Origin of the sequence: Limisphaera sp. 4302-co (genome assembly GCF_049537155.1) — a bacterium.
GTDB lineage: Bacteria > Verrucomicrobiota > Verrucomicrobiia > Limisphaerales > Limisphaeraceae > Limisphaera.
Genome location: NZ_JBMVQZ010000012.1, coordinates 1 through 57,671, shown reverse-complemented (window position 1 = coordinate 57,671; position 57,671 = coordinate 1). Strand labels below are relative to the sequence as shown.

The 57,671-nt window shown below is 66.5% G+C and carries 36 protein-coding genes and 1 pseudogene (1 of these 37 running past the window's edge); 16 read left to right on the top strand and 21 right to left on the bottom strand.

All coding sequences use genetic code 11. The annotated features are described in order from the left end of the window. The 6 genes and pseudogenes from smc to ACPDIX_RS12140 form a co-directional block, all read left to right on the top strand. Nucleotides 1-1,145, top strand: partial view of a chromosome segregation protein SMC gene (smc, locus tag ACPDIX_RS12165; protein WP_423432071.1) — the end only. The gene continues 2,695 nt to the left of window position 1, outside the view; 1,145 of the gene's 3,840 nt are visible here — the last part of the coding sequence; its start codon lies off the left edge, out of view; its stop codon occupies nt 1,143-1,145. 126 nt (nt 1,146-1,271) lie between these two features. After that, nucleotides 1,272-1,868: a CDP-diacylglycerol--glycerol-3-phosphate 3-phosphatidyltransferase gene (gene pgsA, locus ACPDIX_RS12160; RefSeq protein ID WP_423432070.1), complete on the top strand. Its 597-nt coding sequence runs from the start codon at nt 1,272-1,274 to the stop codon at nt 1,866-1,868. 322 nt (nt 1,869-2,190) lie between these two features. Beyond that, nucleotides 2,191-9,936, top strand: a complete 7,746-nt coding sequence (locus ACPDIX_RS12155) for a lamin tail domain-containing protein (protein WP_423432069.1) — start codon at nt 2,191-2,193, stop codon at nt 9,934-9,936. A 196-nt stretch (nt 9,937-10,132) separates the two neighbouring features. After that, nucleotides 10,133-11,083: a DUF362 domain-containing protein gene (locus tag ACPDIX_RS12150; protein ID WP_423432068.1), complete on the top strand. Its 951-nt coding sequence runs from the start codon at nt 10,133-10,135 to the stop codon at nt 11,081-11,083. 36 nt (nt 11,084-11,119) lie between these two features. Then, nucleotides 11,120-11,506 (top strand): annotated as a pseudogene (locus ACPDIX_RS12145) (4Fe-4S binding protein); the annotation flags it as partial. A 124-nt stretch (nt 11,507-11,630) separates the two neighbouring features. Beyond that, entirely contained in the window at nt 11,631-12,815 is a 1,185-nt protein-coding gene (locus ACPDIX_RS12140; protein ID WP_423432067.1) for a 4Fe-4S dicluster domain-containing protein, read from the top strand. Between the two features lie 44 nt (nt 12,816-12,859). On the opposite strand, the gene ACPDIX_RS12135 is transcribed toward ACPDIX_RS12140, so the two are convergent. From ACPDIX_RS12135 to acs (ACPDIX_RS12125), 3 genes are read right to left on the bottom strand one after another with little or no spacing between them, the layout of a single operon-like run. Further along, nucleotides 12,860-13,996 (bottom strand): acetoin utilization protein AcuC, encoded by a 1,137-nt coding sequence (locus tag ACPDIX_RS12135; protein ID WP_423432066.1) that lies wholly within the window; start codon nt 13,994-13,996, stop codon nt 12,860-12,862. Between the two features lie 55 nt (nt 13,997-14,051). Further along, on the bottom strand, nt 14,052-15,935 hold the full coding sequence (locus tag ACPDIX_RS12130; RefSeq protein ID WP_423432065.1) for a GNAT family N-acetyltransferase: 1,884 nt from the start codon (nt 15,933-15,935) through the stop codon (nt 14,052-14,054). Continuing rightward, on the bottom strand, nt 15,916-18,039 hold the full coding sequence (gene acs, locus ACPDIX_RS12125; RefSeq protein WP_423432064.1) for an acetate--CoA ligase alpha subunit: 2,124 nt from the start codon (nt 18,037-18,039) through the stop codon (nt 15,916-15,918). Before acs (ACPDIX_RS12125) ends, ACPDIX_RS12130 begins: the two co-directional genes overlap by 20 nt. 501 nt (nt 18,040-18,540) lie before the next feature. Between acs (ACPDIX_RS12125) and ACPDIX_RS12120 the strand changes: the two genes are divergently transcribed. Continuing rightward, on the top strand, nt 18,541-19,899 hold the full coding sequence (locus tag ACPDIX_RS12120) for a TolC family protein (RefSeq protein WP_423432063.1): 1,359 nt from the start codon (nt 18,541-18,543) through the stop codon (nt 19,897-19,899). 312 nt (nt 19,900-20,211) lie between these two features. Here the strand turns inward: ACPDIX_RS12120 and acs (ACPDIX_RS12115) are convergent, their stop codons facing one another. From acs (ACPDIX_RS12115) to ACPDIX_RS12075, 9 genes are all read right to left on the bottom strand, one after another. Beyond that, nucleotides 20,212-22,194 (bottom strand): acetate--CoA ligase, encoded by a 1,983-nt coding sequence (gene acs / locus ACPDIX_RS12115; RefSeq protein ID WP_423432062.1) that lies wholly within the window; start codon nt 22,192-22,194, stop codon nt 20,212-20,214. A gap of 251 nt (nt 22,195-22,445) precedes the next feature. Beyond that, nucleotides 22,446-23,549 (bottom strand): redox-regulated ATPase YchF, encoded by a 1,104-nt coding sequence (gene ychF / locus ACPDIX_RS12110; RefSeq protein WP_423432061.1) that lies wholly within the window; start codon nt 23,547-23,549, stop codon nt 22,446-22,448. 63 nt (nt 23,550-23,612) lie between these two features. Further along, nucleotides 23,613-24,791: an Obg family GTPase CgtA gene (gene cgtA, locus ACPDIX_RS12105; RefSeq protein WP_423432060.1), complete on the bottom strand. Its 1,179-nt coding sequence runs from the start codon at nt 24,789-24,791 to the stop codon at nt 23,613-23,615. Between the two features lie 140 nt (nt 24,792-24,931). Beyond that, entirely contained in the window at nt 24,932-25,207 is a 276-nt protein-coding gene (rpmA, locus tag ACPDIX_RS12100; protein WP_423432059.1) for a 50S ribosomal protein L27, read from the bottom strand. A 10-nt stretch (nt 25,208-25,217) separates the two neighbouring features. Beyond that, nucleotides 25,218-25,532 carry a 50S ribosomal protein L21 gene (gene rplU / locus ACPDIX_RS12095; protein WP_423432058.1) on the bottom strand — a complete coding sequence of 105 codons (315 nt, stop codon included), beginning with the start codon at nt 25,530-25,532 and terminating at the stop codon, nt 25,218-25,220. Between the two features lie 171 nt (nt 25,533-25,703). Beyond that, nucleotides 25,704-26,153: a preprotein translocase subunit SecG gene (gene secG, locus ACPDIX_RS12090; RefSeq protein WP_423432057.1), complete on the bottom strand. Its 450-nt coding sequence runs from the start codon at nt 26,151-26,153 to the stop codon at nt 25,704-25,706. Between the two features lie 10 nt (nt 26,154-26,163). Beyond that, nucleotides 26,164-26,928 carry a triose-phosphate isomerase gene (gene tpiA / locus ACPDIX_RS12085; RefSeq protein ID WP_423432056.1) on the bottom strand — a complete coding sequence of 255 codons (765 nt, stop codon included), beginning with the start codon at nt 26,926-26,928 and terminating at the stop codon, nt 26,164-26,166. Nucleotides 26,929-27,016: 88 nt separating this feature from the next. Next, a complete protein-coding gene (locus tag ACPDIX_RS12080; protein WP_423432055.1) occupies nt 27,017-28,312 on the bottom strand; it encodes a phosphoglycerate kinase in 1,296 nt (431 codons plus the stop codon). A gap of 305 nt (nt 28,313-28,617) precedes the next feature. Then, complete coding sequence (locus tag ACPDIX_RS12075) at nt 28,618-29,136, bottom strand: Druantia anti-phage system protein DruA (protein ID WP_423432054.1); 519 nt, start codon at nt 29,134-29,136, stop codon at nt 28,618-28,620. A 186-nt stretch (nt 29,137-29,322) separates the two neighbouring features. On the opposite strand from ACPDIX_RS12075, the gene ACPDIX_RS12070 reads away from it, so the two are divergent. Next, nucleotides 29,323-30,822, top strand: a complete 1,500-nt coding sequence (locus ACPDIX_RS12070; protein ID WP_423432053.1) for a DUF4153 domain-containing protein — start codon at nt 29,323-29,325, stop codon at nt 30,820-30,822. A gap of 218 nt (nt 30,823-31,040) precedes the next feature. After that, entirely contained in the window at nt 31,041-32,816 is a 1,776-nt protein-coding gene (locus ACPDIX_RS12065; protein ID WP_423432052.1) for a chloride channel protein, read from the top strand. A 915-nt stretch (nt 32,817-33,731) separates the two neighbouring features. On the opposite strand, the gene rbsK is transcribed toward ACPDIX_RS12065, so the two are convergent. From rbsK to ACPDIX_RS12050, 3 genes are all read right to left on the bottom strand, one after another. Continuing rightward, nucleotides 33,732-34,691, bottom strand: coding sequence for a ribokinase (gene rbsK, locus ACPDIX_RS12060; RefSeq protein WP_423432051.1), 960 nt, complete (start codon nt 34,689-34,691; stop codon nt 33,732-33,734). 218 nt (nt 34,692-34,909) lie between these two features. Further along, a complete protein-coding gene (locus tag ACPDIX_RS12055) occupies nt 34,910-37,966 on the bottom strand; it encodes an immunoglobulin domain-containing protein (protein ID WP_423432050.1) in 3,057 nt (1,018 codons plus the stop codon). A 51-nt stretch (nt 37,967-38,017) separates the two neighbouring features. Then, nucleotides 38,018-38,797: a hypothetical protein gene (locus ACPDIX_RS12050; protein WP_423432049.1), complete on the bottom strand. Its 780-nt coding sequence runs from the start codon at nt 38,795-38,797 to the stop codon at nt 38,018-38,020. Between the two features lie 307 nt (nt 38,798-39,104). Here ACPDIX_RS12050 and ACPDIX_RS12045 point away from each other — a divergent pair, with 307 nt between their 5' ends. The 3 genes from ACPDIX_RS12045 (at nt 39,105) to ACPDIX_RS12035 (ending at nt 41,302) form a co-directional block, all read left to right on the top strand. Then, nucleotides 39,105-39,389: a Dabb family protein gene (locus ACPDIX_RS12045; protein WP_423432048.1), complete on the top strand. Its 285-nt coding sequence runs from the start codon at nt 39,105-39,107 to the stop codon at nt 39,387-39,389. Between the two features lie 53 nt (nt 39,390-39,442). Next, entirely contained in the window at nt 39,443-40,459 is a 1,017-nt protein-coding gene (locus ACPDIX_RS12040; protein WP_423432047.1) for a DUF6807 family protein, read from the top strand. 135 nt (nt 40,460-40,594) lie between these two features. Next, a complete protein-coding gene (locus ACPDIX_RS12035) occupies nt 40,595-41,302 on the top strand; it encodes a 3-keto-disaccharide hydrolase (protein WP_423432046.1) in 708 nt (235 codons plus the stop codon). Between the two features lie 117 nt (nt 41,303-41,419). Here the strand turns inward: ACPDIX_RS12035 and ACPDIX_RS12030 are convergent, their stop codons facing one another. Continuing rightward, nucleotides 41,420-42,361: a S66 peptidase family protein gene (locus ACPDIX_RS12030; RefSeq protein ID WP_423432045.1), complete on the bottom strand. Its 942-nt coding sequence runs from the start codon at nt 42,359-42,361 to the stop codon at nt 41,420-41,422. An 8-nt stretch (nt 42,362-42,369) separates the two neighbouring features. Beyond that, entirely contained in the window at nt 42,370-44,904 is a 2,535-nt protein-coding gene (locus ACPDIX_RS12025) for a response regulator (protein WP_423432044.1), read from the bottom strand. 357 nt (nt 44,905-45,261) lie between these two features. On the opposite strand from ACPDIX_RS12025, the gene typA reads away from it, so the two are divergent. Beyond that, entirely contained in the window at nt 45,262-47,097 is a 1,836-nt protein-coding gene (typA, locus tag ACPDIX_RS12020; RefSeq protein ID WP_423432043.1) for a translational GTPase TypA, read from the top strand. An 80-nt stretch (nt 47,098-47,177) separates the two neighbouring features. Here the strand turns inward: typA and ACPDIX_RS12015 are convergent, their stop codons facing one another. After that, a complete protein-coding gene (locus tag ACPDIX_RS12015) occupies nt 47,178-48,287 on the bottom strand; it encodes an aminopeptidase (RefSeq protein WP_423432042.1) in 1,110 nt (369 codons plus the stop codon). An 87-nt stretch (nt 48,288-48,374) separates the two neighbouring features. Continuing rightward, nucleotides 48,375-49,388 (bottom strand): hypothetical protein, encoded by a 1,014-nt coding sequence (locus ACPDIX_RS12010; RefSeq protein ID WP_423432041.1) that lies wholly within the window; start codon nt 49,386-49,388, stop codon nt 48,375-48,377. 157 nt (nt 49,389-49,545) lie between these two features. On the opposite strand from ACPDIX_RS12010, the gene aspS reads away from it, so the two are divergent. Beyond that, nucleotides 49,546-51,348, top strand: coding sequence for an aspartate--tRNA ligase (gene aspS, locus ACPDIX_RS12005; RefSeq protein WP_423432040.1), 1,803 nt, complete (start codon nt 49,546-49,548; stop codon nt 51,346-51,348). Nucleotides 51,349-51,373: 25 nt separating this feature from the next. On the opposite strand, the gene rsmB is transcribed toward aspS, so the two are convergent. Continuing rightward, a complete protein-coding gene (rsmB, locus tag ACPDIX_RS12000) occupies nt 51,374-52,678 on the bottom strand; it encodes a 16S rRNA (cytosine(967)-C(5))-methyltransferase RsmB (protein WP_423432039.1) in 1,305 nt (434 codons plus the stop codon). A 61-nt stretch (nt 52,679-52,739) separates the two neighbouring features. Here rsmB and ACPDIX_RS11995 point away from each other — a divergent pair, with 61 nt between their 5' ends. Continuing rightward, on the top strand, nt 52,740-55,070 hold the full coding sequence (locus tag ACPDIX_RS11995; protein WP_423432038.1) for a GreA/GreB family elongation factor: 2,331 nt from the start codon (nt 52,740-52,742) through the stop codon (nt 55,068-55,070). A gap of 117 nt (nt 55,071-55,187) precedes the next feature. Here ACPDIX_RS11995 and ACPDIX_RS11990 read toward each other — a convergent pair whose 3' ends face one another. After that, nucleotides 55,188-56,081, bottom strand: a complete 894-nt coding sequence (locus tag ACPDIX_RS11990; protein WP_423432037.1) for a sugar phosphate isomerase/epimerase family protein — start codon at nt 56,079-56,081, stop codon at nt 55,188-55,190. Between the two features lie 250 nt (nt 56,082-56,331). On the opposite strand from ACPDIX_RS11990, the gene ACPDIX_RS11985 reads away from it, so the two are divergent. Continuing rightward, nucleotides 56,332-57,555: a 2,3-bisphosphoglycerate-independent phosphoglycerate mutase gene (locus tag ACPDIX_RS11985; protein WP_423432036.1), complete on the top strand. Its 1,224-nt coding sequence runs from the start codon at nt 56,332-56,334 to the stop codon at nt 57,553-57,555. The last annotated feature ends 116 nt before the right edge of the window (nt 57,556-57,671 follow it).

Here is a 57,671-nt window from a genome sequence, read left to right as displayed (position 1 = left end):
AACTCGTTCGGCTCCAGTCCGAGCGTTCGCGCCTCAACGAGGAGCTGGCTGCGCGCGAGCAGGAACGGACGCAACGCGAGGCTGCGCTGGCACAGGTGGAGGCCGAGCTGCGCGCCGCCCGGCAGCGCCTGGCCGGGTTGCAGGAGCGGCGCAGCCGGCTGGAGATCGAACGCGCGCAGCACCAGCTGCAGATTGAGAACCTCTGCCGCCGCATCGAGGAAAAGTATCAGGTCCGCCTCCAGGACGTCCGCAGTGAGTGCATCACCATCACCTACGCGGATGAGGGCCCCGCGCGGGTCCAGGTGCTGACCCCGGAGGAGATGGCACAGGCGGGCCTGGCCACGGATTGGGACGCTGTGGCCCGGCAGGTGGAAGCCCTGCAGAAGCGGCTCGACGAAATGGGCGCGGTCAATCTCGTGGCCATCGAGGAGTATGAAGAGGCCGAGCAGCGGCACCAGTTCCTCACCCAACAATACGAGGACCTGGTCCAGGCCAAGGCGCGCCTGCTGGAGGTGATCCAGCGCATCAACACCGAGACGCGCCAGATGTTTCTGGAAACCTTCGAGCAGATCCGGCTGAATTTCGCCGCGCTCTTCACCGAGGTGTTTGGCGGCGGCAGTGCCGATCTGCGTCTGATGGACGAGAACGACGTACTCGAGTCCGGCATCGAAATCCTGGCGCGGCCTCCGGGAAAGAAACTGCAGACCATCAGTCTCCTGTCCGGCGGCGAACAGACCATGACCGCCGTCGCACTGCTGTTTGCCATCTACCAGGTCAAGCCCAGCCCGTTCTGTGTGTTGGACGAGTTGGATGCCCCGCTGGACGAGGCCAACATCGGGAGGTTTCTCCGGATTCTGCAGCGGTTCTTGAATCACTCGCAGTTCATCATCATCACGCACAACAAGCGGACCATCAGCATGGCCGATGTCCTGTACGGCGTGACCATGGAGGAACGCGGCGTCAGCAAGATCGTCAGCGTCCGTTTCCGCCGCGAGGACGCCGGCGGTGGCGTCGCGGATCGCGCCGGGCAGGACCGCCCGGGCGGGGACGTGGGCCAGGCTCCCGGAACCGGGGCTGCCCCGGGCGGAAACGGCGGTTCGCCGGAACCTGAGGATGAGCCCGCACTGGTGGACAGCACGGGCTGAGCGCGCCGGCGCCGCGGCATCTGTCGAGGGTTTGCGCCCACGCTGCGGACTCTTCCCAACCCCGGTTCGGGAAGGCTCACGGTCCGGGCTTGCTCCGGGCCCGGGGAGTGGCGAACCATCCGGGTGATGAATCTGGCGAACAAGCTCACCGTTTCGCGCCTGGGTCTGACGGTGCTGCTGGTCCTGCTGCTGGTGTTGCGGCTGCCCTATGCCGACACGGCCGCACTGGCTCTGTTCATCGCGGCCGCCGTGACGGATTTTTTTGACGGGCGGGTTGCGCGGGACCGCGGTCAGATCACGCCGTTCGGCGTCCTGATGGACCCGTTGGTGGACAAGGTGCTGGTGTGCGCCGTTTTCATTGCGCTGATCGAACGGGGTCGGTTGGACGCGCACTGGCCGGTGCAGGTGCATGCCTGGATGGCGATCGTGGTGGTGGTGCGGGAGCTGGCGATCACAGGCCTGCGATTGCTGGCGGCGTCGCGCCAGCTCGTGCTGGCCGCCGAACGATACGGCAAACACAAGACCACCAGCCAGATGATCGCCGTTGTGGCCCTGTTGACCTTGCTGGCGGTTCAGGAGTGGCCGGAGTCACTTTCGGCCTGGTTCCTGCCCTGGGTGCCGGTCGCGGCGTTGGTGATGCTGTGGCTGGCGGTCGTGCTGACGTTGTGGAGCGGGGCCATCTACCTTTGGCGAAACCGCTCGCTTTACCTGGAAGGCGTCTGAGGGAGGGAGGCCGCCGTGCCGGGCGGGCCGCCGGGAGGACCGACCCCGCCCGGGACCGACCCCGGCGGGTTTCCGCCGGCCAGAATCCATTGGCAGAAGCTGCCATCGGCCTCTAGATTATGCTGCCGTGGACCTCGCCAGGGTGCATCGAAACGGAGACGGTCCGGACCCGGTGCGGCGGGACCGACCGAACTGCAGGCTCCTGTCATCGTCATCTTCTCTCGTAGTGCTGCTCCGGCGGTGGTTGACGCCGGGCATCTTCCTCGCAACCGCCGGCATCGTTTGGGCGCAAGCGACCCTGACTCTGGTTCCCGAAGGGGCGGTGTGGCGTTGGCGAAAGGGGACCAACGAGGCGTCCAATCCGGTCGCGGCCTGGCGAGAGCGGGCCTTTGACGATTCTGCGTGGCCGACCGGCCCGGCCCCGTTTCATTACGGCGAGGGGCTGACCGTGGGGACCGAGATCCCCGACATGCGAGGCAACTACACCTGCATCTTCCTCCGCATCCCGTTTGTTTGGACGAACAGTCCGGCGGTGGTGGACCGGCTGGAGCTGCAGGCCAATTACGACGACGGGTTCGTGGCGTGGATCAACGGGGTGGAGATCGCCCGGGCGAACGTGGCGCCCGCGCAACCGGCGGTCACGACTCTGGCTTCTGCCGCGCACGAGGCGGGCACGTGGGAGGTCTTTGCCGTGTCGGTGAATCCGGCGATGGATCTGCTCCCGGGGACCAATGTTTTGGCGGTGCAGGTCTTCAACGTGTCGCGCACGAGCTCCGACCTCCGCTGGGATGGCCGCCTGACTGTGCAATTGCGGGCACCGCCCACACCACCGGAGCTGGTTGGCGTTCAGCCGCCACGCGACAGCAGGGTCTCGGACCTCAGCCGCGTGGTGTTGACCTTCAACAAACCGGTCCGGGGGGTGGACGCCCCGGATCTCTGGATCCAGGATCAACCGGCCGTGCGCGTGTGGGGGACTCCGGGGACGAACGTGTACGTGTTCGAATTTGCGCCCCCGCCGGCCGGGCTGGTGGCGATTTCCTGGGACGAAGGCCATGGCATCACCGATCTGGAAGGACAACCCTTCGACGCCACCGCGCCCTCGGCGCATTGGACCTACACAGTGGCCGACACGGTGCCGCCTTCGATTCTGAAACTTGCCCCGGCCCCCGGCGCCACCGTGGGACAACTGGACAGGGTGGAGGTTTGGTTCACCGAACCGGTGGCCGGCGTGGACGCTGCCGACCTCCAGGTGAAGGGCCGGCCGGCCACCGCCGTCGTCGGCTCGGGCGCAGGCCCCTACGTGTTTACGTTCGATCCTCCAGGGCCCGGCACCGTGCAACTCGAATGGTCACCCTCACACGGGATCGCCGATCTGGCACAGCCGCCCAATGCTTTTGCGGGCGGGAACTGGAGCGTCCAAGTGGAACCGTCCGGTTTCTCGGGAGATGTGATCCTCAACGAGTTCGTGGCGGTGAACCGGACCGGGCTGCGGGACGAGGACGGCGAACCGCAGGATTGGATCGAGCTGTACAATCGCGGCAGCAACACGGTGAACCTGCTGGGCTGGTCGTTGAGCGACGACCCGGATGACCCGCTCAAATGGGTCTTCCCTGCCGTGACCCTGGCCCCCGGTCAGTACCTGGTGGTCTTTGCCTCGGGCAAGGACCGGCGCAATCCTTCGGGTGGAAACCGGTTTCACCTCAACTTCCAGCTAAATGACTACGGCGAGTTTTTGGCTTTGTACCGACCGGATTATCCTCATGAGGCCGCGAGCGTGTGGGCGCCCCGGTATCCGGCGCAACGGACCGATATCGCGTACGGCCGGGCCCCGGACGGTCAGTGGCGGTATTTCGCCGTCCCCACACCGGGTGCGGCCAATGCGGGGACCTCGCTGGTAGGGATCGTGCCCGAGCCCCACGCCAGCGTGGCCCGCGGCTGGTTCGATCAGCCGTTCCTCCTGCACCTGACTTGTCCGCTCGCGGGAGCGACGCTTCGTTACACGACCGACGGGCGGGAACCCACGGCCACAACGGGCACCGTTTACACGGGCCCGATCTGGATCACCAATACCACCGTGTTGCGCGTGGCAGCCTTCGCGCCCGATCACCTGCCCTCCCACACCGTCACGCACACCTATCTCTTCCTCGAAAGCGTCATTCGCCAGCCCAACAACCCACCCGGTTTCCCCCAGACCTGGGGTACTTACGACAGTTTTCCTAACAACATCGTGCCGGCCGATTACGAGATGGACTGGGATCCCTTGCGGGTGGACCCCAATAATCCCGCCTCACCTGTGGACCCGGCCAGGCTGCAGGACCTGAAAGAAGGGCTGCTCGAACTGCCGGTGCTTTCGCTGGTCATGGATCCGGCCGACCTGTTCGAGTCCACCGGCCTCTACTGGTCGGCCAACGTCGTGAACAAAAATTTCCCCAACAAGCCGGTGTCGGTGGAGATGGTGTTGCCGGACGGGCGCACGGCGTTTGTGACCTCGGCTGGGATCGAGGCCCACGGCAACGCCAGCCGCGAACCGCGCAAGAATCCCAAGCACGGCTTCAAATTGAATTTCCGTGGCGATTTCGGGCCCGCCGTGTTGGAGTACCCGGTCTTTCCCGAGTCGCCCGTGAGCCGGTTCGACGATCTGGTGTTGCGGCCCGATTTCAACACCAGTTGGCGACATTGGTCGGACAGCCCGAACAACGGGGCAGGGGCCTATCAGCGGAGTCGGGCCAGCCGTTTCCGTGACGCCTGGATCAAACAGGCCTTCCGCGACATGGGCCAGATCGCCAGCCACAACCGATATGTACACCTTTTCCTGAACGGCCTTTACTGGGGCGTCTACGACATCAGCGAGCAGCCCACCAAACATTTCGGCGCGGCCTATTACGGCGGAGACGACGACGAATACGACGCTTATGACCAGGGGATCCTGCGCGCCGGCACGGCCGAGGTGTACAACGCCATGGTGAATCTCACCGGATTGTCCGACAACGCGCGCTACGAGCAGATGAAACAGTATCTAGACGTGCCCCAGTACATTGACTACGTGCTGTTGCACTTTTTCGTGGGGCACCAGGATTGGGGATTCAACAAGAACTGGCACGCCGTGCGGCCCCGCCGGCCCGGTGGCACCTTCAAGTTTTTCCCGTGGGACGGGGAGTGCATTTTGCTGAACGAGGACGTCAATCGCGTAGCCAACACCGACGTGCCGGCCGGATTGCACGCCAAACTGGTGGCGAATGCGCAGTACCGATTGGATTTCGCCGACCGGGTTTACAAGCACATGCTGGCCCCGGGCGGCGCGCTCACGCCCGAGGCGAACATCGCCCGCTGGCTCCACTGGTCCAACCTTCTTTATCGGCCGATCGTGGCCGAATCCTGCCGGTGGGGTGATTACCGGCGGGACGTCCATCCGTGGCAGGACGGCACCTTTGTCCTGTACACGCGCGAGACCCACTGGCAGCCGGAGAACCAGCGGATGGTGAGTTCGTACTTCGTCAACCGGCCCCGGATCGTCCTGGACCAGCTCCGCGCCGCCGGTCTCTATCCCAACGTGGATCCGCCGGAATTCCGGTTGGGAAGCGTCACCGGGCCGGTCTCCGCCGGTGGACCGGTGGCCCGCGACACGCTGCTGGTGCTGCGGAATCCCGGAACCAGCGGGACCATTTATTACACAACGAACGGGACCGACCCACGCGTGTACTACGCCGGCACCGTCGCCCCCGCTGCGCAGGTTTACATCAAGCCCATTGTCCTGCGTGACACCGTCACCATCAAAGCTCGCGTGTTGGCCGGCGGCACCTGGAGCGCCCTCAACGAGGCGACCTTCCGCGTGGCGGAGCTCACCCTCCCGCTGGCCATCACGGAAATCAATTACAACCCACCGGGCGGCGAGGCATACGAGTTCATCGAGCTGCAGAACCTCGGGACACGCCCCCTGGACCTCGGCGGCTTCAGTTTCGAAGGGGTTTCATTCGTCTTCCCCATCGGCACCGAACTGGCCGGCGGCGGGGTCATTGTCCTGGCGAACAACGCCAATCCCGCGGCATTTGCCGCGCGTTATCCGGGCGTGCCCGTGTTCGGTTACTTCGGCGGCAATTTGGCCAACGGTGGCGAACGGTTGCGCCTGCTGGACCGCCAGGGTCGGCCGGTGTTGACCGTGCAGTACGACGATGACAATGGCTGGCCACGGACGGCCGACGGCAGCGGCGCCACTCTCGAGCTGGTGGATCCTGCCGCCGATCCCAGCGCACCGGCGGCGTGGCGGGCCGGCCCCCAGCCCCACGGCACGCCGGGTTGGGTCGCATGGTCCGCACCCTCCCAGGCGCGCGTCCGGATCAGCGAGGTCATGGCCGAGAACACCGGGTCGGTGACGAACGACGGGGCGTTTCCCGATTGGATCGAACTCCACAACCCTGGCGAGCTACCCGTGGATCTGGGCGGTTGGAGCCTCAGCGACGACAGTGACCCGCGCAAGTACGTGTTCCCGCCCGGGATCACCCTGCCCCCCGGTGGTTACCTCGTGGTGTGGTGCGACGACCGGACCAACAGCCCCGGGTTGCACACCGGCTTTGCCCTGAGCCGGCGCGGCGATCACGTCTTCCTCCACGATCCGCAGACCAACCGCGTCGATGCACTCAGTTTCGGACTGCAGTTGGCAGATTTCACGCTGGGCCGTGTGAACGACGAGTGGCAACTCTGCCGGCCCACACCCGGCGCGGGCAATCAACCGGTCGCACCGGCTTCGCCCACCAACCTGGTGATCAACGAATGGTTGGCCAACGCCCCGCCCGGGGGTTTCGACTGGGTGGAACTTTACAACCGCGACACCAACGCACCGGTCGCTCTCCGAGGTTTGTACATGGAGAGCCCCCGCGCCGTGGTGGAACTCCGATGGCTGTCCTTCGTCCCGGCCGGTGGCTACGTTCAGCTCCGGGCCGAGCCGGAACCCGGGCCGGACTCGCTGGGGTTCGCCCTGCCGGCCGAGGGGGGAACGTTGACCTTGTACAGCGCCGACGGCGAAGTGATGGACCGGATCACGTATGCCTCGGCAGCCGAGGGGATCTCCCAGGGCCGGTACCCGGATGGTGGCCCGACGGTGGTGGCATTCCCCGGTTCCGCAAGCCCGGGCGCACCCAATTACCTCCCGGCATGGAACGGGCCTTATTTGAATGAGATCCTGGCCCGGAACAACCGTGCCGCACTGGCGCCCTGGGGCCGGTACGCCGATTTCATCGAGCTCTACAACCCGGATTCCCAACCTGTCTCCCTGGCCGGGTGGGCGCTCGGACGCGGCCCCGCCACCGGCCGAAACCGTTGGACCTTCCCGCCCGGGACAAGCATTCCGCCCGGGGGTTACCTCGTGGTGTGGTGTGACCCCGACCGGGCACCCAGCGGGGAAGGGGAGCCGGACTTGAACAGCGGTTTCGCCCTGGATGGCGATGCTGACGAGGTCCTGCTGTTCAATGCGCCCGGTCAGGTGGTGGATCGCGCGGCTTACGGCCCGCAGGTACGGGACCTGCCGCTGGGCCGCATCGAGGATGGCTGGGCCCTGCTCGCAGCCGCCACACCCGGTGAAACGAACGCCCCGCCGGCGGAACTGGGTCCGGTGTCCGCCCTCCGTATCAACGAATGGCTGGCCGCTGCACCGGCCGAACCCGACTGGTTCGAGCTCTACAACACCGATGCCCGCGCCATCCGCCTCGACGGACTCCGCATCTCGGATGACCCGTCCATTCCCGGCCGAACCCGTTTCATCGTGCCCCCGCTGAGTTTCATCAGTGGCCGTGGCTGGGTCCGGTTTGTCGCCGATGGCGACCGCGGTGCGGGTGCGCACCACGTCAGTTTTGCCCTGGACTCGCTCGGGGAGAGCCTCCTGCTTTACTCGGCCGACGGTCAACTGCTCGATTTCGTGGCGTTCGGTCTGCAAACGCCCGGGATCACGCAGGGGCGCCTGCCCGATGGCAGCACGAACATCACCGCCTTCACCCTCCCCTCTGCGGGCGCGCCAAACCACCTCCTGCTGACCAACGTGGTGATCAGCGAAGTGCTCTCCCACACCGACCCGCCTTTCGAAGACGCGGTCGAGATCCTGAACCTGAGCGACAGCCCTGTGGACATCAGCGGCTGGTACCTCAGCGACAGTGCCACCGATCCGAAGCGCTATCGCATCCCGGACGGCACGATCCTGCCGGCCCGGGGATATCAAGTGTTTTATCAGGCCGACTTCGGTTCGCCGGACGGTGAACAGGACGCGCCGCCCCGATTCAGCTTCAACTCCGCCCACGGCGACGAGGTCCACCTGTTCGAAGCCCGGCCCGACGGCACGCTCACCGGTGCACGCGCCAGCGCCGTGTTCGGGCCCGCGCCCAACGGGGTTTCCTGGGGTATCCACCCCACGAGCCAGGGCCACGACTTTACGCTGTTGAGTTTGCCCACGTTCGGCGTCTCACAGCCTTCCAGCCTGGAGCATTTCCGCACCGGACGCGGCGCTTCCAATGCCCCGCCCTTGATCGGTCCCGTCGTCATCAACGAGATTCATTACCAGCCACCGGAGGACTTGGACCCGGGGGACGGCGGATCACTGGAATTCATCGAACTCTACAACCTGGCGACGACCAATGTGCCCCTCTACGATCCGGCACACCCCACCAACCGCTGGCGTCTCGCCAATGCCATCCGGTTCGAGTTCCCACCCGGCTTGGCGCTGCCGCCGGGCGGGTATCTCCTGGTCGTTCCGTTCGATCCGCAAACCAACCAGGCGCTGTTGCAGCTCTTCCAAACGCGCTATGGCGTCACGGACGTGCCCATGGTGGGGCCGTGGGACGGCCGCTTGGACAATGCCGGGGAAACGATCGAACTGCTGAAACCCGACACACCCCAGGCACCTCCACACCCGGACGCTGGTTACGTCCCGTACTATCCTGTGGACCGGGTTTCTTACCGGCCCGCACCGCCCTGGCCGGACGCTGCGGCCGGTGGGGGCGCCTCCCTCCAACGCATTCGCCCCGACTTTTACGGGAACGACCCTGTCCACTGGAAGGCCGAGGCACCCACGGCAGGCCGGACCAACGCACCAGCCGGCCAGGAACCGCCCGTGATCCTGCAGCCACCGCAATCACTGGCCCTCCGGCTGGGCGACACCGCCGAGTTCCGCGTCCAGGTCGGTGGACCGGCCCCGTACGAATTCCAGTGGTACCATGGTGGTACGCCCCTTGCCGGGGCCATCGGTCCGGTGCTGACGTTCACGGTGGATTCGCCCGATCAGGCCGGCCCGTATCGCGTCCGGGTCTCCAATCCCTACGGCACGATCCTCAGTCCTCCGGCCACGCTGACTGTCTGGGTGCCGCCCCAGATCGTCCAAGCCCCGGCCGACCTGACCGTCGCGCTTGGTGCAGAGTTCACCCTCCGGGTCGAGGCAACCGGCACGCCTCCCCTGGCCTTCCAATGGCAGCGCGATGGCGTGGACCTGCCCGGCGAAACCGCCGCCACGCTCCGGGTCTCCTCGGCCGGACCCACCGACGGCGGCCTCTACCGCGTGATCGTGACCAACGTGGCCGGCAGCACCAGCGCCGTGGCGCGAGTGACCGTGCAGGCGCCGCCGGTGCTGACCCTCCAGCCCGCAGGCGGGTTCGCCGTGCCCGGCAGCCGGTTCGAATTCCACACCAGCGCCAGCGGCGATCCGCCGCTCAGCTATCAGTGGTATTTCAACGGAACGTCCCTCGCAGGCGCCACGAACCCTGTTCTGGTGCTCGACCCGGTCGGCACGGAGCACGCAGGAACGTACACCGTCGCAGTCAGCAATCCGGCGGGAACCGTGTGGAGCCAGCCGGCCGTCCTGGAGGTGGTGCAGCCGCCCCGCCTCGTGGGCCTCGGCTGGACGGAAGAAGGCGAGTTCCAAGCCGTGTTGCTGGGTGAACCCGGTCGCTTGTACGCCGTGGAGGCATCGGCGGACCTGCGGGAATGGACAGAGGTGGGTCGTTGGCGGGTGCTGTCGGACTCGGTGATGTTCTTCGACTCGGCGGCGCCTGAACATTCCGTGCGGTACTACCGCGCGCGGTTGATCGAGTAGCCATCACGCCGGCCCGGGCGCGTCCGCGCCCGACGCTGAAATACCCCGGCCGGCACGGGCCGGGCCGGGCTTTACCTTTTTTGGCTATCTTTTTCCCGGAATGGCTTTTGTGCGGCTGGTCTCTTGCAAGGCGCCACGGACGTCCTAGTGTGGCGCCGAGGGGTTGCGCGCATGCGCCCCGAGCGACGGAGGAACCATGAAGACGCGGCGGGAGTTTCTGAAGACTTCATTGGCAGCCGGTGCCGTCCTTTCCCTGGGTGGTCTGGAGCGCCTGTTCTCGGCGGAGCCGACCGGGACGACTGCCTCGGCCACCCCCGCGGGCGGCGGCGCCGGTGGACGGACCGTGCTGGTGGCGGTGCGGGACGGCGAGCGCGCCGCCATGTTGGATCGTGCGCTGGCCGAGTGGGGGGGAATGAAGGCGTTCGTCAAGCCCGGGCAGACCGTGTTGGTCAAACCCAACATCGGTTGGGACGTGCCACCCGAACGCGGCGCCAACACGCATCCGGAGTTGGTTCGGCGGATCGTCGAACTGTGTTACGAGGCCGGGGCCAGGAGCGTGCAGATCTTCGACAACCCGGTGGACGAATGGCGGCGCGCATACGAGACGAGCGGCATCGAGGCCGTGGCGCGCGAGGCGGGGGCCACGATGATCAACGGAAAGGACGAGTCGCTCTACCGGAAGGTGCGCATCCCCCGGGGACAGAAGTTGCAGGAGGCGGAAGTCCACCGGCTCTATCTCGATGCCGACGTCGTGATCAACGTGCCTGTTCTGAAAACCCACGGCGGCGCGCGCATCACCGCATGTTTGAAAAACCTGATGGGCGTCGTCTGGGACCGCCGGGCGTATCACCGGCTGGACCTGCACCAGTGCATCGCCGACTTTCCCACGCTCCGCAAGCCGGAGCTCAACATCCTGGACGCCTACCAGCCCATGGTCCGCAACGGCCCCCGTGGCCGCAGCGCGGACGATTGCGTCGTGATGCGAACGCTGCTGGTGTCCCCCGATCCCGTCGCCGTGGACGCCGCCGGCGCGCGCATGCTGAATCTGGAGCCCGATCAGGTGGCGCACATACCTTTGGCGGCGCGGATGGGCCTGGGTACGGCGGACCTCGACCGGGTGGACATCCGGCGCATCCGGCTCGGTTGACCGGCCCTGCCGGCCCGAGGCGCGACCCGCTCGAACATGACACAGGGCCGGGCAGTCAACCCGGAAGCGGCCGGCCGGCAGGGGGCAAGCCACGACCCGGCCGCGGCGGCATGTTCGGAGCCTGCCCGCTGTCCCGGTGAAAAGGCGCAGCCGCACGGGCTCCGCCGGGCACGCGTGATCCTGGGGGCGATCCTGCTGGCCGCGTTTCTCTGGGTCTTTACCGACGTCCGGGAATCGGTGCCCACGTGGCTGGTGCGCGTGCTGCCGCGGAGCCAGTTCCTTCCCTCGTGGCTTTCGCTGGTGGCGGGGACCGGCACGGCCGTTGCGGGGATTCTCATCCTGGCCCTGACGCTGGGTTTCGGGCGCGTCTACTGCTCGGTGCTGTGTCCGCTGGGCCTTTACCAGGACTTCGTGTGGTGGGTGCGCCGCAGGCTGACGGGTTCCACGCGCCTGCCGTTCGTGCCTGCAAAGGAATCCTTGCGCGCGGCCATTTTCTTGGCTCTGCGCAGGCGGGACGCTGGCCGGTGGTGCCATCCTGTTGGCGTGGTTGGATCCGTACAGCATCTTCGGGCGGATCGCCACCCTCTGGTTTCGGCCGTTGGCGGCTTGGATCTCGAACGCCGCCACGGCCGCGTTCGGGGCGCTGGGCGTCGAGGGGTGGTACCGCGTGCCCGTCCCGTGGCGCTGGGGTTGGTCCACGGGGATTGCCGGCGCTCTGTTCCTGCTGGTGACGGCCCTGGCGGCTGCCCGGGGCCGGCTGTACTGCAACACGATCTGCCCGGTGGGGACTTTGCTGGGCTGGCTGGCACGACGTGCCCGTTGGCAGCTGCAACTGGCGCCGTCCCGATGCCGCAAGTGCGCTCGTTGCCTGGAGGTCTGCAAGGCGCAGTGCGTGGATCTGCGGCGTCAGGCGTTGGACTTCTCGCGGTGTGTCCTTTGTTTCAACTGCCTGACGATTTGTCCGGAGCAGGCCGTGAGGTTTGCACGGCGCCCATGCTCGGAAGCCGCTTCGGAGCCGGTGTCCAAGCCGGTGGCGAACGCCGCCCGGCGCAGCTTTTTGATGCAGCTGACGGGGTTGCTCGTCTGGGGGCCTGCCCTGCTGAGAGGGAGGCGCGCCGCCGCCTCGGCTCCCGGGGTGCAGCTCCCGGCACCTCCGACCGCCCCGGTGCAGGCAGCGGTGCCGGCCACGCCGCCGGGGTCCCTGGGTCTGCGACATTTCCTGCGGCATTGTACGGCCTGTGGCCTGTGCGTGACGGTCTGCCCGACGCGTGTGTTGCAACCGGCCGGTTGGGAGGCGGGTGGGGCAGGGTTGATGCGGCCGCGGATGGACTACCCGCGTGCCTTCTGCAACTACGATTGCCACCGGTGCGGTGAGGTCTGCCCCACGGGTGCCATCCGGCCCCTGCCCCCGGAGGAGAAGAAACTCACCAAAATCGGCGAAGCGGAACTGACGTTGGACCGCTGTGTGGTGGTGTCGCAGGGGACCGACTGTGCAGCCTGCTCGGAACATTGTCCGACGCAGGCGGTGACCACCAAGCCGTACAGGGACCACCTGCGCGTGCCGGATCTGCATCCGGAACTGTGCATCGGCTGCGGCGCCTGCGAGTACGCGTGTCCGGTGCGCCCCGTGCGCGCCATCGTGGTGCGCGGCTGGGCCGAACACGGTCGGGCCGAAAAATGGAAGGAGACCCCGCCGCCGAGACTGCCCGGCACGGAGGATTTCCCCTTTTGAAGCCCTGTCGGGGAAGCTGCGGATGGCACGCCGGCCGCGGGCCTTCAGTGCCTGCGCAGCAGCGGGACGATCTCCCGCAGCGTGGCCAGCGTTTTGGCCAGTTCGGACTCGACCCTTTCCCGGACTTCGGCGGGCACAGGTCGTTCCGGATCGCGCCATCCTCCGGCCCAGTCGAGCGTGCTCATGAGCGCCCCACCCAACCCCATGCTGAGGGCGTCCTCGTCGTCGCGACCGGCCAGGGTGCGCCAGGCCAGCGCCCAGCCGCGCACCGTGGGTTCGAACTGGTAACCGCCACCGCCGCTGACCAGCAGGGGCAGGCCGGTCTGCCGCAGGTGCCGCGCAATTTCCACCACCACGTTGTTGGTCGTCTGCAGGTGGGTGAGCGGATCGCCGGCCAGGATGTCCATGCCCAGCTCCACCACCAGCACGTCGGGCCGATAGGCTTCGATCAACGGCGGCACGACGGTGCGGTAGGCACGCAGATAGGCTTCGTCATAGGTCTGGGCCGGCAGGGGCACGTTGACGTTGTAACCGTGGCCGGGTCCCTCGCCCAGTTCGTGCTCGAACCCGCCCCAGGGGAACAGGGTTTTGCCGGACTCGTGCAGGGAGACGGTCAGGACGTCGTTCCGGGCGTAGAAAAAGGCCTGGACACCATCGCCGTGGTGGGCGTCCAGGTCGAGGTACATGACGCGCCGGCCGGCGGCTGCCAGACGTTCACAGGCAAGGGCCACGTCGTTGAGGTAGCAAAAACCGCCGGCTCGGTCCGCGTGCGCATGATGGAACCCGCCGTGGAGATTGAAGGCCACGCGGGCACGACCTTGCAGGAGCAGGTCGGCGGCATGAAGAGCCGCGCCGCAGGCCCAGCAGGCGTAGTCCCACAGATCGCGAAAGACCGGGGTGTCCGGTGCGCCGAGCCCGGCGTGGATTCCCTCCGGGGTTAGTTCACCCGCGGCGGCGGCCTGGAGCAGGTCGAGGTAACGCGGGGTGTGGAGGCGTTCGAGCTCGGCGCGGGAGGCCGGGCGACACGGTTCCTCGCGCAGCTCGCCGGTGCCGAGCAGGCCCGCGCCGAGGAGCTGGCGCCGCGTGGCCGTGGCGCGTTCGGTTTTGAAGGGGCAGTCGGGCGGGTACCGAAGGTTCTCGGTTTCCGGGGCATACACGAGCACCTGGGCGGACTCGCTCATGCTCGGGTGCGGCGGCTTTCAGACCGGCCGGCCGCTGGGGGCCGGCCGCGCCGGATCAGGTGAATTCAAGGTCGTAGTGATAGACGTTGCCGACGAGTCGGCTGCTGACCTTGCAGTCCGCCTTGTTGAAGACGGCCTGCATGGCCTTGTTTTCCACCAGCACCTCGGCGGTGAAGCCGCTGATGCCATTGCGGCGGGCGATGCGCATGAGGTGCTTGAGCAGAAAGGTGCCGATCCCGCGTCGTTGCCAGGCGTCGTGCACCGTGAAGGCCACCTCGGCCCGGTTGGTCTTCGGGTTCAGGTAGTAACTGCCGATGGCGATGATCTGGTCCCCGGCCGGATCGGGCAGCACGCCCACGATGCAGACGTCGTTGCGGTGGTCGATGTACACGAAATCCTCGATCTGCCGCCGCGGGATGACCCCGTCTTTGACCGCCTGCATGAAGCGGAAATAGATGGACTGCTGCGACAGGCTGTAGAAGTGCTCGCGCATGCGGGGCACGTCCGTCGGATGAATGGGCCGGAAATTGATGAGCGTCCCGTCGCTGAGCAGCAGGGTGGTGCGGAGTTCCTTGGGCCCGATGATGATCTTGCCCTCCTTGTCGGCCATTTCCGCCGAGAGATACTTGGCCTCGATGGCCTCGCGCAGCAGCTGCGCCCGGAACTTGGGGTGGGCGATGCTGATGAGGGCCAGCGCACGCTCGGAAACGCTCTTGCCGTGCAGGTAGGCCACGCCGTACTCGGTCACCACGTAGTTGACACCGGCCCGCGTGGTCACCACGCCCGCGCCGGGGCTGAGCCGGGTCACGATGCGCGAAACGGTCCCGTTCTGGGCGGTGGAGGGCAGGGCGATGATGGCCTTGCCGCCCGGCGCCTTGGCGGCGCCGCGGTTGAAGTCCACCTGGCCGCCCACGCCGCTGAAGAATTTCGAGCCCAGGGAGTCCGCGCAAACCTGCCCGGTCAGATCCACCTCCAGGGCGACGTTCACCGCCACCATCTTGTGCTGCTGGCTGATGATGTACGGGTCGTTGACGTATTCGGTGGGCTGGAAGGAGAAGACCGGGTTGCGGTCGATGTAATCGTACAATTTGCGGGTGCCGAGGCAGAAACTGGTGACCACTTTGCCGCGGTCCAGGGTCTTGCGTTTGCCGTTGATGACCCCCGATTCGATCAGCGGGATGATGTCGTCGGTGATCATCTCGGTGTGGATCCCCAGGTCGCGTTTGTGGCCCAGGAAGCCCAGAAGCGAGTGGGGGATCTTGCCGATGCCCAGTTCGAGAGTCGAACCGTCGTCGATCAGGGCCGCGACGTACTCGGCGATCTGCCGGGTGACGTCGGTCACCTCCGCTGGCGGCACTTCGACCAAGGGATCCTCACAGGGCACCAGCACGTCCAGCTTGAGCACGTCCACCAGCGAGTCCCCGTGCGTCCAGGGCATGTTGGGATTGACCTGGGCGATGACCAGCGAGGCGTTTTCGATGGCGCTTTTGACGATGTCCACCGAGATGCCGAGGCTGCACATGCCGTTTTCATCCGGCGGGGTCACCTGGATGAGGGCTGCGTCGAGGGGCAGTTGGCCGGAATGGAACAGGCGCGGAATGTCCGACAGATGAATGGGCGTGTAGTCGCCCAGCCCCTCCTGGATGATGTCGCGCACGTTCTCGGCGATGAAGAACGAGTTCACGCGGAAGTATTTCGTGAGTTCCCGGTGCGCGTACGGCGCTTCGCCGAAGGTGAGCAGGTGAACGATTTCCGTGTCGGGCAGCTGGGCTGCCCGGGCCGTCAGCGCCCGGACCAGGGTCAACGGCTCGGCACAACCGGTGCCCACGAAGATGCGTTGACCGGGGCGGATCCGCCGGACGGCCTCCTCGGCCGTCTGGATCTGGGCGGCGTATTTCTCTTTCCAGTTCGGATCGTATTTAATGGGCGACTTGCTCATGGCGGGAAGGTTCGATGCCGGAAAGGGTCATGCGCGCGTCGGCCACGTACGGTCGCATGCCCACCGGACCGACGACGAACGGATTGATGTCCAATTCCCGGATCTGCGGATAATCCGTGGCCAGTTGGCTGATGCGTTGGAGGGCACTGGCGATGGCCTCCAGGTCCACCGGTTCCTGCCCGCGGGCCCCCTGCAGCAGCGCATAGGAACGCGTGCTCTTGAGCATCTGCATCGCCTCGTCCTGGGTGATGGGGGCCAGATAGAACGTCACGTCCTTCATCACCTCCACGAAAATGCCCCCCAGACCGAACATGAGCAGGGGACCGAAGTTCGGGTCGCGCGTCATGCCCAGAATGACCTCGCGCCCGCGCGGCCCCATCTTCTCCACATACGCACCCCGCACGCGTGCCCGGGGCGCCTTGCGCTGGATGCGCACCATCATCAGGTCGAAGGCATCCCGGACCTGGTCGGCCGTGGCCAGGTTGATGCGCACGCCTCCGAAATCCGATTTGTGGATGATGTCGGGCGAGGAGATCTTCAGCACGACCGGATAGCCGATGCGCTCCGCCACCTCCACCGCCTCGTCCGCGCTGCGGGCCAGTTGACCCGGCAGCACGTTGAAATCGTAGGCGCGCAGAATTTCCTTGGCCTCCACCTCGCCCACCTGGGGGGAACCGCTGCGCACATGCCATTGGAGCACCCGGTTGACGCGGCGGCGGTTGACTGCGATCCGAGCCACCACGCGGGGCGGCCGGTTGCGCCAGGCGGCGTAATCCACCATGGCTTTCAGCGCGGCCACCGCCCGCTCGGGCGACGGATAGTTGGGAATGCCCGCACCGACCAACAGTTCCTGCGCCGCCGCCACCTCCTGGCCGCCCATGAACGCGGCCAGGACCGGTTTGACCCCCCGGTGCGCCTCGATCAGGCGACGCGCCAGCTCGGTGGGCCGCGTCATGTTCTGCGGGGTGACCAGCACGATGATCGCGTCAATGCCCTCGTCCTCCTGAATGAGTTCGAACGCCTTCATGTAGCGGTCCGGATCCGCATCGCCAATGACGTCCACAGGATTCCCCACGGACGCAGCCGGCGGCAGCGCCTCGCGCAGGCGCTGTCGGATCGGTTCCGAGGGCGGCACCATCCGCAGGCCGCAGCTTTCGGCCGCGTCGGCCGCCATGATGCCCGGACCGCCCGCGTTGGTGATCACCACCACCCGGTTGTTGCGCGGCAGCGGCTGGGCCGCGAAGGCACGGGCATAGTCGAACAACTCCTCGAAATGCACCGCGCGAATCACCCCCGCCCGTTTGAACGCCGCCCCGTAGGCCATGTCCGCCCCGGCCAGACTCCCCGTGTGCGACGATGCGGCCCGCGCACCGGCCTGCGTGATCCCCACTTTCAGGACGATCACCGGTTTGACCGACGCAGCCGCCTCGGCCACCTGCAGGAATTTGTTTCCGTCGGTGATGTTCTCCAGGTAGCTCACAACCACCCGGGTCTCCTTGTCCTGCGCGAGTGCCTCCAGGAAGTCCGCCTCGTTGAGATCGGCCTTGTTTCCGATGCTGAGCACCTTGCTCAGCCCGAGCCTTTCCTTGACCGCCCAGTCCAGGATCGCCACGCAAAGCGCACCGGACTGGGAGATCACCGAGATGGGCCCCGGCGGCGGCAGGGCCGCCGCAAACGTCGCGTTCATCCGGTGGTGAATGTTCATCACGCCGAGGCAGTTGGGACCCATCAGACGAATCCCGGCCGCCTTGCAGCGTTCGACCAACACCCTCTCCAGCGCCGCACCTTCCGGACCCACTTCCTTGAACCCCGCGGTGATCACCACCACGGCTTTCACCCCGACACGGATCGCGCTCTCCAGGGCCTCCATCACCGCCTTCGGCGGCACCACGATCACCGCCAGGTCCACCGGTTTCCCGTAGGCGTCCAGGCTCGGATAACACTTCAGCCCGAGCACCTCGTTCGCCTGCGGGTTCACCGGCACAATCGTTCCTTGAAAGCCGCTGGCCAGCAGGTTGGCCACCACGGCATGCCCCACCTTGCCGGGGCTCCGGGAAGCCCCGATCACGGCCACCGTGTTCGGAGAAAGCAGCGATTCCAGCATAACATTCCGCGTACCGGGCCCTTGCACGGGACCGGGGACGTCACGCGTCCCGGCAGGCTCCGGGCCCAACCTTCTCATGTTCCGGGGAGCGGATCACCCGCCCAGCTCGCCCGGCCCCAGCAAAATGCCCGAACCATCGGCCCGTGCTTGGCCCGCGTTGCCAAAAGCTCATCCTTTTTTGGGATCCACGGGCCAAAGTCCGACATTTCACCGCCATGGTGGGCTGAACCGGGACGCGTAGCAAGCGTGGCAGGATTCCGGTGTGACAGGGCCGTTTCTTTTGCGAACCACTCGATCGCGGGGATGGGGTGAGGCGGCCTGAAACAGGAAAGCCGGGAACCTTGTCCGGGTGAGGACCTGCCCCTGGATGAGCGACCCCGTCTGTGAAAGCGTTCCCGGGCCCGGCCGCGCGTAACCTTGCGCGAAGCGGCGGCTCAGCCCCAGGATGGAGCCGCTCACGCGGCTCGCAGGTCGGCGAACGGACGTCAAACGGACATCAGAATGAAAGCGCTGGGTTCGATGATGGCACTTCTTCTGGCTGCCGGGATCCCGGGACCGGCGTGTGGAGCCGAACCGCCCGCTGCCTGGCCGCAGCGGCCAATCACCTTGGCGGAGGCACTCGACCTGGCACTGTCCCACAACGCCGAGGTGCGCAAGGCCCGCCAGGACCTGGAGGCTGCGACGGGCCTTGCCATTCAAACCCGGGCGGTGGCCCTGCCGCGGCTGGAGGCGAGCGCCGGCTACACCGTGCGAGAGAGCGGGGGCGTCGAACAGTTTCCGGTGCCGGGCCTGCCCCTCAGCTTTCCCAATGATCAATGGTCGGCCGGCATCCGACTGGTGCAAACCGTTTATCAGGGTGGCAGTCTCACCTCCGCGCGGCGTTCGGCGCGTCTGATTGAGCAACAGGCCCGGGCGGCTTATCAAACGGCGGTTGCCGACACCGTGCTGGCGGTGCGCACGGCGTATGCCGACGTCCTGCTGGCTGCGGAGATGGTCCGGGTGCAGGAGGCTTCGGTTCGGTTGCTCGAGGAGGAGCTCCGTCAGACCCGGCAGAGATTCGAGGCCGGCACGGTGCCACGTTTCAACGTGCTCCGTGCCCAGGTCGAGCTCGCCAATGCGCGGCCGCGCCTGATCCGCGCCCAAAACAGCCTGCGCATCGCCCGTCAACAACTGGCGCATCTTTTGGGGTTCGACGTCCCGGCGGAGTTTTCCGATGATCTGCCGTTGGAACCGGCGGACCGCCTTGAAGCTCCGGAAATGCGACCCGACCTGACCGCCGGATTGGAACAGGCCTTGAAACAACGGCCCGAGCTTGCCGTGTTGCGTCATGCCGAGTCTTTGCAGGCCGAAGCCGTGCGCCAGTCCCGGGCCGGATACAAACCCGCCGTGGAACTGTTCGCCGGTTACGATGTGCACAGCCCCACGTTTCGTGATGAACTGGACCGGGGCATCGGCGGGTGGTTGGCCGGGGCCCAGTTGCGCTGGAGCCTGTTCGACGGCGGAGCCACCCACGGCCGCGTTCTGGAGGCACAGGCCCGCAGGGAACGGGCCCGGGTGGAATGGGAGGACATGCGGCGGCGGATCGAGCTCGAGGTTCGCACCGCCTATTCGCGCCTGACAGAAGCGCAGGAAGTACTGGCCTCCACGGCGAAGGTGCAGGAGGAGGCCGAGGAGGCCCTGCGCCTGGCGCAGTCCCGTGCCGCCGCCGGGACAGGCACCCAACTGGACGTGCTCAGTGCCCAGACCGCCCTCACGGAAGCCCGTTCCATACACGCGCAGGCCTTGCGCGACTGCGTGGTCGCGCGCGCCCGCTGGGAACGTGCCCTGGGGCTGCCGGTCATCGAAGAAGCCTCCCGTTGACGCGCCGCATCGGTGTGGATTGGCGCAACCGCCTTGTTTCCTTCCCCTCGGTCGCGTCACCGCATGCGGTGCCCGCGCACAAAAACCGTGCGAGGCCGCAGGTCTCCGCAGCCGCACGGTGGGGGCTCTTCGGGTGTCAGGAGGGGTCACACCGCGAAGGCCCCGGGGTGGGCTGCCAGGGTGGTCGGGCCCGTGCAGGCGTGTGACATGGAGGGCCGGGCGGTGCCCGGAATGACGGGTGCGGAAACTGCCCGGTGAGGGAAGGCGGGAGGACGCCGGCGCGGCGGCGTCCTCCCGCAACGGACCGTGTGCTCAGACCCGGCCCTTTACCAGGATTTCGACCACCGAGGGATCGGCCAGGGTGGTGGTGTCGCCGATCTGGTCGGGCTGTCCTTCGGCGATCTTGCGCAGGATGCGGCGCATGATCTTGCCGGAGCGGGTCTTGGGGAGGGCGGGAGCGAACTGGATCTTGTCCGGCGTGGCGATGGGACCGATTTCTTTCCGGACGTGGGCGATCAGTTCCTTCCTCAGTTCCTCGGAAGGTTCCACGCCATCCTTCAGGGTGACAAAGGCGTAGAGGGCCTGGCCCTTGATCTCGTGGGGCATGGGCGCCACGGCGGCCTCGGCAACCTTGGGATGGCTCACCAGTGCACTTTCGACCTCGGCGGTGCCGATGCGGTGGCCGGAGACGTTGACCACGTCGTCGATGCGCCCCAACAGCCAGTAGTCACCGTCCTCGTCCACCCGGGCGCCATCCCCTGTGAAGTAGAGATCGGGGTACATGGTGAAGTAGGTGTCGATGAACCGGTCGTGGTCGCCCCATGTGGTGCGGGCCATGCCGGGCCAGGGTTTCTTGATGCAGAGTTTGCCGCCCTCGTTGAGCCCGCATTCGGTACCGTCGTCGCGCAACACGACGGGTTCGACGCCGAAGAACGGGCGGCTGGCGCTGCCGGGTTTCAGCACATGAGCCCCGGGCAGGGGTGTGATCATGTGCCCGCCGGTCTCGGTTTGCCACCAGGTGTCCACGATGGGGCAGCGTTCTTTACCGATGACGCGGTAGTACCAGATCCAGGCCTCGGGATTGATGGGTTCGCCCACCGTGCCGAGGACCTTGAGGGAGCTGAGGTCGTACTTGTTGGGCCATTCCTCGCCCTGCCGGATGAGCGAACGAATGGCGGTGGGGGCGGTGTAGAACTGGGTGACGCGGAACTTTTCGACGATCTTCCAGAACCGGCCCGGATCGGGCCAGGTGGGCACGCCCTCGAACATGAGGCTGGTGAACCCGTTGGAGAGCGGCCCGTAGACGATGTAGCTGTGGCCGGTGACCCAACCGATGTCGGCCGTGCACCAGAACCGGTCATCCTCTTTGATGTCGAACACGTACCTGGTGGTGAGCGTCACGTGGAGGAGGTAGCCTGCGGTGGAGTGCACGACACCCTTGGGTTTGCCCGTGGAACCGGAGGTGTAGAGCATGAAGAGGTAATCTTCGGCCTTCATGCGCTCCGGTTCGCACCAGGCGGGTGCCCGGGCCATCAGCTCGTGCCACCACAGATCCCGGCCCTCCTTCCAGGGGATCTCTGCCCCTGTCCGACGCACCACCACCACCTTCTCGATGCTGGGACAATGGGCAAGGGCTTCCTCGGCAATGCTCCTGAGCGGGATCTGCTTGCCGGCGCGCAGGCCCTGGTCGGCGGTGATCAGGATCTTGCAGGTGGAGTCATTGATGCGACCGGCCAGTGCCTCGGCGCTGAAGCCGCCGAAGACAACGGAATGGATGGCGCCGATGCGGGCGCAGGCGAGCATGGCGATGGGGAGTTCGGGGATCATGGGCAGGTAGATGCTGACCCGGTCCCCGCGTTTGACTCCGAGGCTTTTGAGCACATTGGCGAACCGGCAGACTTGTTCCAGCAGTTCCTGATAGGTGAGTTTGATCACGTCATTCTCGGGCTCGCCCTGCCAGATCAGGGCCACCTTGTTGGCCCGGCCGGTGCGCACGTGTCGGTCCAGGCAGTTGACCGAGACGTTGAGCTCGCCGTCCTCGAACCAGGTGTGTTGGATTTTGCGTTCCTTCGTGTTCCACACGTATTTCCGGGCCACGGTGGGTTTTTTGTACCATTCAAGCGCCTCACATTGCTCCAGCCAGAAGCCTTCCGGGTCCTTCACGGACCGCTCGTACATCTGCCGGTATTGCTCGGCGTTGATGTAGGCCTGCCGGACGAACTCCGGCGGGGGCGGGAAGGTGCGACGTTCCTGAAGCAGGGAGACGGTGGAGGTGGGTGTGGTCTGGTTGCTCATAAGCCGCGTTTAGGTTTCCGTCCTAGTTCGTGAGGAATCAAAGCACGCCACCCGCTGGTGTGTCAACCCGGACCGGACGGAAGGAGGGTGGGTGTTGGGGGTGGCGCGAGCCCGGCAGGCATCGGCCGGGCTGCGCTTTCCGGGGGTTGCCTCCGGCGGTGAGGGCGTGTGTTGGGAGGATGCGGGGCTGTGCCCGTTCGGCGCCTGCAGGCTGGCGGGTCATCAGCGCGGCTTTTCGAGGCGGACGGGCCTCAGACGTGGAAGCGGAACAGCAGCACGTCGCCGTCCCGGACCTCGTAGTCGCGGCCTTCGTGGGCGTAATGGCCCTGTTCGCGGGCCCGGGCCACCGACCCCGCTTCGACCAGGTCTTTCCAGAAGACGCGTTCGGCCCGGATGAAGCCGCGTTCGAAGTCGGTGTGGATCCTCCCGGCCGCTTTGGCGGCGGGTGTGCCGGCCGGGATGGTCCAGGCCCGGACCTCGCGTTCGTTGAAGGTGAAGAAGGTCCGGAGGTTCAGCAGGCGCCAGGTGGCGCGAATGAGTTCGTTCACGCCGGTTTCGGTGATGCCAAGGCTGCGGAGGTACTCTGCCGCCTCGTCGGGGCTCAGGTCCACGAGGTCACTTTCCAATTGGGCGCAGAGCGCGACGGTTTCGCAGCCGTGATGTTCGCGTGCGTATTGGCGGACGGCGCGCACGCGCGGATCCGAATCGAGCCGCGCGAGTTGCTCCTCCCGCACGTTGGCGGCAAGGACGGTCGGTTTGGCGGTCAGCATGGGACAGGCGGAGAGCAGGGTTTCTTCGTCCCGGGACAGACCGGCGGTGGAGGCGGGCCGGCCGGACTCGAGGTGGGTTTGGACGCGTTGCCAGAGCTGGTCCTCGGTCTGGGCGGCCTTGTTTCCGGCCCGGATCTCGCGCGCGAGTCGTTCGCGCCGCCGGCGCAGCACCTCCAGGTCTGCCAGTATGAGCTCCGTCAACACGATCTCGATGTCGCGGAGGGGGTCGGGTGTGCCGGTGACGTGCGCCACGTCGGGGTCGTCGAAACAGCGGACCACGTGCACCAGGGCGTCCACTTCGCGGATGTGGGCCAGGAACTGGTTGCCGAGGCCCTCGCCCCGGGAGGCCCCCCGGACCAGTCCGGCGATGTCCACGAACTCGATGGCTGCGGGTATGCGCGTTTCGACCCCGACGACGCGGGCCAGGGCATCCAGGCGCGGGTCCGGCACGGCGACGACGCCCCGGTTCGGCTCGATGGTGCAGAAGGGATAATTGGCCGCCGGGGCCAGGTGTGCCCGGACCAGCGCGTTGAACAAGGTGGACTTGCCCACGTTGGGCAGGCCGATGATCCCCGCCTTCAACATGGGGTCACTTTAGCGCCGCCGCGGGTCGGGGGCAGCCGGAATTGCGGCGGGCCTGCGGGCGGCTCAACGCGGCACCCGAAAGGGCAACGGTGCGCCGGCACCGGCTGCCTCCACGGCCTGGCGCATGACCTTCTTGAGTCGTTCCACTCCCTCGCCCAACCCCGCGGAGATGGCGAGCACGGGCGTGCGCGGCACGCGGCGCTTGAAACGGCGCAGATTCGCCTCGGCCGCGGGTTCATCCATTTTGTTGGCGACGACCAGTCGCGGTCGTTCCAGAAGCGAGGGATCGTACAGTTCCAGCTCCTCCAGCAGGTGGTGGTAATCGTCCCAGGGCTGGCGGCCGTCTGTGCCGGCCATGTCCAGGAGGATGAGCAGCACCTTGCAGCGTTCGATGTGTCGGAGGAAGGCGTGTCCGAGGCCCACGTTGCGATGGGCGCCTTCGATCAGGCCGGGCACGTCGCAGACGACCAGCCGGCGGTAGTCCGGGTATTCCACGATGCCGATCTGCGGATGCAGCGTGGTGAACGGATAGGGTGCAATCTTCGGCCGGGCCCGTGAGATGGCGGTCAGGAGGGTGGACTTGCCGGCGTTGGGGTAGCCGACCAGGCCGACGTCGGCGATCATTCGCAGTTCCAGCAGGAACTCGCCTTCTTCTCCCGGCTCGCCCGGTTGGGCGAAGCGAGGGGCCTGCTGGGTGGGGGTGGCGAAATGTTTGTTGCCCAGCCCGCCGCGGCCGCCCCGGCACAGGACGAATTCCTGGCCGTGCTCGGTCAGGTCGGCCACCAATTCACCCCGAACCGGTCCGGGAACGTGTGCCTTGTCCGCCAGGAGCGAGGCTGTCCGTTCGGGTTCGGGCCGGCCTGCGTAGGGCAACAGGGGCCGGACCGCAGTGGGCAGGCGGGTGGGTGGGCCCTTTTCCCGGGGGGCGGGTTTCTCCGGAGGCGGGCTCAGTCGCCAGACGAGTGTCCCGCAGGGCACGCGCACGATGAGGTCCCGGCCCGAGCGCCCTTTCATGCCCTTGCCCTGGCCGTGTTCACCGTCCTCCGCGATCAGCCGGGGCTGGTAGTACTGGGCGATGAGGTTGTTCAGGTCATGGTCGGCGCGCAGGATGACGCTGCCGCCGTCACCGCCGTCGCCGCCGTCCGGCCCGCCCTTGGGACGGTATTTTTCCCGCCGGAAGGCCACGCAGCCGCGACCTCCGTGTCCTGCGCGTGCGTAGATTTTGACCTCGTCGATGAACACGTTCGACTCGTTTTCGATCCGGATGCGTCGGGTCCGGTTGGTTTGTCCGGGCGCGCGCCCGCCCGGTCAGGGACCTGGTGGATCCAAGAAAAAAGGCGAGGCTTGCGCCTCGCCGGCAGGCAGACGTTGCGCGATCGGCTTCAGTTGCCGGCGGGCGATCCCGCGGCCACTGCCTCTGCAATCACATTGACGCGGCGACCGCCCTTGTCAAATGAGACGCGGCCCGACTTCAGGGCAAACAACGTCCAATCCCGGCCCACGCCGACGTTCAGGCCGGGGACGAACTTGGTGCCGCGCTGCCGCACCAGAATGCTGCCGGCGGTGACGAACTCGCCTCCGAACGCCTTGACGCCCAGGCGCTTGCTGTTGCTGTCGCGGCCGTTCCGGACGCTCCCCTGACCCTTTTTGTGTGCCATAAACCGATCCTCAAGCCCTGATTTCCTTGACCTTGATCACCGTCAGTTCCTGGCGGTGTCCCTGCAACTTGTGGTAGCCTTTGCGGCGTTTCATCTTCCAGATGATCTTCTTTTCGCCGCGCTTGTGGGCCACCACCTCCGCCACCACCGTTGCATCCGCCACGGTGGGCGTGCCCACGCGGACCTGACCGTCCAAGTTGACCAGCAACACGCGGTCAATGGTGGTCGTCTGGCCGGCTTGCACCGGCAGGCGTTCCACCTCGAGCGTGTCGCCCATGGTCACCCGATACTGTTTGCCACCCGTTTCGATGACTGCGTAACTCATGGTTTGCCCCTCAAGTGGGGCCCAGTATTCCAGCACAAATCGGGCCCTGTGTCAATGCTTGCGATGGATCATCCTCAGCCGGCGGGGCGGGGTCGTTTCGTGCGCCGGGCCCCGTTGATTGCAGGAAAGGGGCGGCCGAGCCCACGAATCCCCGGTCTGCCGCAGGCCGGTTCAGTTTCCGGCGCCGTTGGTCCCGGCCGGTGCGGGCGGATGGGTGGTCGGCGGCGTTCCTGCCGGGGTCGACACCGCCGGGGTGGCTGCCGGGTTGGTGGGGCCGGGCGGAGGCGCGGCCGCGGGCAGTGTGGTGCCGGGGCCGGGGAGGAGGGGCGCGGTCGTCTGGGTTTGAAGCTGTTCTTGGAACTCGCGCGTGGAGCGGCGGTGGTGTGCGCTCTGAAGGACTCCCAGAACGATCGTCAGGATGAAGAACAGGCCGGCGCAATACTTGGTGATGCGCGTCAGGACCGTGCCGGTGCCGGCTCCGAACAGGGCGTCGGTGGCCGAGCCGCCGAAGGCGAGTCCCGCGCCTGCCTCCTTCTTGGGCAACTGGACCAGCACCAGCAGGATCAGCAGCAGACAGTTCAGGACCAGCAGGAATGTGAGCAATCCGATGAAGAAGCCCATGGTGAGTGAATCAGATGGAGTTTTTTACGATGTCGGCGAAGCTGCGGACTTCCAGGGAGGCGCCACCGACGAGGGCGCCGTCCACGTCCGGCAGACACATCAGGTCGCGGGCGTTGGAAGGCTTCACGCTGCCGCCGTACTGGATGCGTACGCGGCGTGCGACGGCGTCGTCGTACATCCCGGCCAGCAGACCGCGGATGAATGCGTGGGCCTGCTGGGCCTGTTCCGGCGTGGCGTTGCGGCCGGTGCCGATGGCCCAGACCGGTTCGTAGGCGATGATGGTTTCCAGGATTTGCTCGCGGGTCAGACCGGCCAGGCTGCCGCGGACCTGCCGTTCCAGCACGGCCTCGGTACGGCCCTGTTCGCGTTCCTCCAGGGTTTCCCCCACGCAGACGATGGGTTTGAGTGCCGCGGCGTGAGCGGCCCGGGCCTTGCGGGCCACCCATTCATCCGTTTCGCCGAAGTAGGTGCGGCGCTCCGAGTGTCCGAGGATCACGTACCGGACGGAGAACTCCTTGAGCATGAAGGCGGCGATCTCGCCGGTGTAGGCCCCGGCCGGGTTTTCGTTCATGTTCTGGGCGCCCAGGCGGATGTTGGAGTCCAGCAGCAGCTTGGAGACCTCGCACAGGGCGGTGAACGGCGGGCAAACGACCAGGTCCACCTCCTTGACGCCGGCCAGCTCCAGCTTCAGACCCTTCACCAGGTCCACGGCCTCAGCGACCGTTTTGTTCATCTTCCAGTTGCCGGCGATGATCAGCTTGCGTTCCTTTTCCATGCGATTCTCTGCAGCATCGGTTTTCTTTGCGGGTTGCCGGTTTTTGTTCGGTTCCGTTCGGCTCGGGGATGAGCTGCGGAGCGGGTGCTCAGCCACAGCAGCAGGCGCAGCTTCCACCGCTGCTCTCCGGCCGGTCGGTCAACGCGGCCACGCCCGGCAGTTCACGGCCCTCCAAGAACTCCAGGCTGGCGCCGCCACCGGTGCTCATGAAGGTGACCTGCGAGCCCAACCCGGCTTTGTTGACCGCTTTGACGCTGTCGCCGCCGCCGATGATGCTGAGGGCGCCGTTGGTTTGCGTGGCCTGGGCCACGGCGTGGGCGATGGCGTTGGTGCCTGCGGCGAATTGCGGATTCTCGAAAAGTCCCATCGGCCCGTTCCACAGGATGGTGCGGGCACGCATGATGACGTCGCTGTAGGCCTTGACCGTGGCGGGGCCGATGTCCAGGCCGGCGGCGTCCGGCGGGCAGTTCGGATCGGTGTTCACCCGCGGGTTTTGGTACTCGATGACGGGCCGGCCTTTCTTGTCCACCTTGCCCGTTTCGACCGGCGTGGCCACCACATCGTCCACCGGCAGGAGGAACTGCACCTTGCGCGCCGCGGCCTTGTCCAACGCCGCCCGGGCCACGTCCACCTTGTCGGGTTCCACCAGCGATTTGCCGGTCTGGTAGCCCTGTGCCAGGCGGAAGGTGTAGGCCATGGCGCCGCCGATCAGGATCGTGTCGGCCTTCTCCAACAAGCGGTCGATGACCTTGATTTTGTCGGAGACCTTGGCCCCGCCGAGGATGACGACGAAGGGCCGTGCCGGGTTCTCCAGTTCGTCTCCGAGGAACTTGAGTTCCCGTTCCATCAACAGGCCGGCGGCACACAGACCGCCCCGCCGGGCGATGACGCGGGCCACGCCCTCGGTGGAGGCATGGGCCCGGTGGGCGGAGCCGAAGGCGTCGTTTACGTAGACATCCGCCAGGGCGGCCAACTTTTCGGCAAACGCAGGGTCGTTTTTCTCTTCTTCGGGGTAAAACCGCACGTTTTCCAGCAGTAGGACGTCACCGTCCTTCAACGCTGCGACCGTCTGTTCGACCTTGGGCCCGATGCAATCGTCCACGAAAGCCACCGGACGTCCCAGGAGGTCGGCCAAGCGGGCCGCGACGGGCCGGAGGGACATGGAGGGTTCGCGCTTGCCCTTGGGGCGGCCCAGGTGAGAGGCCAGAATCAGGCGGCCGCCCTTCTGGATCAGCAGCCGCAGCGTCGGCAGGGTCTCGCGAATGCGCGTGTCGTCGGTGATGACCATCTGTCCGCCCCGCTCTTCGAGCGGCACGTTGTAGTCGACCCGCACAAACACGCGTTTCCCGCGCACGTCCAGATCCCGAACGGTCAGTTTTGCCATAAGAATTCCCTCGCTTGCAAACCCGGAGCACTCAGATTAGGAGAGTGCTCCCAACTGTCAAAGTCATTTCGAAACCCTGAAAAGTCCGCCCGCAGGGCCATTTCATCTGCGTGGGCCAGAGGGGGCCGGGGGCGATGGGCCCCGAATCCGGGCAAAACATCGCCGGGGCAGGCGCTGTTGCGCCCGTTCCCGCATGGCGCCGTGGCTGCCTTCGAGCCCCTGGAGGGGATCGGCTACCGGTTTTTGGGTCACGAGCGCGCGGGGCTCCCGCTGGACAGACATGGCCTTGCTGGCGATCAGCGCTTCTACCGGCGCGCCTGCCCGTCCCGGCTGAGCCGCTTCAGACACAGCCCCGGTACCCGCGAGGCCAGGTTGGGATGGCGACCCCGATCGGGCAGGACCAAAAAGCGGCTGTTGTTGACCACAAAATGCAGCCGCCGGACCCGTTGGCGCGCAGTCCGGCCGATCTTCCGATCCCCGGCTTTGACGCGCGGGGCCGCCCCGCTGAAGCTCAGCAGGGCCACCCACTGGCCATCGAGCTCGGCCACGTAGCGGAGACTGCGCCCGCCCGGGCGGCGGTTGTGGAGGTAGTGATGTTTTTCAAGCAGCTGGTCGAAGCTGGGACGTTCGCTCTCTTCGATCAACCGCACGCGCACCCGACGCAGCCAGGCCTGTTCGGAGTGTGCCGAGGTTCGGTCCGGGTCACCGGTGCGGGTAGAGAAACGGCCGGGCAGGTCCGAGTCATTTTCGAGCCACCAACGTTTCCCACGCCGGCTCTCTGGCGAAGCCGGCGCCGGGGTGGTGAGGACGAGGAGATGCAACAAGCGGGCAGGGTCTGATGGCTTTCGTAGTCCATGGTTTCAGGCGAGCTGTTGGCGGGCATGGTCAGCAGATTGGGGTTGAACGGTTCACGCATCGGGCGAGTCTTAGCTGCAGGCGCGTCGAGGGGCCGGTTCGTTGACTACTGTGTGGTTTGGAGTGTCCGAGGTGGGCTGGTGGGGAGAATGATCATGAAACCGCGGCATTTGTGGATTGCGGGGGTGGCGCTGGGTGTTTTGGGCGACTGGTGGCTGCGGGGTGTTCCCTGGGGGTTGGGCGCGTTCCTGTGGGGCGGGTTGTTGACGGGGGCGGCGGCGGTTTCTGGCTGGGACCGATGGGCCGGGAGTCGTGGCGCCGGCTTGTTGGGATTGGGGCTCGGGTTGGCGTGCCTGGGGTTGTGGGTGTGGCGGGACAGCGAATTCCTTCTTGTGCTGGGCCTGCTGGCATTTTTTGGGGGACATTTGTGGTGGTGGCTGGGTTGCCGCGGTACGCGGCTTTCACGGCTGCGGGCGGGTGGTGTGATCGTGGACGGTTTGGAGGACCTGGCAAGCCTTGTCGGGGTGGCGCTCTCGTGGATGAGGCGGCTGGGTGAGGATGCGGGATGTTCGGGCCGGCGGAGGCGGGCATGGGTCAGCGTGGGGGTGGGCTTGTTGCTCGGGCTGGTGGTGTTGGTGGTGTTTGGGGCGTTGTTGCGGGCCGGGGATCCGTTGTTCCGGCGTTGGACGGATGTTTTGCTGGGTTGGGATTGGGGAAAGCCGGTGTCGCACGTGGTGGTGACGATGGGGCTGGGTGGGCTGGCGGGAGGTTATTTGCGGTTGCTCGGGCAGACGCGCGGGGATGTCGTTCGCCGGTCGGTCCGGGGTTTGGAGTTTCGGCGGCCGGGCTGGGTGGCTGTGGCGCTGCCTTTGGGGGTGCTGAACCTGATGTTTGCGATCTGGGCGGCGGCGCAGTTTCGGTACTGGTTCGGCGGTCTGGAGACGGTGCTGGCGACGGCGGGTCTGACGGTGGCCGAATACGCCCGGCAGGGGTTTTTCGAGCTTGTGACGGTAGCGGGGTTGGTTCTGGTGGTGTTGTGGGGAGGGCACGCGGTGCTGGAGCGGCGGGACGGCATCGGCGGCCGCGTGTACCGGGTGTTGGCGGTGTTTTTGCTGGTGTGGGTGGGGTGGGTGATGGTGTCGGCGGTGCAGCGGTTGATGTTGTACGTGGCCCGGTTCGGTTTGACGGAGAGCCGGATTTACGCAGCGGCATTTCTGGGGTGGGTGGGCGTGGTGTTGGTGTGGTTTGCGTGCACGGTTTTGCGGGATCGGGAGGGGCGCTTTTTGCCGGTGGCGTGGCTTGCGGGGATGCTGTGGGTGTGGCTTGTGGGCGGGCTGAACCCGCAGGCGTGGGCGGCAGGGGTGAATCTGTCGAGGGCGACGCGCGGGCATGAGTTGGACGTGAAGTATCTGGCGGGTTTGCGGGCCGACGCGGTGCCGGTGATCGCGCGGATGTGGGATCGACTCCGTCCGGAACAACGCGAGCTGTTGGAGAGGGCGTGGGTGCGTCGCTGGGGTGAACCGGTTTGGGACTGGCGGACGTGGAACCTGGCGCGGTGGCGGGCGATGCGTGAGTTGGGGCGTTTGCGGGCGGAGGCCGGCGGGGGAGCGGCCGGTGCTGACAGGGTCGGACCGCGGTCGGGCGGTGTGGATTGAGGATGCCGGTCCTGTGCGTGGATCGAGGTGAAACGGGTTTCGGGTCGGCGTCGCTTTCGGGGTTGGTCATCTTTCGGGACCGGGGCCGGTGCCGGATGCGTGAGGACCACGGTTGGGGTGCCGGTCGTTTGCTTGCGTTTCGCGGTTCAGGGCCCAGACTGGCAGGCAGGGCATGCCGGTTCCGGGATTGGCGGAGCCGGCGCGATTTTTGAGGCTGGATGGATCTGAGGCGCTTTTGGGATCGGGCCCGGGAGCTGGGCCGGGAGACATGGGGGCGCTGGCCCCGCCGGACGCAGTTGGTGGTGCGGACGGTGGTGTACGGGCTGGCGGCGGGTGCGGCGGCGGTGGCTTTTGGGGTGGCCGCGCACGCGGTGTATCGAGCGGGGTTGGAACGGCTGAGCGAGGGTCCGACGCGGGTGTTTGTGTGGGGCAGTTTGGCGTGTGTGTTGGGGACGGGGGCGGTGACGGGCTGGTTGTTGTACCGGTTTTGTCCGGAGGCGCGCGGGAGCGGGATTCCCCAGGTGAAGGTGGCCTTTTGGAAGGACTTTGGTTACATCCCGTGGCGGGTGGCGTGGGTGAAGTTCGTGGCCGGGGTGTTGAGCATTGGTGGCGGGGCCAGTCTGGGTCGGGAGGGTCCGAGCGTGCAACTGGCGGCGGCGGTGGCTTCCAGCACGGCTGGTGTGATGGGGGAGCCGAAGCAGTCGCGACGGTTGGCGACGGCGGCGGGTGCGGCTGCGGGTTTGGCTGCGGCGTTCAACACGCCGCTGGCGGCGGTGACCTTCGTGCTGGAGGAGATCGTCCAGGACCTGAACAGCCGGATTCTGGGCAGTGTCTTGCTGGCTTCGGTGCTGGGGGCGTTCACGGTGCATGCGGTGGTGGGGCGGCAACCGGCGTTTACCCTGGAGCCGGTGCAGCCCTCGGGCTGGGCGGTGTATGGGATGGTGCCTTTTGTGGCGGTGGCGGCGGCCTTGGTGGGGGTGGCGTTTCAGAAGGCGACGCTGGCACTGCGGAACCAGCGACAGCATCGTGCGCTCTCGGGGATTCCGATGTGGTTGCGACCGACGCTGGGCGGGTTGGTGACGTGGGCCCTGGGGGTGCCGGTGTTTCTGCTGACCGGGAGGCTGGGTGTGTTCAGTCTCGGGTATGAAGATCTTTCGGCGGGGCTGGCGCATCAGTTGCCGTGGACGCAGGCGGGGATTCTCCTGGCGACCAAGTTCCTGGCCACGGTGGCGTGTTACGGGTTTGGCGGCTGCGGCGGGATTTTTTCGCCGACGCTGTTTTTGGGCGGGATGTGCGGTTTGCTCATGGGTGGTGCTGCGGGCGGGGCGCTGGAACTGACGCCGGACGATCAGGTCCTGCTGGGGGTGGTGGGGATGAGCGCCTGTCTGGGGGCGGTGGTCCGGGCGCCGATCACGGGGATGCTGATCGTGTTCGAGATGACGCACGAATTCGAGTTGGTGCCCTCGCTGATGGTGGCGGCGTTGATCAGTCAGGCCGTCAGCCGGCGCATGTCGCGTCACAATTTCTATGATGCGCTGCTGGTGCAGGATGGTCACCGCGTGGAGCATTTGGTGCCGCCGCGCGGCATTCGGGAATGGCAGGAACGGCCGGTGACGACCCTGATGACGGCGGGGCCGGTGGTGGCGACCTCGGTGGAGCCGGAGGCATTGCGGAAGTTGCTGCGGTCGTATCCGTATGAGCGGTTCCCGGTGGTGCGGGACGGTCGGCTGGATGGGGTGCTGACGCGGTGGGAAGCGGAGGCGGCCTTGCGGGAGGGGCGGCCTCCGAGGCTGGAACGTCCCACGGTGTGTGGTCCGGACACCACGATCCGGGAGGCTCAGCGCCTGTTGCTGGAGTCGCCGCTGGGCATGTTGATCATTTGCGAGGGCGGGGACTCAGTTCCGGTCGGAATCTTTACACTGCACGATTTGCTGCGAGCCGAGATTGCGATGTCGGAGGGCACGGCTCTGCCGGAGAGCGTGGGTGGGTTTTAGGAACGCTCAGGCTTTCGGGGGCCGCAGCGTTTCTACGGAGAGGCGCAGCCCGGGTGGTTGGCCAAGGTTTCCGAGGGTGGGGGCGGAGGATTGCCTGGCAACCGGCGTTTCGTTCCCGTCATGGGCGAGACCGATCGGGATGAGTTTCGGGACGCACGCCCGGGGGCTCCTTGTGGAGGTTGACCCTCAGGGGGTGGCCGCATGCTTTTTGCTGAGTGCATGTAACTGGTGTCATGGAGGAATGGGCAAGACTGCCGCGGGAAGGTGAATCCGACCGGTTGGAGTTGGAGGTTCGCCGCGGGGCGACGGCCCTCGAAGGACCATCTGTGCCGTGGCGAATGATCTGCCGGGGCACGGCCGGCCCCGGTATCTGGTGATCGGTTTGGACGGGCAGGGCCGTCCGACGGGGGCTTCAGGTGACGGACAGAGTGCTCAACTACCTTGCCGCTCCGGGGGATGAGGGGTTGATTCCACAACTTCCTCACATGGAGGTGCGGTGGACCAAGTGGCAGGGCGAGATATCGTGGTCATGACCGTCCACTCATCACCGGAAACTCCAGTGTGGTATCGTGGTCGGGTTTGGGTAAGCGTGAGTCCGAAGAATCGAGTGGCTTCGGCGGAGGAAGAGCTCTGACTTGTCGAGCGACGGCGTGCCACCCAGCTTCCGTTTGACCATCGGCCGGCCCCTGAGGCGACGATGGAGGAACTGGACCTGGATTGTGAGGACGCGGTACCTGCCACGAGCGGTGGCACCCGAGATTGCTGAAGCCAGCCAGCGGCCCTTGGAACAGCAACTGCACTCTCTGCGGCTGATGGGGAACGGCCGCCCCACCCGGGGTGGGTTGCCGGGATTCGGGCGGGAAGTGCAGCACTGGCTGCCGGGTGCCTTCAAGCAGGCTGAGGCGGGAGTGTCTCTCAGGAGGTGGTGCCGGGCTGTGGGCGCTGCGATTCGCGCGCGCGGTCTTCCAAGAACCGCAGGATTTCCGCCCGCGTGGGGGCGGAACGTTGGGCGCCGAAGCGGGTCACGGAGATGGCCGCTGCTGCCTGGGCAAAGCGAAGTGCCTCGAGGAGGGGACGTCCTTCCGTGCATGCGACGGCCAGTGCACCGCAAAAGACGTCGCCGGCCGCGGTGGTATCCACGGGTTTCACGCGGAACGCCGGGAGATGTTTGTGGAGGCGGGGTGCGTCCACGACGAGACCCTGTTCGGCCAGGGTGATGATGACGTGGGGCACGCCCTTTTGTCGGAGGCGGGCGGCGGCGCGGGCGGCCGAGTCGGGGTCGGTGACCTCGATGCCGGACAGGGCGGAGGCTTCGCGGGCGTTTGGGGTGAGGTAGGTGATGTGAGGGAACCACTCGTTGGGGATGTGCTGGGCGGGTGCCGGGTTGAGGAGCACCGGCAGCCGATGGTGGGCGGCCAGTTCGAGGGCGCTTTGCACGGCTGCCAGGGGGATCTCGAGCTGGACGAGCAGCATTTGTGCGGTCCGGAAGGCCGGGGCAGCGCGGTGCACATCGGCGGGCGAGAGATGGGCGTTGGCGCCGGGGGCGACGGCGATGGAGTTCTGGCCGTCCGCGGCCACCAAGATGAGGGCCACGCCGGAGGGGTGATGTGAATCCATGACGACGTGCCCGAGGTGGATGCCCTCTTTTTGGAGGCCCTCTAGGGAGAGCTGGCCGAAGGCGTCATCGCCGATGCGGGCGACGAAGGTGACCTCGCCTCCGGCGCGAGCGGCCGCCACGGCCTGGTTGGCGCCCTTGCCCCCGGCGAGGGAAGCGAATTCCCCGCCGAGGACGGTCTCGCCCGGGCTGGGTAAGCGGGGCACCTTGACCACGAGGTCCGTGTTGGAACTGCCCACGACCAGGATGCGGGGTTTCATGGTTGTTTCGCCTGTTCGGAGCCGGGGCACGCCACGGCAGGCGGGTTCCGTCGGTCGTGGGAACCCGGGCACCGCGGCGCGGCTCCCCGGAAGCTGCACCGGTTGTGGAAGGGTACACTGCAAGGGCGGGATTCGCGACCTCTTTGCGCCGGGCCAGGGTCGGGCCGGGAGGCGGTCGTGAAGGGGTCGCGGGAGGCGGGGTGCTGCAGCCGCCGCTCTTACCACTCCAGTCGGATCCGATAGAACCGGCGATGTCCTTCCTGGGGCAAGGGAATGGTTGCCGAAGGGGGCCAGGTTCCGGGTTCCCACCGGCGCCACTCGGTCCAGTTGGTGAGATTGGTCGAGGTTTCCAGCACGCCGATCACGTCGGGGTTCACTCCGGTCCAGGAGAGCCGCCAGCCGCTGTTTTGGGGGTCCGGTTGCAGGGTGAGTTGCGGGGGTTGCACGACCAGGAGGTGCACGGGCGGACTGGTCACGCTTCCGCCGGCGTTGCTGGCGACCAGGCTGTACCAGCCGCTGTCCTGGACAGTCGGGCTGCTCCAGCCCAAGATCGGCCGGGCGGCGGCCGGCACGGGCGATTCGTCCTTGAGCCACTGGTATGTGACCGGCCAGGCGCTCGCGGCAGTGAGGCTCAGCCACAGGGGTTGGCCTGCGCGATGCACGATCCGGGCGGGCCATGCACTGGTGAGAATGGGTGGTTGCGCGGCATTGCCGGTGAGTTGCAGCGCCAGGTGGAAATCCGCCCTTTGTCGGGCCACGACACTGCGCATGCCCTCGCGGCGGATGGCCTCGAGTTCCCCGGGCGCCAGCAGCCGGTTGAAAAAGAAGACGTCATCGGCTGCGAACCCACCCAGCGGGCCTGTGCGGCGGAGGAGTCGGACCGGTTGATCTCCTGTTTGCGGGGGCGAGGCGGGCATCGCCCACACGGGCCCGTCGTCCACCTGGATGTATGCGTGGGAACCGTCGTACCATCCCACGACAAACCGCCATTGCCCCGGGAGCGTTCCCGGCGTGGGGTCCTGGACTTCGGTGTTGCCGACCCGGAACCGGTATCGGTTGGTTCGTGTACCGGTGTAGTAGAGTGCGAACTCGCCCGGTTTTTCGATGGCGATGCTGGCTGCATCGTCGCCCGTCTGCCACCCGTAGGAGAACCAGCCTCCGACGGTGAAGGGTCCGGAGGCGCGCAGTGCGGGCGCGTCCGGCGTTTCCAACCAACCGGTGGATCCTGCGTTGGTGAGGGCGTTGCCGGCGGGACCTGCCACGGGCATGGGACCGGTCCCCTGCACGGTGAGGGGGTGAGATTCCCTTTCGTCCTGCCACCAGCCGTCCGGGCGATCGAAGCTCCACCAGGCAACGGGTGGATCGTCGGCAATGAAACGGTGGAGGCTGACGGCGAGCGTGTTCCAACCGGGCTGGAGCGCATCGGTCGGAATCGGCACGACGATGGTGGAGGTCTCTGCGGGTGCGGGGGCGGTGGCTGGTCCCCAGGGCGGTTCGGGTCCTTCGGGGGCCTGCCACGCAAAGATTCTTTGGCCGTTGAGATAGACGGCAAAACCGTCTGCGGCACGGATGCGGATCTGAACAGAAGGTTCCGGGCTCCAGTGGGCATGAAAGCGCGTGCGCAGTGCCAGTGTATGGGGCAGCCGCTCCACCCGCGGGTCGAGTTTGGTGACCAGCTCGGGCGGGCCAAAGCCGAGCGGGGCTCCGGAGACGGGCCAGGAAGAGTCGTCGAAGTCGGGCCGCACCCAATCGGCCGGGGGCTGGGAGGAGGCGAGCCACACGGCCCACGGGTGGGTGAAGTCGATCGGTGTTTGGTGAGACCAGAGTCCGAACACGGCCACGGAGGCCACGCGGCTGGTTGTGGCGCCCAGTGAGTTCCAGACGACCACGTGGTAGCGGCCGCTGTCGGCCGGTGTGACACGACCAAGGTCCAGCACGGCCCTGCGAGCGGCGGGATCGGTCAGCGGCTGCCCGTCCCGGTACCATTGGTAACCGAGCACTTCTTCCGGTACTGCAGTGACGGAGAGGACGACCGATGCGCCTTCCGGGGCCACGCGGTCCTGTGGCTGGTGCAGAATGACGGGAGGTCGGGACCAGGTCCCAAGGATTCGGGCGACGCGGCTGGTGATGGCGCCCCGGGTGTTGGTTGCGACCACGTAGTACTCACCTTCGGTTTCGGGCCAGAAGGACTCGAGCACAAGCTGGCGGCGGGTGGCGTTCTGAAGCGGCGCGCCGTTGAAAAACCACTGGTATTGCGGGGGTGGCCAACCGAGGGCTTCCGCGGTGAGGACACATCGTTCGCCCAAGGCCGCGCCCTTGGAGACGGGTTGTTGGACCCACCACGGGCGACCATCGTCGGCGTCCCGGATGGCATGGGCCAGGGCCTCGCGGTGTTTCTGCAGGGCGTGCGGGTCCAGCTCGACCCGGGAGACATGGGGAACGATGGTAAGGGCGTTGGAGAGGGCCCGTTGCAGTTGGAGGGCGGTTGGGGATTCCGGGCCCTGTTCGAGGGTTGTACGCTGCAACCATTGTTCTGCCAGCCAGAAGTATTCGAGGTCTTCGAGGCCGTCGCGGACCTGTTCCAGTCGCACGGTGGGTGTGGGAGGGGCGATGAGCGGCTGGGTGGGTGGCTGGCGGGAGGGTGGGTACACGAGCACTCCGTCGCCGTTGGCGGGCGACCAGCTCCAAGTGCGCGTGACTTCCCAGGGGTTTCGTCCCATCCACATGTTGATGGCGTAGTAGAGGTCGCCGGTAATGCCGTGCGCCTTTTGGGCCCAGAACCGGATTCGGTGGGCCACGGCCGGGTGGTCAATGAAGTAGTTGGGGTACGGCGCGGTCGGGGCCACGGCGACGTACCACCAGAGTTCTTCTCCCAGGGCCATCCGGTTGGTGAACCGCGGGCTGACCGCAAGGTGAGCCATGGGTGTCCAGATGTCGACGCGCGTGTTGAGGGGGTCGTCGTAGGGCTGGACAGGGGAGACGTTGAACGTCAGGAGGCGGCGCAGGTCGGGTGCGGCGGCCCGGAGGGCGTCCATTCCGGTGATGATTTCAGAGAACCGGCTGCCCTGAGGTTCGTCCGCCCAGTAACAATAGGCGCGGTTCATCCAGTCTCGGAGCCGCAGGTGATGACCGATGCGGTCCATCAGCTCGGCAAATCGAACGAACCAGTTGGTGCCGTATGCGTAGTGGCCGCCCAGAGGGTTGGGAAAGGGGGGTGACTTGTGCCCGAACAGATTAAAGGCGTTGAATCCGAACTCGTCGAGGTACCGGCTCATGACGGTGTCGAAGGCGCTGAAGTCGACCTGGAGTTGGCCGCTGGCATACCCTTAGGTGATGGGGGCGTACAAGTGTGGCGAGTAGGGGGCGATGCGATACTGGCGGTACATCTGCATGTAGAGGTCCCAGGTTTCCCGGCGCTGTTCCAAGGTGGACAGTCGGTGCCAGGTGGAATCCACATGGACGTCCGAATAGTAGGCCGTTTGAGTGTGGGTCATCTCGGGGAGCGCGAACGTGAAGACTTCCAACCCCACCGGCAAAAGGAGGGGCGGGCCTTCCTCGAATTCGACCCACAACGTCGCCTGGTAGGCACCCGGAGGCGTGTCCGTGGGGACAAAGACCGTGACGAAGAAAGGTTGGTTGATGTCGGGGGGCAGGGTCAGGTTTTCGGGCAGTGGGACCAGTGGATCCGGCCACTCTCCGGCCCCGCCCCAGCGATCGCTGGGAGAAAGGACCGGGACGTAATCCACCAGGCGGATCCGGACCGGCAATTCCCGTTCGTCACCGGTGGCCTCGCCGTCCCGGCCTGTCCAAGGGCCGATGCGGATGGAGCGGACGGTGAGGTTGGTTCGCGGTCGCAGGACCAGTTGAAAAGATTCGTACTCGTTCCGTGCGGCCTGGATGCGGATGAGGTCCGAGGATTCCACCGGCGGGGGACGATCGCGACCCACCTTGCGGGCGGCTTCACACCACCAGGCATCGATGTACCCGTCCGCGTGCAGGCGGTGGCCGAAGTCGGTTTCCCGGATCTCGGGCAAGGCCGGGAGGCACTGCGGAGCCAGGCTGCCGCAGCAGGCCAGGACACCGAGCCAACAAAGCAACCGTTGCATCGTAGCCGTCTTCCTCACGGGCTGTCGAGCCGGCGGAAGGTTAGGCGAGGCGGCCGGCCGGTGTAAACGCGTTCCGGGTGCTGGAAGGCGTGCCGGCGCGCAGGCGACCGGCCTTGCGAAGCTGCGCCGGTCTCCCGTGGAAGGATCCGGTGTGCGCATGGCTTCCAGACCTGCGCATCTCCGGCGCCGGTTGGAGGGCGTGGCTTTGCATTTGCGCGGGAGCACGGGTGCTTTTAGGCTGGGCGGCGCCGGGCCGGGTTGGAGAAAGCGGCACCGGCGGGGTAGGACGAACATGTTTTCGCATGTGGTGATTTTCTGGACGGACCCTCAGCAGCCGGGTGCGGCGGACGAGTTGATCGAGGCGGCCGAACGGTACCTTCGACCGATCCCCGGGATCGTGCATTTCCACGTGGGCAGGATGGTTCCGAGCGCGCGGCCGGTGGTGGAACAGAGTTATCAGGTGGGGCTGAACGTGGTTTTTCAGGACAAGGCGGCGCATGATGCCTATCAGGTGCATCCCGGTCATGTGGAGTTTGTGGAGAAGGTGTTCAAGCGGGTTTGCACGCGCGTGCTGGTTTATGATTTTGCGTGAGAGCGGCGGGACCCGCGGAAAAGAGTGAAAGTGAAGGAGCGACAGGGCACGCCATGAAACGGGTAGACCGACGAACGGGCAAGCGGTGCCTGGCAAAGAGCGTCCGGCGGCTGGGAGTGTTTCTGGTGCTGGGTTTGGCGGGGTGGACCGGGCCGGCGGTGCGGGCGGCCGAGGGTGCCGGGTTCCGGTTTGCCCCGGTGAGCGAGAGCTCCCTGGGCCTGTGGGAGGGCGACCGACGCGTGTTGGTGTACAATCACGGCGTGATCCGGCGCGAAGGCGTGCCAGACCGTTATGCGCGCAGCACGTACGTGCATCCTTTGTATGGTGTGGACGGGGAGGTGTTGACGGACGATTTCCCTGCGGATCACCGCCATCACCGGGGTTTGTTCTGGGCCTGGCCTCATGTCCGGGTGGGCGATGCGCATCATGATTTGTGGTTGTTACAGGGGATTCGGCAACAGTTCGAGCGTTGGATCCGCCGGGAGGCATCCGAGCGGGAGGCACGGTTGGAGGTGCAGAACGGGTGGTACGTGGGGGAGGAGAAGGTTGTGGACGAGACCGTGCGGTTCCGCGTGCATCCGGTTCGGGACGGGACGCGTGCGGTGGACGTGGCGTTCGAATGGCGGGTTTTGAAAGGGCCGCTGACGTTGCAGGGTGCCGAGGGCAAGAGTTACGGCGGACTGACCTTGCGCTTTGCTCCGGGCACGAACACGGCGATCACGATTCCGGCCGGCCGGATTTCGGAGGATCTGGCGATGACCAATCTGCCGTGGGCGGACCTGACACGGTTGTGGACGGCGGAGGGTCGGACGAGTGGTGCGGCGATTTTCGTGGCGCCGGATCATCCGGATTATCCCCCGCAATGGTTGTTGCGGCATTACGGCGTGTTGTGCCTGGGTTGGCCGGGGGTGGAACCGGCGACGTTCGAGGCCGGTCAGGTGATTCGGACACGTTACCGGGTGTGGATCCACCGGGGTGCCGTGGACGCCACGCGGCTGCGGGAGGCCTACGAGGCGTACTGTCGCGAGGTGGAGTCGGGCCGCCAGGGCGGGCGTCCGGCCGGAGGGTGAGCTGTGTGCCAGTTGGACGGTTGAAGAGAGGGGGAAAGTTTTGCGTCCAACCGCCGTGTGGCTTCGGGGCCGGACCGCACGGGCCGGAGCCGGAGCCGGACCGGATGGAACCAGGCTCAACCTGGAAGGGGAAGAATGAAACGAACGACCTTGCTGATTCTCTGTGGTGCTCTGGTGTTGGCCCTGTGCGGACAGGGATGGGCGGCCGAGGTGTTGCGGCCGTTCAACGGGAAGAATCTGGAGGGGTGGAAGGTCAAACCCGAGGGGAATCAACGCAACTACTGGACGGTGGGGACGGCCCGGTTGGACCCGAGCGATCCCAAACGGCTGGTGGTGGAACCGGGCGGGCAGGAGCTGATCAACGCCACACCGGGGCATGGCCAGGGGCTGGACCTTTACAGCGAGGCGCTGCATGGCGACGCGGTCATCAAGCTGGAGGTGATGGTGCCGAAGTCCTCCAACAGCGGCATCTATGTGATGGGCGAGTATGAGGTGCAGGTGCTGGACAGTTACGGCAGGGACGACCGGCCGGGGCCGGGTGACATGGGCGCGATCTACGGGGCTCAACCACCGCAGCGGCCGAAGTATCGCGCGCCGGGGGAATGGAACACGGTGGAGATTCACTGGCGCGCGCCCAGGTTTGATGCCTCGGGGAAAAAGGTGGCGAATGCGCGGTTCGAGAAGGTGATCCTCAACGGGGTGGTGATCCACGAGAACGTGGAGATGAAAGGTCCGACCCCCGGCGGTGTGGACGGCCGGGAAAAGCCTCTGGGTCCGCTGATGTTCCAGGGCAACCACGGTCCCGTGGCGTACCGGAACATCGAGATCCATCCGTTGCCGTGAGCGGGAAAACGGCGGCGTTTACCCGCCTTTGCGCTGTTTTCCGGCAGGGCACGAGGGTCTCCGGCCAGCAGGGCGGCCTGCCGGGGCCCTTTTTGTTTGGAGAGGCGGCCGGGGCCTTCACCTCACGGCGGGTTCGAGGATTCGGAGGTCGCCGTGGGTGGCGTCGAGTTCGGCCCGGACGCCCCAGGGCAGGGTGGCGTTGAAGCGTGTGTGTCCGAAGGGCAGGCCGATGATCACGGGTTTGCGGAGGGGACGCAATCTTTCCTCCCAGACCTTTTCGAGTGTGGCCCGGGCGGCATCGGACCCGGAGGTGGAGGTTTCACAGCGACCGATGGCGATTCCGGCGGCTTGTTGGAGAAGCCCGGCATGGAGGAGCTGGGTGAGCATGCGATCGATGCGGTAGGGGGGCTCGCCGACCTCTTCCAGGCAGAGGATGCGGTTGCGAAAGTCCGGTTGGTAAGGGGTGCCGAGGGTGGAGACCAGGAGGGTGAGGTTGGCGGGCAGGAGGGGGCCGGTGGCGCGGCCCTTGCGGACGGTGCGGATGCCGGCGCGTTGGGTCGGATGGAGGATGCTGCCCGGGGCACGGGGCTGGGTGACGACTTGCAGGAGGCTTTGGAGCGTGAAGGCGGGCAGGTCGCGCCGTCCGAGGTCGGGTCCGGCCATGGGCCCGTGGAAGGTGACGAGTCCGGTTCGGGTGTGCAGGGCGGCGTGAAGGGCGGTGAGGTCGCTGTATCCGATGAAGATCTTGGGATGGGAGCGGACGAGGTCGAAATCGAGGCGGGGGATGAGTCTGGCGGAGCCGTAGCCGCCGCGGGCGCAGAGGATTGCCTTGACGCGCGGATGACGGAAGAGGCGGTGGAGATCGGCCAGGCGTTGGCGGTCCGAGCCGGCGAGGTAACCGTTGTTGTGGAAGAGGTGGGGTGCGGCGAGGACGCGGTAGTGGAGTTGTTCGAGGCGTGCGATGGCGCGTTCGATGGTGTCGCGGGATCGGACGGGTCCGGCCGGAGCGACCAGGGCGATGGTGTCGCCGGGTTCGAGTCGGGGCGGGCGGAGGAGCATGGGACGGGTCAATCGCGGAGGCAGGCCAATTCGTCGAGGGTTTGCTCGAGGGCGGTTTCGAGTTGGGCGACCAGTTGGGGGACGGTGTCGGTCTGGCCGCTGCGGGCGGCGCGTTCGATGCGCTGGCAGAGGGCGACGACCTTGCGGGCGCCGAGGCTCATGCTGGTGCTTTTGAGGGAATGGGCTTGGAAGGCGAGCTGGGTGGGGTCGGCGACGGCCTGGCGGATCTGTTGAAGTTGCTGGGGTGCGGTCTGGCGGTAGAGATCGATGAGTTCCTGGAGCATGTTGAAATCCTGGCCGGCCGGGATCTGGCGGAGCTCCTCGAGCAGGGAGCGGTCGAGGAGGGTGTCTGGGGAGGCGTGGGGCATGCGGGCCAGGAAGGTGGTGGTGTCGAAGTCGCGGAGTCGGGTGGGCCCCCATCGTTCGAGGGCGTTTTGGATGTCCTGGAGGCGGATGGGCTTGGAGATGTAATCGTCCATGCCGGCGGCCAGGCATTTTTCGCGGTCGCTGGCGAAGGCGGCGCCGGTGATGGCGATGAGGCGCGGTCGTTTTTCGCGGGGCAGCCGTTGGTGAATGAGCCGGGCCACTTCCAGTCCGTCCAGTTCGGGCATTTGGACGTCGAGGAAGAGGATGTCGTATTCCTTCTGCCCGAGGGCATCGAGGACCTCGCGTCCGTTCGTGGCGGTGTCGGCTTGGTAACCGAGTTTGCGGAGGATGGTGCGGGCGACCTGGAGGTTGACGGGGTTGTCGTCGGCGACGAGGAGGCGGAGGGGAAGGCGTTGGGCGAGGGTGGCGTCGAGGACCGGGGGTGCCGGTGTGCGCTTTTCGCGTTGGACGGGGACGCCCAGGGCGCGGCAGAGGGTGTCGAGCAGTTGCGCCGGGCGGATGGGTTTGTGGACGACGAGGTTGAATCCGGCTTCGGCGGCGCGGCGGTCTTCCTGTCGGAGCGGGAGTACGGAGAGCAGGACGACGGGGACGGAAGGTCCGGCCAGCCGCTGCAGTTCGGCGGCCAAGGCGAGGGTGTCGGTGCCGGGGAGCTGTTGGTCGAGGAGGATGAGGTCGAAGCCGGTTTGGGTTTCGAAGAGTTGGAGCGCCTCGGCGGCGGTGGTGGCCGTGGTGACGCGCAGGCCCCACTGGGTGGCGCGGTGGCGGATGAGGCGCTGGTTGGTGCCGTTGTCCTCGATGACCAGGAGGTGTTTCCGGGTGAGGGTGGGCTGGGGGCATTGCCAGAAGGCGGGGGTGGAGGTGGATGCGGGTCGGGCCTGGATGGTGAAGTGGAAGGTGGCGCCCCTGCCGGCGTCGCTTTCGACCCAGATGCGGCCGCCCATGAGTTCGCAGAGGCGGCGGCAGATGGCCAGGCCGAGGCCGGTGCCGCCGTAGTGGCGGGCGGTGGAGGCGTCAACCTGTTGGAAGGATTTGAAGAGGCGGTCCTGTTTTTCCAGGGGGATGCCGATGCCGGTGTCGCGGACGGAGAAGTGGATGAGGCAGGCGACGGACAGGTCGGCGGGGTCTGGTGTTTGCGTGGCGGGCGTGCGGGGGGCCAATTCGGTGGGGGCGGGTTGGACCTCGACGACGACCTCGCCGGTGTGGGTGAATTTGACGCCGTTGCTGAGGAGGTTGAGGAGGATTTGGCGCAGCCGGGTGGAATCGCCGATGATGACGCGGGGGAGCCGATCGTCGAGCAGGTAGGCAAGGTCGAGATTTTTTTCCGCGGCCTTGGGCGCGACCTGTTCGAGGGCTTCTTCGATGCAGGCGTGGAGTTCGAAGGGGTGGGCTTCGAGCTCGAGTTTGCCGGACTCGATTTTGGAGAAGTCGAGGATGTCGTTGACGATGGCCAGGAGGGATTCGGCGCTGTGACGGGCGGCTTCGGCGTATTCGCGTTGTTCCTCGGTGAGGTCGGTGGCCAGCAGGAGGTTGACCATGCCGATGACGCCGTTCATGGGGGTGCGGATTTCGTGGCTCATGTTGGCCAGGAACTCGGTTTTGGCGAGGGTGGCCTCCTCGAGTTTCTGGTTGAGGGCCAGCAGTGCGGCGTTGTTTTCCATGAGCTTCTGCTGGCTTTCGCGCAGGGCTCGGTAGGCGGCGTCGCGCTGGAGTTGGTTGAGGTAGGCGCGGGAGTGGTAGCGGAGCCGGGCGACGAGTTCGACGGGGTCGGGGAGTTTGACGAGGTAATCGTTGGCACCGAGGGCGAAGGCCCGGCTTTTGACGAGGGGATCGTCGTGGACGGACAGGACGAGGATGGGGACGTCGCGGGTGGCGGGGTGGGCGCGGAACTGGCAGAGCAGGGTGAAGCCGTCGGTGCCGGGCAGGACGAGGTCCAGCAGGATGGCTGTGGGTCGGAGTTGGAGGGCGAGGTTCAGTGCCTCGCGGGGATCCGCGCAATAATGGAAATCAATGTCGGGTTGCTCGGCGAGGGCCCGGCGGACGGCCTCGCCCACGACGGCCTGGTCATCCACCAGGAGCACGAGGGTGCGGTATTCCGGAGGCGGCCATTCGACCGGATTCCCCGTCTGGAGGGGTGTGGGTTCTTGTGTCGGGTTCATGTTGCTCGGGTTGGTCGGGTTGTTTGGGCCGCGCGCTGGTTTGTCCGGGCCGGACGGCATTCCAGTCTGAAAGCCCGTTCTTGCGGGTTTGGAACGGTCCGCACCGGGTCCGGGTGCCGGCGGCGAGCCGGTGCCCGGAGCTTCCATGCGATTCAGCTTAGTGAGTGCGCGGGAGGACGGCAAGGGACCTGCCGGATGCGGCCGGGCGCAGCCGGTGAGGGACCGGTCCGGCGGGGGGCTGGCGGGTCAAGGGGGCTTGACGGGAGGGCGCCGGTGCGCATCTTACGCGGTCCGCCGGGGGAGGTCCGGGGATGGGCGGGCCGCTCCGGGACGGCCGGGTTCGAGTCAAGGAAGAACATGCAGCACATACGGAACATCGCGATCATCGCGCACGTGGATCACGGGAAGACCACGTTGGTGGATTGTCTGTTGAAACAGTCGGGGACGTTCCGGTCCAACGAGGCGAAGGCCTCGGAGGAGAGGATCATGGACTCGATGGACCTGGAGCGGGAGAAGGGGATCACCATCCGGGCCAAGAACGCGGCGTTTCGGTACAAGGGTTACCGGATCAACATTGTGGACACGCCGGGTCACGCGGATTTCGGGGGTGAGGTGGAGCGGATCATGAACATGATCGACGGCGTGCTGCTGGTGGTGGATGCGGCGGAGGGGCCGCAGGCGCAGACGCGGTTTGTGTTGCGGAAGGCGCTGGAGGCGGGGGCCAAGCCGATCGTGGTGATCAACAAGGTTGATCGGGAGAATGCGCGGCCGCAGTGGGCGTTGGACCAGGTGTTCGAGCTGTTTTTGTCGCTCAACGCGACGGACGAGCAGCTGGATTTTCCGCATGTTTTCTGCTCGGCGAAGGCCGGGTATGCGCGGCTGCGGTTGGAGGATGACACGGCCACGATGGAGCCGTTGTTTGAAGCGATCGTGCAGCACATCCCGCCGCCGCGGGCGCGTGCCAGTGAGGGATTTCAGTTGTTGGTGGCCAATCTGGACTATTCGGACTACTTGGGGCGCATTGCGTTGGGGAAGGTGATGGCGGGCCGGATCCGCGTGGGCGAGCCGGCGGTGTGTTTGCACGGGGACGGCCGGGTGACGGAGGGGCGGGTGACGGCGCTGTTTCATTACGAGGGTTTGAAGCAGGTGCCGATCGAGGAGGCGCCGGCGGGGGACATCATCGGGGTGTGCGGTTTCGAGACGGTGGCGATCGGGGAGACACTGGCGGACAAGCCGGAGCGGGGTGCGTTGCCGTTCATACCGGTGGATCCGCCGACGATTCAGATGGATTTTGCGGTGAACGATGGTCCGCTGGCGGGTCAGGATGGCAAGCTGGTGACGGCGCGGCACATTTGGGAGCGGCTGCAGCGCGAGGTGCGGACCAACGTGGGGTTGCGGGTGGAGCAGACGGAGGATCCCAAGGTGTTTCGGGTGAGCGGGCGCGGCGAGATGCAGATTGCCATCCTGGTGGAGCAGATGCGGCGGGAGGGTTACGAGGTGCTGGTTTCGCGTCCGGAGGTGTTGTGGCGGCGGGATGCGGAGGGGAACCTGCTGGAGCCGATCGAGCGGCTGTTTTTGGAGGTGCCGCAGGAGAGCATGGGCGCGGTTTTGGAGAACCTGGCGTGGCGGAAGGCGGAGATCCAGCAACTGACGCCGCACGGGGACCAGGTGACGATCGAGGCGCTGATACCGATGCGGGGTTTGATCGGGTTCGAGACGGACCTGGTGAATTTGACGCGCGGGATGGGTGTGATGAGCCATCTGTTCCACGGGTACGGTCCGGACCGCGGGGAGATACCGGCGCGGCGGAACGGGTCGCTGGTGAGCATGGAGGACGGTGTGGCCACGGCCTACGCGTTGGACGCGTTGCAGGAGCGGGGGCGGTTGATGGTGGAGCCGGGCGACCGGGTGTACAAGGGGATGATCGTGGGCGAGAACGCACGGGAGCAGGACCTGCTGGTGAACCCGTGCAAGACCAAGCACCTGACGAACATGCGGTCGCAGGGGGAGGGCAAGGGCATTCAACTGAGTCCGCCGCTGAAACTGACGCTGGAACGGGCGTTGGAGTACATCGGGCCGGACGAGTACGTGGAGGCGACGCCGCATCACCTGCGGTTGCGGAAGAAGATCCTGGACGAGCACCAGCGGAAGCGGGCGGCGCAACAGCGCGTGGTGCGGGTGCTGTCGGACTGAGCGCGGGTGCGGCGGTTTCGGTGCTCCCGGTGTGGCGGGGAGGGGGCGCGCCCCGGGTGGCGCCGTGCGGCCGGGCGGTTTCAGACCAGTCGTTCGGGGTTGAGGCCCTGGAGGTCCTTGGGCACGAACCGGCCGTCTTTGCGGATCAGTTCGCCGTCGAACCAGACCTCGCCGCCGCCGTATTCGGGTCGTTGGATCAGGACCATGTCCCAGTGGATGGCGCTGCGGTTGCCGTTGTCACAATCTTCGTAGGCCTGGCCCGGTGTGAGGTGGAGGGAGCCGGCGATTTTTTCGTCGAAGAGGATGTCGCACATGGGTTGGAGGATGTGGGGATTGAAGCCCAGGGAGAACTCGCCCGTGTAACGTGCGCCGGGGTCGGTGTCGAGGATCTGGTTGAGGCGTTCGGTGTTGTTGGCGGTGGCCTCGATGATGCGTCCGTTTCGGAAGACGAGTCGGACGTTTTCGAAGCGGGTGCCGGCGTAGAGGGTGGGTGTGTTGAACTGGATGACGCCGTTGACGGAGTTGCGGACGGGGCAGGAGAAGACCTCGCCGTCGGGGAGGTTGCGCAGGCCGTTGCACATTTGGGCGCCGATGCCCTTGATGCTGAAGGTGAGGTCGGTGCCCGGTCCCTTGATGTGGACGCGGTCGGCGCGTTTCATGCGTTTCCAGAGGGGGATCATGGCGTGGGCCATCTTGCGGTAGTCGAGGGTGCAGACGCGGAAGTAGAAGTCTTCGAAGGCCTCGGTGCTCATGCCGGCGCTTTGGGCCAGGCTGGGTGTGGGCCAGCGCAGGACGCACCAGCGGGTTTTGTTGACGCGCCAGTTGAGGACGGGCCGGGTGATGCGTGCGAAGAGGGCCATGCGATCGGCGGGCACGTCGCTGGTCTCGTTCATGTTGTCGGTGCCGCGGATGGCGATGTAGGCGCGCATTTTTTTGATGCGGGCCAGTTCGAGATCGCGCACCAGGGCGGCGTGGCGCGGGTCGGTTTCGCGCAGGAGCTCGCGGGCGACGCGGCTGTGGCGGGTTTCGACGATGGGGATGCCGCCGGCGCGACGGACGGCGCGCATGAGTTCGATGGTCATGGTGTCGGGCACGTCGGTGACGTCCAGGAGGACCGGGTCGCCCCGTTTGACGGCCACGGAGTAGTTGACGAGGAGTTCAGCCAGTTGGGTGCAGCGTGGGTCTTGCATAAGCCGGAAAGCCGTGCGGAGCGGTGCGTTGCGCGCGTGTGCCGACGGGGAGTGTGGGCGCGGGCCCAACCGGTGGGCGGGCGGGACTCATGGCTGGCTGGGCGGGGCGGGTTCGGCGCCGGACTCGGCGGGCGTGGCGGGGGCTGTGGCGCGGGAGAGCGAGGGCGGGATGTCGTCCGGGCTGTACTGGCGCTGACCGCCGACGACGAGGGTGCGCCCCTCGGCGTCTATGGTCAGGCGGGGTCGGGACCCCGCGATGAGCCAGGTTTGCCGGACCAGGATGTCGCCGTGGGGGTTGATGACGTAGTACGCGCAGGTGATGCGGCCGTTTTGGAAGAGGAGGTGCAGGTTGCTGGCGCGGTCGAGCTGGGGCTGTGGATTGGCAAAGGAGACGACGGGGCCCAGGGGGACGACGCGGAAGGTCTGGGTTTCGGCCGGGTCGGTGATGCGGAGGTAGAGGCGGAGGTTGCGTTTGAGGTAGTTGGCTTCCTGGAGGATGTACTTGCGCAGGACCGGCGGTGAGCCGGGCTCGGCGGAGGGCAGGCCGAATTCGCGTTCCCAGAGGCGCGTGCCGGTGATGATGTAGAACTCGGCGGGCGGGCTGCTGAACTCGCGGTCCCAGGCGGCGATGCGGACGGTGGCGCGCAGTTCGTAGCGGCCGGGCCGGTTGAGTTCGAAGTGGGGGGCCAGGTCCAGGCGTACGGTGGCCCGCCGGGAGGATTCGAGCGTGAACGGTTGGTCCACCCTCGGCTGGCCGAGTTCTCGGACCACACGATTGTTTTCGCCCTCGACCGCGAAGAGGAGCCATTCGTTGTCTTCGCCGAGGCGCAGGGTTTGACCGGAGAGGTTGGTGATCCGGACGGCGACGGGGATGGGTTCGCCCGGGAGGAATTGTTGCTGGGCCAGTTCGACCTGGACCGTGATCTGGGCCTGGAGCGCGGCCGGCAGCAGGAGGGCGGCGGTCAGGGCGAGGATGGGAAAAAGGGTTCCGGGCACAGCGGCATGTCCCCGGCGCGGGGCGTGCCGGTGTGCCGCCGGGGCGCCGGTCCGGACGCCGGGTCGGGTCATGGTCTTGAGAGGGGCCATGGACAGGCGCTGCACGGGCTCACTTTAGTCGTGATACCCGGGGTGACAAGGTGCAAATCCCGGGCCGTTCGGGCTTGATGGTGGCGACGGGGGTGTTCCGGGGTCTTGGGCGTTGTACGAACCGAGGTTTGCTCTGGATTCTGGCGGATGTTTTTCCCAAAGCTTGGGGACGATGAAGCGCACGCATCATTGCAACGAGCTGCGGCTTGAGCATGTGGGTCAGACGGTGACGTTGGTGGGCTGGGTGCATTCCCGTCGCGACCTGGGGGGCGTGATTTTTTTGGACATTCGGGATCGGGAGGGCCGGACGCAGACGGTGTTTGATCCTTCGGAGGTGTCGCCGGAGTTGTTCGAGAGGGCGTCGTCGTTGCGGCCGGAGAGTGTGGTGGCGGTGACGGGGAAGGTGCGGCGGCGGCCGGAGGGGACGGCCAATCCGAGGATTGCGACGGGCGAGGTGGAGGTGGTGGCGCGGGAGTTGGAGGTGTTGAACCGGGCGGAGGTGCTGCCGTTTCCAGTGGACGATCCGCAGGAGGCGTCGCGGGTGAACGAGGAGTTGCGGTTGCGGTATCGTTACCTGGACCTGCGCCGGCCGGAGATGCTGCGGAATCTGAAGTTGCGCTCGAAAGTGGCGATGGCCACCCGGGCGTACATGGAGGAGCAGGGGTTTCTGGAGGTGGAGACGCCCACGTTGTTCAAGTCCACGCCGGAAGGTGCGCGCGAGTTTCTGGTGCCGTGTCGGAATCATCCGGGTCTGTTTTATGCGCTGCCGCAGTCGCCGCAGCAGTTCAAACAGATCCTGATGGTGGCCGGGGTGGAACGGTACTTTCAGCTGGCGCGCTGTTATCGGGACGAGGATCTGCGGGCGGACCGGCAGCCGGAGTTCACGCAGATTGACATCGAGATGAGTTTCGTGGAGCGGGAGGACATTTACGCGCTGGTGGAGGGGTTGCTGGCGCGGATTTGGAAGGTGGCGCTGGGGGTGGAGCTGGTGCGGCCGTTCCCGCGGTTGCGGTTTCGGGAGGCGATGGACCGGTTCGGGACGGACAAGCCGGACACGCGTTGGGGGCTGGAGCTTGTGGATTTTACCGAGACGTTCCGGTCCAGCGCCTTCAAGGTGTTCCAGCAGGCCGTGGCAGCCGGCGGGGTGGTGAAGGCGCTCAATGCCAGGGGACTGGCGGGCGTGACGCAGGGGCAGATGGAGCAGCTGACCCAACTGGCGCGCGAGTTCGGCGCCAAGGGCCTGGCGTACATCAAGGTCGAGGGGGGCGAGTGGAAGTCGCCCATTGTAAAGTTCTTCAGTCCCGCGGAGAAGGAGGCGCTGCAGGCGGGGCTGAAGGTGGAGGAAGGGGATCTGATCCTGTTTGCGGCTGACGACTGGCAGGTGGCGTGTGAGATCCTGGGCCGGCTGCGGCTGCAGGTTGTCGAATGGCTGCAGCGGGAGGGCCGGTTGAAGGTGGACCCGATGCGGTTCGATTTCCTGTGGGTGGAGGATTTCCCGTTGCTGAGCTTCGACAAGGAGAACAACCGCTGGTATTCGAGTCATCATCCTTTCACGGCGCCGGTGCCGGAGGACATCCCGTTGCTGAAGACCGACCCGCGGCGGGTGCGCGGCCAGCATTATGATGTGGTGGTCAACGGGGTGGAGTTGGGAGGGGGTTCCATCCGTATTCACCAGCCGGAGGTGCAGAAGACGGTGTTCGAGGATGTCCTGCAACTGCCGCCGGATCTGGTGAAGGCGCGCTTCGGTTACATGCTGGAGGCGTTCCGTTACGGTGCGCCCCCGCACGGGGGGATCGCCCTGGGGTTCGATCGGCTGGTGGCGTTGTTGTGCGGCACGTCGAGCATCCGGGACGTGATCGCGTTTCCGAAGACGGCCAAGGGGACATGTCTGATGACGGATTCGCCCGGGCCGGTGGAGCCGCGGCAGTTGCGGGAGCTGCATCTGGAGCTGCGGATTCCGCCCGGCAAGGCCTGAGGGTCGCCACCGGTCGGGTGGCGGGTCAGGACTTGCGGCGCAGGCGGGCGACGTAGGCACCGTCCACGGCGTCCACGAAGGGGAGCAGGATGCGTTCGTGCTCCAGGCTGAAGCCGGGCACGGTTTGGAGGAACGCGCGCACGACCTGTTCGTTTTCCTCGGGTTCGAGGCTGCAGGTGCTGTAGACCAGCAGTCCGCCGGTGCGAACGTGGGAGGCGGCCTGGCGGAGGAGCTGGAGCTGGGTGGCGGGCATGCGCTGGATGTCGTCGCCCTGCAGGCGCCAGCGGAGGTCCACGCGGCGGCGGAGGACGCCGGTGTTGGAGCAGGGCGCATCCACCAGCACGCGGTCGAAGCCGGCGCGGGCCCAGTCGGGCAGGGGGGCGTCCGCGGTTTGGATTTCGGCGCATGTGACGCCGAGGCGGAGACAGTTCTCGCGCAGGAGTTCGAGGCGTTCGGGATCGTTGTCCCGGGCGAGGATGCGCCCCTGGTTGCGCATGAGTTGGGCGATGTAGGTGGTTTTCCCGCCCGGGGCGGCGCAGAGGTCGAGCACACGGAGGCCGGGGCGGACCTGCAACAACCAGACGGCCAGCAGGGTGCTGGGGTCCTGGACGTAGAACCAGCCGTCCTGGAAGGATGGCATCTTGTGCAGGGGCGGGTGCCGCCGCAGCTCGTAGACCAGCTCGTCGTCGTACCAGTCGCGGCGGAAGACGTCGCATTCGACGTTTTCAGTGGTGCGCCAGCGTTTGAGGAGATCGGCGGTGGAGGTTTTGAGGTGGTTGACGCGGCCGTAGTTTCGGGCCGGGGTGTTGTTCCAGTGGAGCATTTGGCGGGTGCGATCGGGTCCCCAGCGGTCGAGCCAGCGGCGGACCAGCCATTCGGGGTGGGACCAGCCGAGGTGGGGGGCGGTGATCTGGAGATCTTGCAGGAGCTTGCGGGTGGGACCGGCCTCGCGGAGGTAGCTGCGGAGGATGGCGTTCACGAAGCCGGCCTGGGCGGCCAGGCCGGTGCGTTTGGCCAGTTCGACCGTTTCGTGCACGGCGGCGTGATCGGGGATGCGGTCGAGCCAAAAGATCTGATAGAGCCCGAGCCGGAGGATGTCCTGCAGGCGCTGGGGTTGCGGAGGGTCGCCGGTTTTGCGTGCGATGAGCCAGTCGAGCGTGGCGCGCCACCGGACCACGCCGTAGACGAGCTCCTGGCAGAGGCGCCGGTCGGCCGGGGAAAGGGTGTGCGCGGCCAGTTCGCGCTCCAGCAGGCTGTCGAGGAACAGCCCGCTGTGGGCGTGCTGGTTCAGGATGCGCACGGCAATTTCTCTTGGTTTTTGAGCGCTCACCGCGTTTATTATGGCCCTGCTGTCCCGGCTGGAAGCGGTGACAGGCAGTCAAACCCGTTCTATGCGAGAAGAATTCGAGAAACTGGCCCTGGCGGGCAAGATCGAACCCCGGCACATCGAACCGCTGGTGCGGTTGGCGACCTGTGGTTTTTGCTGGCATCGCAGTTGGGGGTTCGGTCGGATCCGGTCGATTGATCCGGTGTTTGCCCGGTTTACGATCGATTTTCCCGGTCGACCGGGGCACACGATGGACCTGGCGTTTGCTTCCGAGGCGCTCAAGCCGATTCCCGCGACGCACATTCTGGCGCGCAAGGCGCTGCATCTGGAGGAGCTGCGGCAGATGGCGGCCACGCAGCCTTTGGAGCTGATGCGCATCGTGCTGAAGAGCTACGGCGGACAGGCCACCGTGGACCAGATCCAGCAGGTGCTGGTGCCGGATGTGATCCCGGCGGACTGGAAGGCTTGGTGGGACCAGGTCCGGCGGCAGATGAAAAAGGACGGCCACTTCAAGGTTCCCCTGAAAAAGAGCGAGCCGGTGGTTTACGAGGAAACCGAGCGGACGCTGGACGAGCAGCTGCTGGAGTCGTTCGAGTCGGCCAAAGGCTTGAAGGCGCGGTTGGGCGTGGTGGGCGAGATCCTGCGGAGTCTGGAGGATCTGGCGGATCGCCAAGAGGTGGGGCGCCGTCTGATCGAGGTGCTGAACGAGGACATCGCCTCTCATCAACGCACCCAGCCGGCGGTGGCCATGGAAGCGGTTTTCGTCCGTGACGATCTCCGCAGCCAACTGGGCCTGCCGCGGGCCGAAGGTGAACTGACGGCCGTGGATCTGTGGCGCGCCTTGGAACGGCCGGGGCCGGTCCTGGAGGCGTTGCCGGCGGCCAAACACCGGCGTGCGCTGGAGACCTTCCGGGAGGCTTGGCCCGACCGTTGGGCGCAGATTCTGCTCGACTCGCTCAACGAGGTTTCGGCCCGGGTCTGTCGCGAGCTGGTCCAGCTGCTGACCCAGGAGGGGCACCTGGAGGAGGTCAAACAGGCGGTGGCCAGGCACGTCAGCCACCACACGGCCAGCAGCGAGCTGCTTTTGTGGCTGGCCAGGGAACGCAGTGACGCCTTTGCGGACATTCTCGGGCCGGAGGTGTTCCGCGCCATGCTCACGGCGTTGGAACGCGACCAATTCAACGAAAAGCGGACCAGCCGCCTGCACGATTTCATCCTCGACGACGCGGATCTGATCGCCGATCTGACGGCCGCGGCCGACATTGACGTGATCAAGGACCTCACCCGCGCCCTGCAGTTCTCGCCGGTGTTCGACGACATGGACAAGCGGTCGTTGCTGGCCCGGCTGGTCAAGAGTCATCCGGCCATTCAATCCCTCATTGCCGGCGAACAGAGCCGGCAGGACACCGGGTTCTGGGTTTCCTGGGAAAGCCTGGAACGGCGCCGGGCCGAATACGACGAACTGGTACACAAGCGCATACCGGCCAATTCCCGCGAGATCGCCATCGCACGCAGCTACGGCGACCTCAGCGAGAACCACGAGTACAAGGCGGCCAAGGAGATGCAGAAGATCCTCATGCGCCGCAAGGAGGAACTGGAAGCCCAACTGGTCCGGGCGCGCGGCACCGATTTCTCCCATTTCCCATCCGATGCGGTTGGGCCGGGCACCGTGGTGGAGTTGACGGATTTGAACACGGGGCAACGCGAGACCCTGACGGTGCTGGGTGCGTGGGACTCCGATCCCGAGCGGGGCATCATCAGTTATCTCTCTCCGGTGGCCCAGGCCCTGATGGGGCACAAGCCGGGCGAAGAGGTGGAATTCGAGGTCCAGGGTGCGCTGCACCGGCATCGGATCGAGTCCATCCGACCTTATCGGCAGGCGCCCGCGTCCATGCCTGCCGGGGTTGGGACGGGGGCGGAAACATCCGCGGCGGCCGGGAATGCTCCGCGGGCGGGTGGATTGGCCAAGGTCCCTCCCACGCCGGGCGAGGCGGCCTCTTCCCCGGCGGTCTCGGCTTCCGGAGCCGTTGCTGCAGGTGAAGCGCCCTCCGAAGTGCCCCAGCCGCCGTTTGGCGGCCCGGCTGAGGCCCTCGAAACCGCCGGAGCCGGGGCCAGTGGGCCCGCGGCTGTTGTGACCGACTCCGAGGCGGCCGGAGGGGCTGGCCCGGCCGAGGAGACGGGGCCCCCGCAGGCGGCGTCCGCACCGTTGGAGACTTCGGACGCACAGGCGGAGAGCGTCGTCGTTGCCGGCCAGGGTCCGGCATCGGTGACACCGGAACCGCAGGCGGGGACCGGCTCCACCACCCCGGCGGCGGCTTTTGGAGAGGTGGCGGCAACGCCTCTTGCCGCCGACCCCGAGAGCAAACCTCCCGGCGAGGATCCCGCCCGGAGCTGACGGCTGTCGCCCCGGGCGTTCTGTTGTGGGCACCGGCTCGTGCGGTTGTGGAAAGGTCCCGGAATGGACCCCGTAGGGGTCACCGGCCGGGGGCGCCGGCGGTGCCAGAGTCCGCGTTCAGGCGGCCTGCCACTGTTCGCGCAGCAACCGGACCGCGGCAGGGATGCTCTGGTGGGGATTGCCCTTGCTGCCGCACTCGAAGCTGATGAAGTTCTGGTAGCCGATGAACTTCAAGCCGCGAAAGCCGTCGGTGTAATCGTCGCCGGGATCTTCGCCCGGCATCTTGCGTTCTTTTCGGCTGGCGATGTGGACATGTTGGAGGTACGGCCCGGCGGCGACGAATGCGGCAAAGTCGCTGGGTTCCTCCCAGGTCATGTGCCAGAAGTCTCCCATCATGGCCACGCCCGGGTGGTTGACGTCCCGGCAGATGGCGGCTGCGTCGGCAAGTTGCCGCAGGAACCACGCTTCCCGGCGGTTGAGGGGCTCCAGTAGGATGCGCGTGCCGGCCTTGTGCGCGTGCTCGCCCAGCTCGGGCAAGAGTCGCACGAGCAGTTCCCTGGCCTCCACGTGGCCCAGCTTGGTCTGGCCATTGAAGGCCGGAACCACGATCATTCCCACCGCTCCCAGGGCGCCCGCTGCGGTGAGGATCTCGCGGATGGAACGAACCGCGTTTTGTCGGACCTGCTCATCTTCGCTGATCAACACCCCTTCGAACCCGGCGCACACCGCACTGACGCGGATTTTTCGGCCGCGAAGCGCCTTCTGAAACTCTTCCACCCGGCGGGGCAGTCCTCCGCCCCAGGGCTCGATCCCTTCGAAACCGTGTGCCTCCAGGAAATCGAGCTTCTCGGTGAGGGTTTTGCCGGGGGCCACTCCTTCCTGGCACGAGAGGCGCAGGCGCGCCGGCTGTGGCGGGCGGGGCAGGTTCTGGGCACGCAGCATGCCCGGAGCGGCCGCGGCGGCCATGCCCCACGCGGTGAGGGTGAGGAATCCACGACGCGACGTTTTCATAGGTCCAACAACCATAGACGACACAAGAGACGGTGCCGCTTCAAACATTCTTTTGTCGGGTTTGAATGGGGGCCGGGGTTTAGTATGTGGGGGTGGCGGAGCCGGACGCGGCCGCAGCGCGTCCGGGGAAATCGGTTTGACCACCTTTCGTGTGCGCGATCAAGATGCACCGGATGGCCGTGGCGCCGGCCGGGAGGGCGATTGCTCCGCTGGTCGGGTCCGGTGGCGGCCGATGGGAAGAAGGGTGGCAATGAAACTGGACGATCTCTATTCGGAACTGACGATCAAGACGGGAGCGAAACTGGTGCTGTTGGTCCTGGACGGTCTGGGGGACGTGGCGACGCCCGAGCAGGGCGGGCGCACCCCGCTGGAGGCGGCGCAGACACCGAACCTGGACCGGTTGGCACGCGAGTCGGCCCTGGGCCGGATGATCCCCGTGGCACCCGGGATCACGCCGGGCAGCGGCCCCGGGCATCTGGCGCTGTTCGGGTACGATCCGATCGAGTATCAGGTGGGACGCGGCGTGATCGAGGCGCTGGGGCTGGGTGTGAATCTGCAGCCGGGGGACGTCTGCGCACGGGCCAACTTTGCCACGCTGGATGAAAAGGGGATCGTGACCGACCGGCGCGCGGGGCGGATCCCCACCGAGGTGTGCGAACGGCTGTGCGCGCGCCTGCAGGAACGCATCCGCCGGCTGGAGGACACGGAGGTCATCATCCAACCGGGCAAGGAACATCGGTTCGTGGTGGTCTTCCGCGGTCCCGGTCTGGAGGGTCCGCTGACCGATGCCGATCCCAACCGCGAGGGTCTGCCCATTCCGAAGGCCGAACCCCGGGATCCGTCCAACCCGAAACAGCAGAAGATGGCGCGGCTGGTGGAGACCTTTTACCAGGCGGCCCTGCCGGTTTTGGCGGGAGAGAAACCCGCCAACGGTTTCCTCATGCGCGGGATCGCGCATCAACCGCACCTCCCCGCGTTTCATGACCGGTACCAGCTGCGTGCCGCCGCCCTGGCCATCTATCCGATGTACAAGGGCCTGGCCCAACTGGTGGGCATGACGAAGCTCGAAGGTCCGCGCAACGTGCGCGAGCAGTTCGAACGCTACCTGGCCGAGTATGAAAACTTCGATTTCTTCTTCATCCATCACAAGGCGACCGACAAGGCGGGTGAGGACGGCAACTTCGAGGCGAAGAGGCAGGCGATCGAGGAGGTGGACGCCGCGTTGCCGGTGTTGCTGCAAAAGAAGCCCGACGTGCTGGTGATCACGGGTGATCATTCCACCCCGTGTGTGGTGCGCGGCCACTCGTGGCATCCGCAGCCGGTGCTGCTGCACTCGCGCTACAGCGGTACCGACGGTGCCGCACGCTTCACCGAGGCGGAGGCCAACCGCGGTTCGCTGGGGATCTTCGAAGCGCGCTTCCTGCTGCGGCTGATGCAGGCCCACGCACGCATGTTCGACAAGTTCGGCGCGTAGATTCGCGGCCGACTCGGAGGAAGCGCCGCCGCCGTGTGCGACGGCGCTTTTTTTTCAGGGCTGTTTCATCTGAGAGTGGAAGCGGCTGAGGGGAGGAGGTTGCAAAAAAAAGGCTA

Bases quoted from the DNA above. Each gene is read 5' to 3' on its own strand.
- pgsA (WP_423432070.1), top strand. From the start codon at position 1,272: ATGAATCTGGCGAACAAGCTCACCGTTTCGCGCCTGGGTCTGACGGTG.
- ACPDIX_RS12150 (WP_423432068.1), top strand. From the start codon at position 10,133: ATGAAGACGCGGCGGGAGTTTCTGAAGACTTCATTGGCAGCCGGTGCC.
- ACPDIX_RS12135 (WP_423432066.1), bottom strand. From the start codon at position 13,996: ATGAGCGAGTCCGCCCAGGTGCTCGTGTATGCCCCGGAAACCGAGAAC.
- ACPDIX_RS12130 (WP_423432065.1), bottom strand. From the start codon at position 15,935: ATGAGCAAGTCGCCCATTAAATACGATCCGAACTGGAAAGAGAAATAC.
- acs (WP_423432064.1), bottom strand. From the start codon at position 18,039: ATGCTGGAATCGCTGCTTTCTCCGAACACGGTGGCCGTGATCGGGGCT.
- ACPDIX_RS12120 (WP_423432063.1), top strand. From the start codon at position 18,541: ATGAAAGCGCTGGGTTCGATGATGGCACTTCTTCTGGCTGCCGGGATC.
- acs (WP_423432062.1), bottom strand. From the start codon at position 22,194: ATGAGCAACCAGACCACACCCACCTCCACCGTCTCCCTGCTTCAGGAA.
- ychF (WP_423432061.1), bottom strand. From the start codon at position 23,549: ATGTTGAAGGCGGGGATCATCGGCCTGCCCAACGTGGGCAAGTCCACC.
- rpmA (WP_423432059.1), bottom strand. From the start codon at position 25,207: ATGGCACACAAAAAGGGTCAGGGGAGCGTCCGGAACGGCCGCGACAGC.
- rplU (WP_423432058.1), bottom strand. From the start codon at position 25,532: ATGAGTTACGCAGTCATCGAAACGGGTGGCAAACAGTATCGGGTGACC.
- secG (WP_423432057.1), bottom strand. From the start codon at position 26,153: ATGGGCTTCTTCATCGGATTGCTCACATTCCTGCTGGTCCTGAACTGT.
- tpiA (WP_423432056.1), bottom strand. From the start codon at position 26,928: ATGGAAAAGGAACGCAAGCTGATCATCGCCGGCAACTGGAAGATGAAC.
- ACPDIX_RS12080 (WP_423432055.1), bottom strand. From the start codon at position 28,312: ATGGCAAAACTGACCGTTCGGGATCTGGACGTGCGCGGGAAACGCGTG.
- ACPDIX_RS12070 (WP_423432053.1), top strand. From the start codon at position 29,323: ATGAAACCGCGGCATTTGTGGATTGCGGGGGTGGCGCTGGGTGTTTTG.
- ACPDIX_RS12065 (WP_423432052.1), top strand. From the start codon at position 31,041: ATGGATCTGAGGCGCTTTTGGGATCGGGCCCGGGAGCTGGGCCGGGAG.
- rbsK (WP_423432051.1), bottom strand. From the start codon at position 34,691: ATGAAACCCCGCATCCTGGTCGTGGGCAGTTCCAACACGGACCTCGTG.
- ACPDIX_RS12055 (WP_423432050.1), bottom strand. From the start codon at position 37,966: ATGAGCCGGTACCTCGACGAGTTCGGATTCAACGCCTTTAATCTGTTC.
- ACPDIX_RS12050 (WP_423432049.1), bottom strand. From the start codon at position 38,797: ATGCAACGGTTGCTTTGTTGGCTCGGTGTCCTGGCCTGCTGCGGCAGC.
- ACPDIX_RS12040 (WP_423432047.1), top strand. From the start codon at position 39,443: ATGAAACGGGTAGACCGACGAACGGGCAAGCGGTGCCTGGCAAAGAGC.
- ACPDIX_RS12035 (WP_423432046.1), top strand. From the start codon at position 40,595: ATGAAACGAACGACCTTGCTGATTCTCTGTGGTGCTCTGGTGTTGGCC.
- ACPDIX_RS12030 (WP_423432045.1), bottom strand. From the start codon at position 42,361: ATGCTCCTCCGCCCGCCCCGACTCGAACCCGGCGACACCATCGCCCTG.
- ACPDIX_RS12025 (WP_423432044.1), bottom strand. From the start codon at position 44,904: ATGAACCCGACACAAGAACCCACACCCCTCCAGACGGGGAATCCGGTC.
- typA (WP_423432043.1), top strand. From the start codon at position 45,262: ATGCAGCACATACGGAACATCGCGATCATCGCGCACGTGGATCACGGG.
- ACPDIX_RS12015 (WP_423432042.1), bottom strand. From the start codon at position 48,287: ATGCAAGACCCACGCTGCACCCAACTGGCTGAACTCCTCGTCAACTAC.
- aspS (WP_423432040.1), top strand. From the start codon at position 49,546: ATGAAGCGCACGCATCATTGCAACGAGCTGCGGCTTGAGCATGTGGGT.
- ACPDIX_RS11995 (WP_423432038.1), top strand. From the start codon at position 52,740: ATGCGAGAAGAATTCGAGAAACTGGCCCTGGCGGGCAAGATCGAACCC.
- ACPDIX_RS11990 (WP_423432037.1), bottom strand. From the start codon at position 56,081: ATGAAAACGTCGCGTCGTGGATTCCTCACCCTCACCGCGTGGGGCATG.
- ACPDIX_RS11985 (WP_423432036.1), top strand. From the start codon at position 56,332: ATGAAACTGGACGATCTCTATTCGGAACTGACGATCAAGACGGGAGCG.